The organism is Aphanothece hegewaldii CCALA 016 (assembly GCF_003007785.1).
GTDB classification, from domain to species: Bacteria; Cyanobacteriota; Cyanobacteriia; order Cyanobacteriales; family Microcystaceae; genus Chroococcus; species Chroococcus hegewaldii.
On record NZ_PXOH01000033.1, the window covers coordinates 1 to 45,842 of the forward strand.

A 45,842-nucleotide genomic window follows, 5' to 3' on the forward strand; every position below is an offset into this window, starting at 1 on the left:
ATTTTTACCTACTAGCAACAACTAGAGCCACTAAAAGCTTACCACAAATATACAATTAATTATGCATTGTTACTTATTCTCAATTAATCTGCCGTAACTCCATTGATGAATATTCATTCGGTATTGTTTGGCATATTTTTCCTGTCCTTCTATATAACCTGGAATTTTTTGCTCGGCTTTGGCTTGAATTTCAGCTTGAATAAGCTCTCGCATATCTTTAAGCTTAGGAACAACAATGCTTCCTGCTTGATAGGTTTGAGCAAGAGTAATGATGGCTTTGGCTAATAAGCGATCAATATATTGACCTAATTCTGATTCACCAAAACGATTATCAGCAGAGCTTTTTTGGGCTTTGTGCCGTTGGTGAGAACTCTGCTGTTTCTGTTTTCGTTGACGGTTTAAGAGTGGATAATCTTGACCAAGAAGTTGTTTGACACTACGATAAACGATCGCTTGTCCAGTTGTACCATTGATAACGGCAACAGTTGCAGGATGTTCTAATCCCATTGCCACACCGACGAGAATATAAGATTTCCCCTCATATAATGGTTTGTGGGGACGAGAATACGATAGATTAATTTTCTCTAATGAAGATTCAGTTCGTTTGATTGCAGTTTGAAAATCTTTTTGTGCTTTGGGTAAATTTCCTTTTTCTAGAAATGTGATAGTCCAATAAGAAATAATAATTAACCAAAGAGTAGAATATGTTCTTAGCAACTGAGAACGGAAAAAGATGTCAAAAGTAAGCTGAGGTTTCATCCTCAGTCGATTTTTAACTAACTCTGCTACCTTTTCTTGTTGAATTTGTGCTGTGCCTTCTTCTGTCCAAAATTGAGTGTCAAGGGTGCAGTGTAAAGCTAAACGATTAACATTCCAAGGTTCTCCTTTCCCTTGTCCTTCCTGCTGCCAGAGCAAACGTCCAGAACGTAAAGTAAATAAGGCACTAGAATGTTCTTTGCTGTTTCGTTTGATTTCTTGGTCTTCATAAAAGCGTTGAAACCATTTAAGTTGGCGTTGGTCACAGTAAACTTCAAAGATATGTTTGCCTAACCCATTAAATTGAACACAGAAACGACCTTTTTTATTTTTACTCCATTTAAGGTCTTCGTTTGATTCATAGGCGACTGGATAGGGAAGTGATTTTGACTGGGTTAAAAGTTGATCCTGCCACGATTTGGCTTCTGCTGCATCTTGAGGCATGGTAATAGAAGCGATCGCTAATGTTTCTAACCAGGCATTACCCGTTAAATCTCTTCCTGTAGGAATTGAACCATCCATTTGTTCAATTAAGCGTTCAATTTTAATTTCAACTTTACGGCAACGTTGATCAAATTTTTGGGGATTTTCAGGTTTTTGAGGAATTCTACAACCGTTTTTAAGAAGATAGCGGATCGCGCAATGAGTTAGATTATCAGTTGTTTCATCATACAACTTGTGGAGTTGATTAAATAATCCACTATCAGTATTTTCTGATTTCTTAGTTTTTTTATTGTTCTTATTTGATAATTGATGTTGAGTAACTGGTGTAAGACAAGATAAGATTTCAGTCGCTCTTAGCTGAATAGTTTCAAGAGATGATTGGCTTATTTGTACTAATTCCTCATCACTTTTTAGTATGGCTAACCAGCGATTTTGTTTTTCTAGTTTACGCTGTAGCCGTTTTTGCAGTTTAAGCCAAGATTTGAAGATGTAATCAACTAAGGCGATCGCAGATGTATAAAAGCGTCCAGGTTGATCTATAAAAAGGGGATCTTTTCTAAGAGGTTCACAAAGTTTGTTGATGATTCCTGCTTTTAGCTTACCTTCTCGTCGCCATGTCTCAAAATCAGGATGTCGCGCCACTTGAGTTAGCAGTTCACTGACTAAAGGCGTGTTTTTTTGTGCCATTAACTCCCATAGGGTTTTGCGGGTGCTTTCCGTAGCAACAAGAAGACATTGAATCGTGATCTGACTCATAAAAAATTGCTTGAGACATAAACCAGTAATAAATATATTAACACATTATGTGTTTAGAATATTAAATTCTGTTCTAAAAAGTCTTTTGTATAATCAAAAGTATATGGAAGATACTTTTTTTACCAGTACAGAAGCATCACAGATAACAGGATGCTCTCGTCGGCAGTTACAATACTGGCGAGAGAAAGGAGTTATTGTACCAACGGTTAATGCCAGTGGGAAGGGGCGTAATGTCTATTATTCAATGTCCAATTTGTTAGAGTTGCTAGTGATGGAGTATTTGCTATCGGTCGGGTTGAGTTTCGAGACGGCGCAGGAATCACTAGAAATGTTGAAACAGAAGCAACCTGAGTTATTTAATCCGAATGCCTCATTAGAAAATTTGAAGCGTTTAATGATTTTCCTGAGTCCAAAAAGCTTAGAATTAAAGGATTTTGACTCAAAAGAGGCTTTTAAAAGAATTAATACTGATGCTCTACCCCTAGTACCATTTTCGGGAGAGATAGTACATCAGCATTTACAGAAAAATTTGGAAAGGTTTAAGAAAAAAGAATTTTCTGGGTATTTTAGATAAGTAACAGAAGTAATTAAAATTCTAAATTTTGATTAAGATAATTTACTTATCAGTTGTCAACAAAATACTAAAAACCTAAAACCATGTCAATTCAAAATTCGGACAATCAAGAAAAAACAGTGACAATGCTATCAGTTAGAGCTACCGATATTGCTGAATATATTCGTTACCAATCATGTGATCGCCGTTTCAAGTTAAAGTATAAAGATTATGAACTTGCAAAAAAAGATATTCCATTTTCTCAGTTAATTTTTTCAACTTCCTTAGATCCAGTATTAGAAGCTGAAGGTCGAAAGAGAGAAAATGAATGGGAAGCTTCACTTCAAAAAGAAGGATTGGTAGATTTAACCCAAATTAATCAGAAGTCCGAGAAAGAGAAATCAACTGATTGCCATAATTTTCTTCACAAGCTACAAAATTTGTCAGTAGGACAAAAAGCTTATGGACGAGAAATTGGTATCAATGGGAAACTAGGAGAATTTGAGATTAGTGGGCAAATTGATTTTGTAATTGTTTTTTGGGAAAGTGGACAACCTAAACTGCGATTAGTTGAGTGTAAAGCATCTCGGAAAGATAGAACTTATCATCAAGTTCAGGTTACTTTATATCGAATGCTAGTACATAAATTAATACTAAACAACCCAATTACAATTAATGCTATAGACCTGAAACCTGAAAATATCGAATGTGTTGTAGTACGCATTGATGAAAATACTAATAAAAGTCAAGATATTATTAAATCTGAAGCCTTAAACCTAGATACGATAGAAGCTGATATTAATCGTCTAACAGCTTCTGATGGTGTACTCAAGCATATTATTGAAACTGATTTAACTAATTTAAATTATCAATTAGACCAAAAATGTAGTGACTGTACATTGAGTGTTCATTGTTTAGCTGAAAGTGCAAGGCAAAGGCGTTTAGAATTACTAGGAATAGATTCATCAATTGTTAAAGCATTAAATAAAGTAGGTATTAAAAATCTTGATGATTTAGCTGAGATTGATTTAATAGGAAATGAAGCCTGTAAACTTCAACAAGATATAAGTTTTACAGAGAATTTAGAACTGCTTCAATTAAAAGCCAAAACTCGTAGCCGTACTCTTCCTGATGGAGGTTTAGATCCAGAGACTTATGAAGTGACAGCACTTCCGAGATATTCAGGTGAGAGTCAACTTCCAGAACATACAATTAATGGAGAACGCCTTATTCGTGTCTATCTTTCTATTGAGTATGATTACGTTGAAAATAGAATTGGTGCGTTAGCTGCTCATGTGACAAAAAGTGAAGGGAAATTAGACCCTAAATTTGAGCAAAATGCAGATGGTAATTGGCAACCAGATCCTAATCTTAAAGAATATTTAGAAAAAGTTGATGAAAATGATCGGCGAATTTATCAAGAAAAAGAACTTGAAGGAGAAGATGTAATTAAGTTTAAAACATCAGCATGGACAGTAGATTATAAAGAAGACAATGGTTCCGAAAAAGAGCTAATACAAGGATTTTTATTGGAATTAGTGGATGCGATCGCCTCTGTGGCGGAAACTGAACAAGCACCCATTCATTTTTATGTTTGGTCGCGTCAAGAAATGACTCAATTAATTGAAGGTTGTTCTCGTGTTAGTTCGCAATTACTGAGTCATTTAAGAGAGTTATTAGGGTGTCGGGAAAGTCTAGAACAACTTATTTACTCTTGTATTTCTGATGAAGTAGATCGCCGCTATGCTTTAGGATGGACTGGAAGAGACTTAGCTGTTGTAACTTCTCTCAAGTGGTTTGGGAGGCGTTATCATTGGCAACGAAAAATTGGAGGAAGAGTTGTTAGTTTAGATCAAGTCTTTTCTCAAGATGTTTTCGATTTTAAAAACCATTTAGAAATAGATGAGAATAATCAATGGCGGACACCACAATCTCAAAATATCCGTAAGCATCAGTTTGAAGTTAGACTAAGATACTTTAATTCTCTAAGTGCAGCTTATTGGCGAGCTTATTGGCGACAACTTCCAGACCCTAATAATTCCAACCTTAAACCTAACATAAAAAATTATATTGAACGCTACAATCAAGCACAAAAACCAAATTATTTAAAAGAGTATTTTCGCGCTCGTACTCATGCTATTAGATGGATTGAGGAAGGAATTAGGTTTAAGAATTCAGAAATAACTAAAGAACTTTTGACCATTGAAAATTTACCAGATTTTAATTTAGGTGTAGATGATGCAGCCCAAGCAGGTATTGATTTTTTACGTTTAGAGCAGCACGTTAAGGTAACAGATTGGATTGCTAATCATTTAATACCGCCTATCTATCGTGTTTCTTTGGGGCGAACAATACCTGTGAAGAACGTGAGATCGCAGGGTAATAATAGACTAACGGCAGAGATTAATCTTGATAGATATAATATTACTCCTGAATTTTTACAATCTAACTGCACTATTAATGTAGGTTCTTTCGTTAAGCTTAGTCATAGTTCTGAAAATCCACATAATGGTCAAACAATTAATCAACTTTTTGGTAGTGGAAGTACCTGTGTTATAGATGCAATTAATTGGGATAATGGAGATATTCAACTTGCAGTTAGACAGACAAATAGTCCAGATCGCTATCAACTTCGTGGTCGTTTTTTCCAAAACGGCGCAGATGTATATGACTATGCCACTCTTGATGAAAGTCCCTCGGATTTTGTCGCTGGAAAAGTTGATCAGAGATTGCAAAACGCTCAAAATAATCACATTTGTCAATGGTTAAATCCGCAAAACCCTCAAATCCCTCTACAAGTTCCTATTTCAGATAGTGATTTAAAACAATACCGCAATCTACTCCAGACTTTACCGCTACCAAACAGTAAAACGCTAGACGATAAGCAGATTGCAGCAGTAATAGACGGACTAAAAACAAGAATTCAACTTTTACAGGGGCCACCAGGAACTGGAAAAACAGAAACAACGGCGATTGCTACTTTTATAAGAATATTAGCACGTCGTACTTCTGGGGATATTATTTTGATTACGGCTCATACTCATATGGCTGTAGATAATTTACTCCTACGTTTAGAAGGCCTTTTACCAATTTTGAAACAACAAGCTACTACTTTAAATTTAAACTTACCATCAATTCAACTTAGTCGAGTTGATTGTAGAAATAATGAAGCTTTTAGTAATACAAATATAGCCCTCTTCTCTTCTAAGTATTGTGTTACTCAAGTTAATCAAATGCGCTCAAATAGAGTTTTAGTTATCGGAGGAACTACTAATGCAATTTTAAAAATGGTTAATGAGTTGAATACAAAACAAAGATTTTTAAGCGATTATCCTCAAGGATTCCAAACAAATACTTTAATTGTTGATGAAGCAAGTATGATGGTATTTCCTCACTTTCTAGCTCTGGCTACATTAGTGGCAGATGACGGTGAGATTATGTTAGCAGGAGATCATCGCCAACTGGCTCCCATTATTACTCATGATTGGGATAACGAAGATCGTCCCCCAGTTTTGCTTTATCAACCTTATGTTAGTGCTTATCAAGCTATTCAAAATCTTAAAGAAAACACAGATATTGAAGTATCCGATCAATCAATATTACGTTCCGCTTTAAGTTTTACTTTTCGTTTACCACCCGTTATTCGTGAATTGATTGCCCGTCTTTATCGTAAAGATAACATTGAATTACAAGGTAAAGAAAGAGATGAAATTATAGAACAAGATGAAATTATAGGAACTTGGGAGAAAATTCTGCAAGGAAATGGAGGTCTTTACCTCATACTCCATTCTGAACACGAATCAAAATGTAGTAATAAACTTGAAGTAGAAATAATCAAAAAGATTCTTGATGCAGGAGGAAAACATCTTGATCGCTCTACTGCCATTCTTACACCTCATCGCGCTCAAAGATCACTACTAAAAACAGAATTAGCAGCTTATTATGGAAATGTGGTAGATGTAATTGATACAGTTGAAAAAGTACAAGGTGGAGAAAAAGATAATGTTATTGTTTCTGCAACGGCAAGTAGTCCATCAGCAATTAGTAAAAATGCGGAGTTTATTCTTAGTCTAAATCGCTCAAATGTTGCATTTTCAAGAGTTAAAAAACGTTTAATAGTGGTCTGTTCTAAAGCTTTAATAGATTTTATTCCTACAGAACTTGAAACTTATGAAGAAGCAATACTTTGGAAAGCTTTACGTTCTAATTGCACAAAGATTCTCTTTGTCGATACTTTTGGCGAACATAATGTACAGGTTTTCACACCAGATATTACATAATTTATTGGTAAATTTAATTCTTTATAATCATTGAAAAGTAAATGGAAATTGACGCTCTACTGCAACAAATTGATATTGGAGAAGATCAAGATTACGAGTTTAAATTAGCAAATGGAGGATTACCTAAAGATATTTGGGAAACCATTTCAGCCTTTGCTAATACCGATGGCGGTTACATTATTTTGGGTATCAGTGAAAAGCATGACAGATTTAGTATTTTAGGGATTCGCAAACCGCAAACATTACAAAAAGAGTTTTGGGATAATCACAACAATCCCCAAAAACTTAGTATGCCTATTTGCTCCAATTCAGATGTAGAAGTAAAAACTGTTCATCAACATCAGCTTCTCGTTATTCATGTTCCCAGATCAACACGCACTCAACGCCCTGTTTATATTAATAATAACCCCATGACTGGCACGTATAAACGGAACTATGAAGGAGATTATCGCTGTTCAAAAGATGAAGTGCAGCAAATGTTCCGCGATGCCAATGATGAGCCTCAAGACTTTCAAATATTAGATAAGTTCGACCTCAACGATCTTGATTCAGAAACTCTCAAAACTTTTCGTCAACGCTTCAGCAATCGAGAACCCGATCATCCTTGGTTAGCATTAGATGATCGAAAATTACTTTACCAGCTAGGAGGATGGCGTTGCGACCGCCATTCAGGACATGAGGGATTAACCGTTGCAGGATTGCTTATGTTTGGACGGGAACGCAGTATATTAGATGCCTTTCCTCATTACCAACTCGATTATCAAGAACGTCTGTCTAACAATCCAGAGGAACGCTGGACATATCGCGTAACTCTTGATGGTAAATGGGAAGCCAATTTATTTAACTTTTATTATAGAGTTTATGTCCGTTTGGTAAATGATCTTGATGTTCCTTTTCAATTAGATAGAGATGCAGTACGCAAAGGAGAAACCCACGTTCATGAAGCCTTAAGAGAAGCCTTGGTTAATACCTTAATTCATGCCGCTTACCAATCAACACGACCTATACAAATTGTAAAACTACTAGACGGTTATATCTTTTCTAACCCTGGCCGCCTTAGAATTCCCTTACACCGTCTTTATGAAGGGGGTTTAAGTGATGCTCGGAACCCAAACTTACAAAAAATGTTTCAAATGCTCGGACTAGGTGAGAAAGCAGGTTCTGGCTTTGGGAAAATCCTTCGTGCTTGGAAAGAGCAACAATGGCTGATTCCGCTAGTCTCAGAAAAACTCGATATAGAAGTTACCTCTGTTATTCTACCTATGACAAGCTTTATTCCTGAAGATGTTGAAGCAGAGTTAAAAGGGATCGTGGGTAATGCTTATTGTCAGTTAAGCGAACTTGACAGAATTATTTTGGTATTAGCGCATCAGTTTGAAGAAATCAGCAATCTTGATATTCAACGCTACAGGCGAGAACATCCGAGAGATATTAGCGAACGTCTCAGGAATTTAGTTAAAAATGGATGGCTAAACCAATCAGGTCGGTGTCGAGGAACACGCTACACTCTATCTAGTCATAATCATTCAGAGCAACTTTCTTTGTTACCGAACTCCGAACATTACGAACTTAGCTCCGAACATTACGAACTTAGCTCCGAACATTACGAACTTAGCTCCGAACATTACGGAAATTTACTTAAAGTTGCTGCTCCCATACGAGAAAAAGGTCGCATAAATAAAGATTTAGTCAAACAAGTAATTCTCGAACTCTGCTCCGAACATTACCTAACACTCCGAACATTAGCAGAACTGCTTGGAAGAAAATCAAACAGCATTCGCAATCACTATGTAAATCCTATGATAGATGAGGGATTACTAGAACTAAAATATCCTGAGCAAATTAACCATCCTCAGCAAGCTTATAAAGCTGTACCTAAATTAGATCAAGCTATTAACTAGATTTTTGATTATCTTTCATATCCACAAAAGATAACCGACAGCGATCGCACCGTGTGCCTTCGGCAGCGCACTCACCAAACTCCCACAAAGCAGGAATTTTAAACTTTTTTCCACACTTTGGACACTTGGACAACAATTTTAACCCATGCCTTTCACACATCCAAACCGACTTAAACTGCCATTCAATTTTATGACAGGGTAGCTCACCGTAACACGCTCCACACAAACGAATCGGGTCAAATTGCATCCCCTCCCCTTGTGGCGGTAACATCAACCGTAACTTTTCACCATCAACACCAACAACTTCCCCTAATGCCGTTAAATCCGCATCAGAAGGAAACGGAATGAGATGAAAACGTTCCCATCTTGCAATAATCGCCCCAATTCCTGCCATTTGACCTAAAGCATTAGCACTTATATGATTACGTTGCCTTACTCTTCCCAAAAAATGGCTTAAACTCTCCCCTTCCATCGGTTCAACCCTAAACAACCAAGGCTTAATGTCATTCGTCGTCGTCATGAATATTCCCTCGCCACTTCTTGTAAAACCGATTTTTCAAGGCGTTTAGACCCTGTAGATAAAGACTTAATTGCCGCTTCTCGCAAAATTTCATCTAACCGACCAATATAACCCTCAGTTGCCTTAGTTAGAATTTTAATCAGATCGGGACTGGATAAATTAGAGGCAACAGGCAACTTTAAGACTTTTTCCTCCCAAATAGCCACCGTTTTCTTAAACTCTAGTCCTGTTAACTTTCCGAAGCGACGATGAGCGCGAAAACGATTATAAACCTGTTCATCTCGCTTAATCACTGCATCCAAACGGTCAGTACCTACTAAAACTACGGAAATCTCTAACTTATCATTAATATCGCGTACATCAGGAAAAGTATCAGGCTTGAGGCGATCGGCTTCATCAATAATAATCATCTCTACCTCACACCCTTTTAAAACTTCCATTGCTCTTGAACGAAACTCTGAAACTGTCCCTTTTACAGCTTTGTATCTCAAATATTCGATAATTTCTTTAAAAAGATCTTTAGAGCCACATTTAGCAGGAGGCATAATATAAACAACTGGAACAGTAGGAGCTTGTTTTCCTTCCTGTTTTGGCTTATTTCTCAACGTATAAGCTTCACACGCCACTGTTTTCCCAGTGCGGGACTCTCCCACTACTCGACAGGATTGTCTTGCTTTCCGCTTACCGTCTAGCCAGTCATGCAAATCTCGTATGTGTTCGAGTGGTACTATATTTTTACGGTTTAAACGAGCAATTTCACCCTGTAACCACTGTTCATCAGGCTTAAAATCTCCTAATTCTTGAGCAATTATTTTTGCTTGTGTCATTTTTTACCACCCATAATCGTCACGCAATTGGTCATAATCCCAAACCTCAATATCATCAACTTCAGTTTGAGTTATAATTTCTGTTTTTAATTCAACAGATTCCATCGTTTCTACAACAGAAGTTTTTTGTTCTTGTTTATAAGCTTGTTCTGCTTTTTGCCGTTGTTTACGGCTTTTTTTCTCAACCAAAGCTTCTCGCTCAATGACCTCCTGTAAAATTGATTGATTACTGATGGTTTTTCCTGCATGGCGCAGTCTTTTCGCACTAGCTTTCGCTTCATCGATAGATAACTGCTCAGTTTCCAAATTTTGAGCATGAGCGCGAGCCAAAAAGTCCTCTTGATGCTTTTCTTGGCGATATATCCAGATTGTCGTAATATCTCTGGGGTCATATCGCACAATTACCGTATCTCCTGCATATCTTTCCAAATTCTCTCCCCGATACATCACATTCTCAAACTGTAAATATCCTCCTCGCTGCACAGTACGTCGTGCTGCCTTCATCAAGCAAATATCTAGTTCTCGCTCAGAAATAAGCTCTGGTTGCTGCCTTAACCCTGCTTCCCATCGTTGATATCGGGTTTGGTTACCCATTCTTGCATCAATACTTTGGTTGTACTGATCGACAATGAAACGCACAATAAGCTGTTCTAAATCTTTGAGGGTCAGACAAGCCTCTTTTTCTGCATCTTTAGGTCGTTCTTGAACATTTGAGCCTGTATAACCAGGAAGGCTACAAAATAAGGATTGGTTTAGAGTTTTAAAAGGACGTTCTACAATTCCACCCTCACTAGGACGATCGCGTAATTTATGTACAAATCCTAACTGTACTCCTATTTCCGCTAGATGATTAGAGCGAAAATCCTTGCCACCGTCAGTGTAAAGATACTCTGGTGTTCCATAGGTTTCCCATTCACAATTAAGCTTGTATTCCTCCCCGTAACGTTTTGGTAAAATCGCGTGACGTAAGGCTAATGCTACTACTTGCGAACTTGGCGCATCAAAACCCAGATTAATACCCATAACACAACGGGAATAGCTGTCAATAACCGTTGTTAACCAAGGACGACCGATTAATTCTCCATGCTGATCGACTAACAGAACATCAGCACGAGTATGATCGCATTGCCAAACTTGGTTACTGGAATCAATATTAAGATCATCTCCATCGCGAGTTTTAACTGATAGGGTTGAGCCTCGCCATCCTGGACTACGAATACTTTTGGCTTTCTGTTGTTTTTCCTGAATGGGTTTAAGTACCCTCAATACTGTTCGATAAGTAGGTGGTTGCTTGTCCTTAATTTCCAAGGCTTTGGAAAGCACTTTCAAGGCAACTTGTTTAGGAGTCATCCTTTTACTCCCCTGATTGCCCTGTTTATAGGTTTTAATAATAAAATCCTGCCAGAAATCACTAATTCTGTGCTTGCCTTTATCGGCTCTATCGGTTGAAACTAAGGCGGCTAAACCTTGCTCTTGATACTGTTTAAATAGCCGTTGGACTGTCCGAACGGACACACCTAGTTTAGTCGCACCTTCTCTCAAACGCTCGCCATAAGTTGCCCGATCGCAAGGTTCGATCAGAGTTTGTATCACTTCCAACTTAGCCCGCGATGCTTCTGGTATATTTAATACGATTGTATTGTTCTGTTGAATTGTATCAATTGCCTTATCATCGCTTGTCGCAGTTGATGAAGGATAATTTGATTGGACATCATGATAATTATTCATTACATAAATAAAATCTTTTTCCTAAACACATAATGTTATCTTAGCAGAATCAAAAAAAAGTGACGCAAAATTTGTCACTGCTTTTTGAGATCTTTTTTGGAAAGGCGACATTGAATTTGTCAGTATTTGTGAAAGCGTCAGTTAGCTTGTCACTCAGAGTAGAGGGTAAAAATTAGGCTTAAATGCCTATAATCTATATATGATAAGCTTTTGTCTCAATAACACTAATCTGTCATCATGTCATTTATTGTGTCACTGTACCTGTACAAAGCTAAATCTATTAAAAAGGGTTTGGCGACCAAACCCCTACAATTCTAGAAAATAGATAGATTAATTAATCGAAATGATTAATAATTGCTTGGGCAAACTCCGAACATTTTAAGGGTTTTTCGACGGGAGGTTCCATTAAACGCGCTAAATCGTATGTTACCTCACGATTGACGATCGCGGTACTAATCCCTTTTTTAATCAAATCTGCTGCTTCTTGCCATCCCATATACTCCAACATCATCACACCCGATAGGATGACGGAACCAGGATTAATTCGGTCTAAACCTGCGTGTTTCGGGGCTGTACCGTGTGTGGCTTCAAAAACCGCGCAACTATCACCAATATTAGCACCAGGCCCCATACCCAAACCACCGACAATAGCAGCAGCAGCATCCGAAAGATAATCCCCGTTGAGGTTCATCGTAGCAAGAATAGAATATTCATCGGGGCGAGTTTGAATTTGTTGGAAGATACTATCAGCAATGCGATCGTTAACCATAATCTTATCTTTCCATTGTCCGTTTCCGTGTGTTTCCCCGATCTCATCGAGAACTTTTTGCACAATTTGAGTAACTTTTTCTTTCTTTTCTGCGGTTAGCGCGTCGTATCCTGGTTCAATCATGCGGGCATTGTCTTCGATACTTAAATCTGGATTACGATCTTTATTATCCAAAATCCATGATTCTTGTTCAGTCACGCAAACATCTCTAAATTCACTCGTCGCTAACTCATAACCCCAATCACGGAAAGCACCCTCAGTATATTTCATGATGTTTCCTTTATGAACAAGAGTTACCATTTGTTTATTTTTAGGTAATTTTAAAGCTTGTTCGATCGCCCGACGGACAAGACGTTGTGATCCCGTTTTACTAATGGGTTTGATGCCTATTCCTGAATCTAGCGGAATTTGTTTATTTTTGTGTTCGGGTGTTGCGGGAATTAAATCAGTATTCAAATAATGAATTAATTTATCAACGATTTCTGTCCCTTGTTTCCATTCAATACCTAAATAAATATCCTCTGTATTTTCTCGATAAACGATGACATCTAGTTTTTCTGGGCTTTTGTGGGGTGATGGCGTTCCGGCATAATAACGACAGGGACGTACACAAGCATACAGATCAAAGATTTGTCGTAAAGCAACGTTAAGCGAACGAATACCACCACCAATGGGAGTGGTTAAGGGACCCTTAATAGCGACTCCATATTCTTTAATCGCAGTTAGAGTATCTTCGGGTAAGTATTGATAGGTTCCATAAACTTCGCAAGCTTCATCACCCGCATAAATTTTAAACCAATTGATTTTGCGCGTTCCCCCATAAGCTTTTTCTACCGCAGCATCAATGACTTTTTCAGTAGCTGGCCAAATATCGACCCCTGTTCCATCGCCCCGAATAAAGGGAATAATGGGATCATTGGGGACAATTGGTTTACCTTCAGAGAATGTTATCGTTGATCCAGTCGTCGGGGGTGTCAGTTTTTCGTACATAAGCTTAAATTAATACTCGATGTCTTAATAAATGATAGGTTTTATCTCACAGAAGAAAGCTAATTTTACTACCAAAACCACGAGTTTACAAAATATTAAGATGTTGTCGAAAAATGAGACGATCGCTCTTTGAGTTTTTTATGCTCATGGATGAATGCTCACTCCAATACGACTAATGACCTTATATCAACCTTTTCTCGATTATGCGATCGCATTGTTACAAGATCGATTAGATTTATCTCCCTATCCCATCCCTTCAGGGTTTGAATACAAAGAAAATATTACAGGAAAAGGAAAACGACAAGAAACCGTCACTACCACGAGTTATGGTTTTCAATCGCCAAAACTGCGACAAATTCGGGCGGCACACGTCCAAGGTGGAAATGCGCTACAAGTGCTGAATTTTGTCATTTTTCCTCGGTTAAATTACGATTTACCCTTTTTTGGTGGTGATTTAGTAACGCTCCCTGGAGGGCATTTAATCGCCCTAGATATGCAGCCGTTGTTCCACAATGAGGAATATCAAAAAAAATATTCTGATCCTGTCTTACCGATTTTTCAATCCTATCAAGAGGTTTTACCCTGGGGTGGTGATTTTCCGGATGAAGCTAAACAGTTCTTTTCACCAGCTTTTTTATGGACTCGTCCCCAAGAAACAGAACTCGTCGAAACAAAAGTCTTTGATGTGTTTAAAGAATATTTACAAGCTTATCTCAAGTTTGTCGAACAAGCCGAACCCGTAACCGATGAAGGGAAATTAGCTGAAATTAGAGAAGCCCATCTACGCTATATTGGATACCGCGCCGAAAAAGATCCCGCTAGAGGGATGTTTACGCGTTTGTATGGTTCGGAATGGACAGAAGAATATATTCACGGATTTTTGTTTGATTTAAAATAACCTCACCCTAACCCTCTCCTAAAAAGAGAGGGAACTATAAAAAGGCAGTTAGTGGGTTTAGGAATGAGGGTGAATTGGAAAACCCCAAGAGACTTTTTTATCCCTTGGGGTTAATCTTATCTAACTACTACAGAACAAAATCAATTAGCCAAGATTGACTTTCACGATTTTATTTTTTTCTTCTTCAGCTTTGGGTAGAGTTAAAGTCAGAATGCCATCTTTGTAGTCTGCTTTAACATCAGTGTTTTGAATTTTGGTCGCTAGAGGGATCACGCGTTGGAATTTACCGTAACGAAATTCAGTGCGTTTTACACCATTATCTTCAGTGGTGTTTTCTTGACGACGTTCTCCACTGACATAAACCGCTTCTTTGGTGACTTGGATATCTAAATCTTTTGCTTCCATGCCAGGAACTTCTAGTTTAACGTGAATTGCTTCCTCGTTTTCTGAAATTTCTACAGCAGGTGCGTGGACAAATTGTTCACCATTGAATTCAGTCGAAGGAACTAAGTCATTAAATAAACGATTCATTTGGCGTTGTAGGGTTTCCATCTCACGGAAAGGGGAGTAACGTACTAAAGCCATTTTGTTTTTCTCCAATCTTGATCTGCGTGCTGTATTTATTGCTTATTTACATAGTAATTAAAATAAAAAAGTCAAGTAATACGGTTTTAGCGAAAAAGAATGTAGAAATAACCCTATTTTCCTCTAAATTTATTTGGGTCGGAAAACCGAACTTATAATCTTAGTAACCGAACAGCCTTAAATTGTATTCAAATCAGCAAACTTTGGAGAAAAGTCATAGTATATACAGATAAGGATCTATAGTATGGAGAACTTTGCCCATGCGTCTTTTATTCTTAGCTCCCTTGCTAACTGGCTTAATTTCAGTCTATATTTCTCGTAAATCACAAGATGAATTAGCATACCTCACAGGTGCTGTAGCAGGTATTAGCTTACTCCTTAGTTTAATGATTGCTCCCTGGCAATTCCAGTTACTTCTATTGGTTCTCGTTTTTTCAACGATCGGTTATTTTTGGAAAAACAAAGAAACGGGAAATACACTAGAAGTACAACAGTTCCAAGCTACAGTACAAACAAAAGTAAACATGATGAAAGGACAAAAACCCGCAGAGGTTATCCCTTCATCTGTCGCAGTGACTCCAACAGAAATAACCGATAAACGGAAAGTTAGAAAGTATCGCGGTGTTTTGATGGATGAGACACCCTCTCAAACGGCGGATACACCTTCTAATTTAAAGTATAGAGGTGCTAATGTTAGAGATTCTAACGAGTAGTCTTACTTTTATTCAAAATCAATGTCTTCAGGAAGAATCGTTCTCATCATTTCCACACTAAGATTAGGAATTTTAACTAATCGATTTGCTTGTTGAGAAACGGTTCTTTCAAAAATATTTCTAACTAATCTTCCATTACCAAAGCTATCATCACGATTAGAGTATAATTCGGTAAATTTGTCAAGCAAAATCTTTTGAGCCGCAGATTCTAATTGAAACCCGTATTTCTGACATTGTTGCTCAAACATAGCGATTAATTCTTGTGGTTCGTAATCTTCAAAATAAAAATGACGAGAAAATCTTGACCTTAAACCAGGATTAGAATTGACAAAGCGTTCCATTTCTCCTGTATAACCTGCTACAATCACCACTAAGCGATCGCGGTAATCTTCCATACGTTTGAGTAAAGTATCAATCGCTTCTTGTCCAAAATCATTACCTGAAGCGTCTTCGGGTTCAAGGGTATATGCTTCATCAATAAATAAAACCCCATCCAAAGCAGACTTAACCAGTTCATCGACCTGTTTCGCCGTATGACCAATATAACCCGCAACCATACCAGAGCGATCGGTTTCTACAAGATGCCCTTTAGACAGAATACCAATCTGTTTATAAATTTGTCCCATTAATCTTGCAACCGTCGTTTTTCCCGTCCCAGGTGAACCACAGAACACCGAATGCAGGGTTAGAGGAATAGGGGTTAAACCTTTGTCTTGTCTAAGTTTTTGAATTTTGAGAAAATTAACTAAAGTATTAACCTCTTCTTTGATATTCTCCATTCCAATGAGGTTATTTAGCTTTTGTAGAACATCATCAAGGGTTTCAGGTTTGGTTTGTACACTTTGCGGAGGTGTTGGAGTTGTAGACGTTGTTTCTTGTTGTTTTTTCTTTTTCTCATCGAGTAACATTTTCAGTCTAAGTAGTTCAACCTCTTTATCTAGCCATTCCTTTTCGTAATCACGCATAATAATAACCGTTCTTGTTACTCTTCTAGTCTTCCAAATCGTTATTGTTAACGTTGTAACAATTGCTGTAGTCTAACATTTTCTGAGTGAAGACAATTATTTTGTTTCCCTACCAGTATAACCAGTTAATTAAATTTGTAGATAGTTTAGATAATATATTTGTACTTAAATGGATGAAAATTTTAGTCAACTTAAAATGTTGTGAGAAGACTTTCAAACTCTTCTAATGCTTGTAAACTTCCAACTTTCCAGCTTTTTTCAATGAGTTGAGGAATAATGTCTAAAAGAGGTAGATTTGGAAAAATAGAACTAATCTTAGAATTTATATAACCGTTCTCTGTTAAGACAAAAATCGTCAACTTACCACTATCATAAATCCATAATTCAGGAACTTGTATCGCTTGATAAGCATCAATTGTTTTTGAGGTAACATCAGTCTCAATAGCTAAATCTGGTGGTGGGTCATCAGGTTGTAGTCTTTTACGACCAATCATTTTTTGATAATTTTCAATATAAAAACACGCATCAGGTTCTACACCCGCTATTCCTTCTTTTTTAAAAGTTGTTGACCCAAATGGTTGATAAAGTTTTTTAATAAATTTTAGTAAAACTTTGACTATATCTGATAACAAATCTCTTGGTATTTCATGTTCTGGTAAAGGAACCATAATTTCTAAATTACGATTACTGTAAGCAATGCGTGAATTTCGCTTTTCTCCTAATTCTTCTAAGATTGATTCAAATTCTAGCCAAGTTACATCAGGAATAGTGACTAGACTACCTGGTGAAAGTTGGTCAAAATCAAGATGAAAATTAAAGGTTGCTTCTGGTGTAAAAAATTTACCTTTTTCTGCTTTAGAAAAGTCGTATTCAGGTTTCATAAGTTAGTTTCTCGATATTGTTTAACTTCCTTTGGAGTTGCTTGACGGGCTGAAATAATACGAATTTTGTAAGATTAAGTATTTATAGCCTCAAAAGTATGTATAACAACTCGTAATATTACAGTGCTATCTAACCCAATTGTCATCCATCTATCCTTATCGTCTCTATTGAGCTTCAGGAAATTAAACGGATGAAAAATAGATTATAGTTTGTAATTACATGGCAAAAAAAGCTACTTTAAATTATAATTATACTAATTCATCATTTAAGAAAAAAATGCTAACCAGTATTGAAGGGATTTACAAAAACGGTCGAATAGAATTGGTAGAACAGCCTAACAATGTACTTGAAGGTACTAAAGTTATTGTAACTTTTATTAAATCTAATGAAATTGATTTAGCCTCTCATGAAATTGACCCAGCACAAGCAGAAGCATTAAGAACTAACTTGACAACTTTTGTCGATGATTGGAATAGTGATGAAATGAGTATATATGACAACTATGACGCAGCAAAATATAGATTCTAAATAAACTTATTTTTTAGATTGATTTTACTGCTGTCAATAACTCACTAGGATCAGATAAATGTTTACCTAATCTTTGACTCATATAACCAACCTCATATTCTGGAGCAAGTTCTTGTCTTAATTGTAACCAAAGTTTAATCCCTTCTTTCTCAAATGCGTCTTCTTCTGCTTGACTATTAAATCCTGATGCAGCAGGATCATCTTCATTTAAAATATCATCATAAGTATCTGACCAAGCCATCAATTTTTGGATCGTTTCAGGTTTTAAAGGTAAGGTATTTGGATCAATATCACCTGCTTGTCCTGAACCCGCAGCCCACCAAAGAGGATAACAGTAATAATCTGGCATTAATTGAATTATTTTTTTCATAGCAAAATATTCTAACTACCTAAGAAGAAACTCTAATCAATTGTCCAACTTTTATAGATTGTAACGTTTCTTCTATTTTAGGTAATAAGGGTGATAAATCTTCAAAACGGTTACTTTTGGCTTCAAGTATAATAATGGCAATAGAGTATAAAGATAAATTTTGCTGGTAAGGAATTCCTTTATCAGTAGTAATGAATACCTCAAATTCTATCTGAGCAACACGGAGTAATTCTCCATTTTTTAAACCTTTCCAACCTCGCTCACTGACGGTAATTACTTCTACACCTTCATTAAAAAAACGTTTTAATCTTCGAGGTAAATTCTCGTCAAGCAGCACGCGCATTACTATTTTCTACCTCAGTAAGAGCTATTTCTAAAAAAGAGATCGCTTGTTCTTTAGTAACACTGGGAAAATCATCTAAAAAAGTCTCTAAAGAATCTCCTGCGGTAAGATGCTGGATTAAAATAGCCACAGGTACTCGTGTTCCTGTAAAAACTAACATACCACTCATAATTTCAGGATCAGATGAAATGATTGCCTTTTGATTAATCATGACATTTCTCTCAATTTATCTACTGATCATTATGGCACGAGCAAAAATCACTTTTTAAAACATCGGAAAACCTACCTAAGTCTTTCGGGTTATCCCTCTCATCACAAAGGATCTAACCTGATTACAATAACTATTAGAGATATTATCAAAAAAACGACTATAGAGAATGCAACCCACTAATCCACAACAGTTTACAGAAAAAGCATGGGAAGCGGTAGTCAGAACACCAGACATCGCTAAACAGAACAATCATCAACAAATTGAAAGTGAAGATTTGATGAAGTCTCTTTTAGATCAAGAGGGACTCGCAATCAGTATATTTAATAAAGCGAATATTAGTATTCAGCGTTTACGGGATAAAACTGATGATTTTATCCGTCGTCAACCAAAGGTATCTAACCCTGGTGACTCTATTTATTTAGGTCGCAGTTTAGATACATTATTAGATCGCGCTGAACAATATCGCAAAGAATTCCAAGATGACTTTATCTCTGTCGAACACCTCATCTTAGGTTATGCTAAAGACGATCGCTTCGGTAAATCGCTTTTTGCAGAATTTGGACTGACAGAAGACAAACTCAAAGATATCATTAAACAGGTAAGGGGTAATCAAAAAGTGGTAGACCAAAACCCAGAAGGAAAATACGAAGCACTAGAAAAATACGGCCGCGATCTCACCCAACTCGCAAGAGAAGGTAAACTAGATCCCGTAATTGGAAGAGATGATGAGATCCGTCGTACGATACAAATTCTCTCACGTCGCACCAAAAATAACCCAGTCCTCATCGGTGAACCTGGTGTCGGGAAAACTGCTATTGTTGAAGGACTCGCACAACGCATCATTAACCGAGATGTGCCAGAATCACTACAAGATCGCACACTCATTGCGTTAGACTTGGGTGGTTTAATTGCAGGTGCAAAATACCGGGGTGAATTTGAAGAACGTCTCAAAGCGGTCTTAAAAGAAGTAACTGACTCCCAAGGTAGTATCATCATGTTTATTGATGAAATTCATACCGTAGTAGGTGCAGGTGCGACTCAAGGTGCGATGGATGCAAGTAACCTCCTTAAACCGATGTTAGCAAGAGGTGAACTACGTTGTATCGGTGCAACAACTCTCGATGAATATCGCAAGTATATCGAAAAAGATGCAGCATTAGAGCGTCGTTTCCAAGAAGTATTTGTCGATGAACCGAATGTTGTTGATACGATCTCGATTTTACGGGGTCTCAAAGAACGCTATGAAGTGCATCACGGGGTTAAAATTGCTGATAGTGCCTTAGTTGCAGCAGCAGTGTTATCGAACCGTTATATTAGCGATCGCTTTTTACCCGATAAAGCAATTGACCTTGTAGACGAAGCTGCGGCTAAACTGAAAATGGAGATCACTTCTAAACCAGAAGAACTCGATGAAGTCGATCGCAAGATCCTACAATTAGAAATGGAACGATTATCTTTACAAAGAGAATACGATCCTGCTTCTCGTGAACGGTTAGAAAAGCTAGAAAAAGAACTCGCTGACTTTAAAGAAGAACAATCCCAGTTTAACGCTCAATGGCAATCGGAAAAAGAAGTCATTGATCAAATTCGTACCGTCAAAAAAGAGATCGATCAGGTTAACTTAGAGATTCAACAAGCCGAAAGAGACTATGATCTCAATAAGATGGCTGAATTGCGTTATGGTAAATTAACTAACCTACAGCGACAACTCAAAGACCTTGAAACCCAACTTTCTGAAAAACAAACGACAGGTAAAACCCTATTACGGGAAGAAGTTTTAGAATCAGATATTGGTGAAATCATCTCGAAATGGACGGGAATACCCATCAGTAAACTTATTGCATCCGAAAAAGAAAAACTACTGCACCTAGAAGATGAATTACATCAACGGGTGATCGGACAAGAAGAAGCTGTAACCGCAGTAGCAGAAGCGATCCAACGTTCTCGCGCTGGTTTAGCAGATCCCAAACGTCCTACCGCTAGTTTTATCTTCCTTGGGCCCACTGGTGTCGGTAAAACCGAACTTGCAAAAGCATTAGCAGAAAGCTTGTTTGATACCGAAGAAGCGATCGTACGGATCGATATGTCGGAATATATGGAAAAACACAGTGTATCACGTTTGATGGGTGCGCCTCCAGGATATGTCGGTTATGAAGAAGGGGGACAACTGACTGAAGCAATTCGACGTAGACCCTATTCTGTTATTCTGTTTGATGAGATTGAAAAAGCGCATCCTGATGTGTTTAACGTGATGCTGCAAATTCTCGATGATGGACGTTTAACTGATTCTCAAGGTCATGTTGTAGACTTCAAGAATACGATTATTATCATGACCAGTAATGTCGGATCTCAGTATATTCTCGATGTTGCGAATGATGACGAAGAAATGCGATCGCGTGTGATGGATGCAATGCGGAATAGTTTCCGTCCCGAATTCTTGAACCGTATTGATGAGATCATCATCTTCCACAGTTTACAAAAATCTCAACTTAGAGAAATTGTCAGACTACAAGTCAAACGCTTAGAAGAACGTTTAGAGGAACAAAAAATCACCCTCAAAGTCTCAGACGCGGCTCTAGATTTCTTAGTTGAAGTTGGTTACGATCCTGTATATGGTGGAAGACCGCTAAAACGTGCCGTACAACGGTATTTAGAGACAGCGATCGCTAAAATGATCCTCAAAGGAGATTTTAGACAAGGTGACACCGTTTTTGTCGATATCGAAGATGAACGCTTAACCTTTAAACGCTTATCTTCTGAAGTTGTGACAGCTTAGACTTAATATTAGGGTGTGTCCAATTATGGTAGCACACCCTTTAAAATAGGGAAGCATACTGTTTGATTTGTTAATATGGCAAAGTTACCCGATGAAGCTACTGAGCAGATATGGCATTTAAAAAAACAATTGTTAGATATTATCGATCAAGCTAAAGTGACAGAATTTGTCTTATTTGAAAGATTTGGGGAAACCGAACGAACTTTGACTTATTTGGATGATCTTCAAAATATAGCAGAACAAGCTACAGAAAGATTTTCTCAATTTTCTCGGATTCAAATTCAGATTGCTGCTGCACAACCTGATGTTTTTCCTGATATCCTAGAGCTAGTAACTCAAGCCATTAGTAATACTCAGGCTAGAATACCCGCCCTGCAACGCAGCATCCAAGAAATCAAGATAGAGTGGCAAATCCCATGAATAATAAATTTTATATTCCTGATCCTTGTGTTGATAAAAAATTATTAGCGAATTTACGTCATGCTCGTTTAGAAATGGAAGAAATCGGCTTACAATTAGAGGAAGTTATTACTAAGTTCGATGAGCAAATTCGCCAGCAAAAGTTAAAAAGAATTCAAAAATAACTTAATATCGCCTTATTTTGTACTCTTATCAATTAGACCTAAAATATAATTGTAGGGATTTGGTCTTCAAATCCAGATCGGTATAGGTTAGAAGCACCAAATCCTAGGCTTTTTTCAACAAATTTAAGATGATTTGGTCTTAAATAATGTTAAAGTCGGCGTTTGTTAGAGCTAAATTTGCACTCAAATTCGCTAACTGAGTCGCTGCGATGTTTCCTTTACCATCCACATCAAAGAATAAATCCCCAGTAACAGAATTATAAATCAAGCGATGGGCTGCTGTTGTGGCCGCAGAACCGATCGTAAATTGATTGACTGCAAGTGTAGTATTACTGACTAACCCACCGCCAAAACCTGAAGTGGATAGAACAATAGTATCATTATTGACATTAAAATCGGTAATGGTATCGATACCCTCTGATGGAGAATTATAGACAAATGTATCTTCTCCACTACCACCAGTTAGGCGATCGTTTCCTCCTGCGGCATAAATCCGATCAAACCCTGCACCACCATTAATGGTATCATTACCAGCCCCTGTAATAATATTATCATTAGCGGCTGTACCAGTTATTCTAAAGCGTTCGATGTTATAAAAGCTTACTCGGTCATAATTGTAGCTACTATTGTAATAGGCTCTATAAGACCCGTTAAAGCCCCCTGCACCATTGCTAGAAATAATCGAAGAAATGCCAGAATCAGGAGAAGTACCCGTATAGGTGTTACTCGAATAATCGATAATCAGTAAGTCGCTCCCTAATCCTCCATCGACGGTATCAATTCCTAATCCTGCATTAATGGTATCTTTCCCACTGCCTGTATTAACTGTATTATAGAGGCGTTGTGTGTAGCTAATTGTATCATTACCATTACCTGTCGTTAGGTTGGTAAAATATTCAATATTTGAAATCGTCGTTCCGTCAGCAAGAGTAATCGTTGGGATTGTTCCTGTATCAGTATAGCTTTGAGCTATATTCAGCGAGCTAAAATTGGCATTAACGAGAGTATCAATTCCACTACCCCCATTGATGATATTTATCCCTGCGCCGCCATCAATGGTATCATTCCCTAAACCACCATTAATGGTATCATTCCCATCCCCTGTAATAATATTATCATTAGCGGCTGTACCAGTTATTCTAAAGCGTTCGATGTTATAAAAGCTTACTCGGTCATAATTGTAGCTACTATTGTAATAGGCTCTATAAGACCCGTTAAAGCCCCCTGCACCATTGCTAGAAATAATCGAAGAAATGCCAGAATCAGGAGAAGTACCCGTATAGGTGTTACTCGAATAATCGATAATCAGTAAGTCGCTCCCTAATCCTCCATCGACGGTATCAATTCCTAATCCTGCATTAATGGTATCACTACCACTGCCTGTATTAACTGTATTATAGAGGCGTTGTGTGTAGCTAATTGTATCATTACCATTACCTGTCGTTAGGTTGGTAAAATATTCAATATTTGAAATCGTCGTTCCGTCAGCAAGAGTAATCGTTGGGATTGTTCCTGTATCAGTATAGCTTTGAGCTATATTCAGCGAGCTAAGATTGGCATTAACAAGAATATCAATTCCATTACCCCCATTGATGATATTTATCCCTGCGCCGCCATCAATGGTATCATTCCCTGCACCACCATTAATGGTATCATCACCACTTCCTGTAATAATATTATCATTGCCTATTGTGCCTGTAATTCTAAAGCGCTCGATGTTAGAAAAGCTTACTCGGTCATAATTGTAGCTACTATTGTAATAGGCTCTATAAGACCCGTTAAAGCCCCCTGCACCATTGCTGCTAATTGTAGTAGAAATGCCAGAATCAGGAGAAGTACCCGTATAGGTGTTACTCGAATAATCGATGATGAGTAAGTCGCTCCCTAATCCTCCATCGACGGTATCAATTCCTAATTTTGAATCAAAGGTATCGTTTCCATTTGTTCCAGTCAATAAATTATTAGAATTATCTCCCGTAAAAGTCGGCATTTTTTTACTCCTTTTTTAAGTTAACTTTAATGTTAGGCTCTATACAAACTGCCTAAAGTTTTGAGATATTTTGCGAGTTGCTCGTCACGTTCCGTAATGCTACGAAACCGTTGTGTAATTAATATATTATTTTACTGTATGGCTTTTCCTCAAGAAAATTTCACAAAAAGTACCGATTTTAGAATAAAGCTTACTCTGACTGCATCTTTGAGGAATTTTTACAATGTAGAGATTCTCTGACACGATTGGCTTTTTTAAGCACCAAATTGTGTTGATACTAACCTGAGCTTAAATTGATTGATTTGACGATTGTAAATAATTCAAGAAATTAGTAAATATTAATGCTTTAATCTACTAATTAGAATATGTTTATCAAAAATTAGTATTGATCCATAAATATTTTATTAACGCAATTTTTGTACCAGAATTAATATTTTAAAATTACAAACTCGACAAAATCCTTATCTAAATCCTTTTCCCTTAACCATTTTTGTAACATTTCTCAAGCTGATCTTGCTGTTGAGACTAAACAGAATATAATAGTAATATATTAGGGAAAATCTTAAAAAAGTGTGAAAATTTTGCTGCTTGAACAAGATCAATACTTTGCGACACAGGTACAAAATGACCTGCTCAGTCAAGGATGTATTATTGATATTGCGATCGATTGGGAGATTTGCTGGCAGTTAGCCGAGTTATTTGATTACGACTTGATCCTCATAGATTTAGTTAGACTAGATCCCAATGGAATCAAGTTTTGTCAACAAAGACGACTAACAGGTGACACAACCCCTATTATCATCATTGGGATACAGGATAGTAGCACTTACCAAAATTCAGCCTTACAAGTCGGTGCGACAGATTATTTAACGAAACCTGTAGCTATTGACGTGTTACTGGCAAGAATTCAAGCATTAACCAGCGATAACCTCTATAATCATCCTTCAGTAATCGAATGGCAAGGAATTAGATTAAATTTTCTCGATTGTCAGGCAACATATAACAATCATCCCCTGTATTTAAACCAGACGGAATTAACATTACTCGCTTTATTTGTCAAAAATTACGAAATTAACAGCAATCCACGCATTTTTACCCTAAGAAGTATTTTAGACAATCTTTGGGGCTTTGAGAACAAGGTAACCGAGAAGGATCTGGAAAAACACATCCAACAACTTCAGCAAAAATTACAACAAGCGGGTGCATCAGTTGGAATCATTGAAAATATATACGGTTTAGGTTATCGTCTCAAAATCACCGAAATCACGACAGAAGCGAGAGATAACGTCACTACATCTTCTCAACCCCTAGCCAAAAGAGAAATATCTGTATCAGAAAAAGTCAGCCCTGTAGTTTCAGTTCGTAGTCTTTCTCCACACTCTGGCATTAAATCACCACGTTTACTCATTATCGATCACGATCGTCAAAACACAAAATTATTAACCCTTGAAGCCAAATCATGGGGAATAGAAGCACAAGCGGTGCAAAATGTCACAGAAGCAAGAATAGCGATCGCGTTACATTGTCCTGATATCGTATTATTAGATCTGCCCATTGCCGACACCTCAGAAAACGAACTTCATTTATTATCCGAACTTAGTCAAGCTAATCCACCAATTCCCGTACTTGTATCAACCGCTACAGAAAGTTTTACCGAACGTCTCAAAGTTGCCAAAATGGGAGGACAAGGATTTTTACATAAGCCTATCTCTCCAGATTTAGTGATGGAATCTGTCACCCATCTACTACAGCATAAAGCGCCACCTGTTGGTACATTAATGATCGTTGGTGCCGACTCAGCGATGTTGGACTTATTTAGTAATTTACTCTCTCCTTGGGGCTTTCAACTGATATTCTTAAGAAACCCTCAACAGTTTTGGGATACCCTAGAACAATCTAACCCTGACTTACTAATTTTAGATTTTGAGCTACCTAATATTAGTGGAATTGAACTGTGCCAAATTGTTCGTCAAGATCCCCAATGGAATGATTTACCCATTTTGATGTTATCAGCCGAGCGAGAAGCTAACACCGTACAAAAAGTCTTTGAAGCTGGTGCCGATGATTTTATTCATAAACCCATTGTCGGGCCGGAACTTATTGCCCGCATTCTCAATCGTTTAGAACGCATTAATAAACAGCGTAGACTCTCGAATACAGATGGTTTAACGAGAATCGCCAACCGACGCAAAGCAGTACAAGAAATAGAACGTTTAATACGCATCGCCAACAGACAGCAGAAATCATTGTGTTTTGCTCTGCTAGACTTAGATCATTTTAAAGATATTAACGATCGTCATGGTCATGAAATCGGTGATCAAGTCTTAAAAAAACTCGGCGAACTTCTTAAACAACACTTTAGAGAGGAAGATGTTGTCTGTCGTTGGGGAGGTGAAGAATTTGCCCTTTGTCTGTTTGGGATGGAAAAAAAACAGGCCATTGATAGACTCAACGCATTTTTAGCCATCTGGAGACAACAAATCTTTATCGGAAAAAATCAAGAATCTTTTAGGATCACTTTTAGCGCAGGAATCGCCCAATATCCGACGGATGGACAAGATTTACAAAGCTTATACCAAGCTGCCGACACTTTATTGTATTTGGCGAAAGAAAAAGGACGCGATCGGGTTTTGAGTCAGAATATTAGTTAATCCCTCTAATTGTAGAGACGCGATATATCGCCTCTGTACGATTCAAAGGTTGTGCTTTGATATTGCTTTTGCTAGTTGAATATGTAAATGATGACTGGCTTTGTAGGCGATAAAATGAGCTTGCGGAAGATCTCCTAATAAACTAAGATCCCCAATCAAATCGAGTAACTTGTGTCTTGCGGGTTCATTTTCAAATCTTAGGGGAGGGTTTAACCATCCATGACGATCGCAAACCAAAGCATTATCTAAACTGCCCCCTTTAATCAAACCAGCTTTTTGTAGATGTTCGATCTGATCAGCAAAACCGAAAGTTCTCGCCGGTGCGATCGCTTCGCCAAAACTTTCGAGACTCGGACTCCAACTATACCATTGTTGACCAATTGCCGAATAAGAAAAATCAATCCCATAAGTAAAACGCAGTTGAGGAGAAGGAATAGCCGCCACAAAAAGATCTTGCTCATAGATCCAAATGGGAGAAGCGATCGCCGAATTAGTTCGTATTTCTCCAACCATTCCCGCTTGTTGTAAAGCATCCACCCAAAGTTTAGCACTGCCATCGAGAAGAGGAACTTCACCCCCATTAATTTCAATTCGAGCATCGGTTATCCCGCATCCCGCTAAAGCAGCTAAAAGATGTTCAACCGTTCTAACTTTTGCTTCCCCAAAAACAAGTTCAGTTGAAAGAGTCGTTTGACAAACCGATGATACCTGTGCTTTGATGAGGGGTTGATCGGGTAAATCGACTCGGACAAAATAGCGACCTTCACCTGCTTTTGCTGGATGAATAGATACTTGAGTTATTTCTCCTGAGTGTAGTCCAACACCTGAAAGAGTTACCGATTGAGTTAAAGTATTGTTGCTCATTTTCTAATCATTTTTTGCTGTTAAAAACGTTCTCCGATCGCAAAATGGACGCGAGAATCACCTTCATTATTAAAACCATAATCTACCCGAATCGAACCGACGGGAGATTGAACCCGTATTCCTGCGCCATATCCGAAACCGCTACCAGGTAGATCGCGGATACCAGAGGGATTACCACGAACACTGTTACCAGTTCCTAAATTTGTCGCCGCATCAAAAAATAACGCCCCGCCAACAATTGAAATAATCGGAAAGCGATACTCTGCGGTAAATTGCGCGTAACTGCTGCCGCTTCCGACTTCCCCTTCAGCGTAGCCTCTAACCGAGTTGCTGCCACCGAGAACAAAAGCTTCATAAGGAGGAAACCCACCGATCACCGTTCCTGCCTGTACATTAAAAGCGAGTGTTTGGGGACCTTTCATAAAATCAAAAGTGAGAAGTCTGACGGGAAGATAGTAACTGTAACTGCCGCGAATCCGATTGTAGAAAATCGAACTAATCCCTAGACTTTGTTCTGCACCAACACGTAGTAATGAACCGCTAGTGGGCTGACTAGGATTATCGCGGAAATCACGAGTGGCACCAAAAGTCAATAAAACGATGTCATCTATCCCACTGTCATTGTAAGCCAGCCTAATGCTGTTATCTTCAGGACGAGCGCGGGGGGCAATATCTCCATCAGCGTTTCTGACTTCAACGTGCTGATACAATAAGCCCGCAGAAAGAGTCCAATCTGGCTTTGTAAAAACGTTTTTAGCCAAGGGACGGACAAAAGTAATCCCCCCCCCTGTCCGAACAATTCTGGGGCTATCATTGCCATTGTCAGTACGAATCGAGCTATCATCGCCATCATATACCAATGAAATCGAACGGCGACGGAAGGCGTTAACGGTATAAGAAGTTCGATAAGGATCGGTAGCAATCCAAGGATCTGTAAAACTAACATCAAATAATAATTCTCGTTGACCGATTTGTAATTCCGTTCCGAGGGTTTGGTTATTGCCGCCGAGGTTTTGCTGCTGATAACTTAAGCTTCCAAATAAACCACTATTAGAACTATATCCTGCCCCTGCTGCGATCGATCCGGTACGGCCTTCTACGGTATCTACATTTACTATAACCTGACCAGGCTCACTTCCTTGATCAAAGGATAAGCGGACATCTTCAAAAATACCGAGTCCGAACACCCGTTGTAAATCTCTTTGAGCGGTATTACGATTAAATACGTCTCCTGGTTTTAACTCCATTTCGCGGGTAATAATAAAATCTCTTGTACGTCCGTCAACGGGTTCTTCTTCTTTGGTAAAAAATCTAACTTGAATATTTTCGATGTATCCTTCAGCAATAACGAGTGTTAGGGTGCCATCTTCAGCTATTTGGGGCGCACCGACGACTTGAGCGAGATCATAACCATTTTTGCTGTACCATTGGTTAATCTGTCTGACCCCTTCTTGGACATCTTTGAGATTTAGGATTTTACCATACTGATCCTGAAAAATCTCCCTGACGACGGTATCGGGTAAAACTTGTTTCCCTTGAAGATCGGGTACGGTATCAATAGTAACTTCATTTAAGACGGGATTGGCTTGAACAAGAAAGGTGACGCGTACCCCTAGTGGAGTATCTTCTGGTGCGACATCAACTTTAGCAAAAAATCCTGTTGCATAAATGACATTAACATCTTCTTGAAGTTGCGATCGTGTTGCACTTCGTCCAGGTCTTGTCCGAATTGTATTGTAGATCAGATCTTCTAATTCAGGATTTGCCCCACTTACGACGACTTCTGAGATTAAAACCCTAGGTTCTTCTTCGTCGGTGGGGGTTTCTGTTGTTGCGGGGGTTTGAGGGTTGGTTAATGATGGTGTTCCCGTTGCTGGCGGTGTCTCTGGCGGTGTTTCAGGGGCTGTAGGGGCTTGTTCGGTTGGAGTGACTTGCGGGGGTGTTGGCTGTTGGTTTGGTGGGGTTTCTGGCGATTCTATTGGGGTTTGGGGGGTTGTTTCGAGGGGAGGTAGTTGTAAGGTGGGATCAGATGGCAACTCAACGGGGGTTGATTCGTTGGGGGTGGGTGAGGTTTGTGCTAAATAAGGTTCAAGTTTAATTTCTTGGACTAAAGGTAAAAATTCGTTTTCTTTTGTTTCTAATTCTGGCGTTTCCTCAACATCAAGGGTAGAGATGGGGGTTATTTCTGGGTTCGTGGTTTCTGCTTTGACGGTTGCTGCAATATTCCACGTTGCTAGAGTAAATAGCGTACAAACTAATAAGGAAAACGGTTGATTTTTTTTTAGCACTTCCACACACCCAAAATTGATCACTGAATGACATTCGGTCAACAGGCTGTCAAATCAATACTTAGTGACTTGAACCCCTGTCGATTGTTCCATTTCTTTTTAGAGTACGGTTATGACTGCAATTTGGCAATCTGCGTTAAGACGCGCTGTTGTACATCTTGATAAGCGTCTTCAATTTTTCCTAGATCTCGTCTAAATCGGTCTTTGTCGAGAATTCTGGCTTGTGGATCGATTTCTTTATTATCCCAAAGACGACAGGTATCGGGACTAATTTCATCCGCTAGACGGATCTTATTCTCTTTATCTAGACCGAATTCTAATTTAAAGTCTACTAGAGTAATATCACACATTTTAAAAAAATCAATGAGATGCTGATTTATTGTAAGTGCAAGTTGTTGTAGTTGTTCTAGTTGTGCTGGTGTAGCAACTTCTAAAATCATTATGCGATCGCGGGTGAGGAGTGGATCGCCTAATGCGTCATCTTTCAGGTAAAATTCAACTAAGGGAAAAGGTAAGATGGTTCCTTCAGTAAGTCCAGTTTGTTTACACAGACTTCCGGCGGCAATATTGCGGACTACTACCTCTAAGGGTATGATTTGAACGGCACAGACAAGCATCTGATGGGCTGATGGCTGATCAATATAGTGGGTAGGAATACCCAATGATTCTAGCCATTGAAAAAGGGCTGAGGCGATCGTACAGTTAATTTCCCCTTTTCCTTGAATTTGTCCTCTTTTTTGAGCATTAAATGCAGTAGCATCATCTTTGTAATGCGCTAAATAAATCTCAGGATCATCCGTAGGATAGAGAATTTTCGCTTTCCCTTCATAAAGTTTTTCCTTTATCATAATGGCTGTAGTCTCATTAATAATTCTGAATTATCTTGATAATTTCAGCTTATCGTAAATTGGAAACGTTAGCCTACGGGGTAGAAAGTCTGGTTATTTTAGAGAATTCATTCAATAATTTTGTTTTTTAATCTAATCTTAACCCCAAAATGCTAGGCGTTTGTAGGAAAATAAAGCTTGATGAGCATTGACTAGGGCGGGGAAAGATTAAACCTAAATTTTGGTCTAAAGGAGTTTTTTTATGTCCATTAATCCCGATAAAGATAAATTTATATATCCTCGCAGTCCTTATCATGGTGAATTTAAGCCAGAAAATTTGGTTTTTAATGCCAATTTACAAGAATTTGCTCAAAAAGTGAGTTTTCTTTGCAATTTAGAAACGGCTGGTAAAATTAAGCCAGGAGAAGCTTATCGACAAATTAAAGACTTGTGGAAACAGCTTAAAAATAGTAAAAAAGCGTTATTGATTGATGATGATCCAATTGATGAAAATCCAGATGAAACAGGTGATCCTCAATAAAAAAAGCTTTTTTTAATAGTATTTTATTGAATTGAAAGAGTTTGGTACAGTGATCAGTATGAAAGTTTCTTTGACTGTTTACTGATTACTGTTGACTGTTGACTGTAAAATTGGGTTTGGTGTTCAAACCGCTATATTTATGTCTCGTTTTAAAGCGCTACAATCCTATATTCTGGTACGTTTGTTATTAGCACCTCTAATGCTGTGGACAATTGTTACTATTGTTTTTTTACTCCTGAGAGCGACTCCTGGGGATGCAAGCGACGCAATTTTAGGCAACCGTGCGCCCGAAAGTGCAAAAAGAGCTTTAAGAGAACAATTAGGACTAAATCAACCACTTTGGTTACAATATGTCACATATTTAGGACAATTACTACGTTTCGATTTGGGTGCATCAATTACTCGTAAAGGGGTGACGGTTTGGCAAATTATTCAACAGCATTTTCCTGCAACCGTTGAGTTAACTTTTTATGGAATGCTCATCGCTGTAATTGTTGGAGTCGGTTTAGGGGTATATTCTGCGTCTCGTCCTGGAACTGCGATCGATGTTGGGGGTCGTTTATTTGGTCTAATTACTTATTCTTTGCCCATTTTTTGGGTGGGAATGGTTTTACAGTTGATTTTTTCGGTACAGCTTCGATGGTTTCCCCTTGGAACACGTTTTCCTCTTAGTGAAACTCCACCGCGTTTTTTAACGGGTTTATATACAATTGATAGTCTTTTAACGGGACAATTAGGACAATTTTTGACAACTTTATATTATTTAGCTTTACCTAGTTTTACTTTAGGAATTCTCTTGAGTGGAATTTTTGAGCGAATGGTACGGGTTAATCTTAAACAAACGTTGAAAGCGGATTATGTAGAAGCAGCACGCGCTAGAGGAATTCCTGAAAAACGAATTTTAGTAGCTCATGCGCTGAAAAATGCGCTGATACCCGTGATTACCGTCTTGGGTTTGACTTTTGCTTCCTTGTTAGGAGGTGCAGTTCTTACAGAAGTGACTTTCTCTTGGCCAGGTTTAGGAAATCGTCTTTATGAGGCTATTTCTCAACGAGATTATCCGACTGTACAAGGTTTAATGGCTTTTTTTGCGATGATTGTGGTTTTGATGAGTTTGTTGATCGATATTATTAATGCTTATATCGATCCAAGAATTCGTTATTAGCGGTTCATCGACTGGGCGGGTATTTTGCTAGTCTGATGACCATTATTGGCGATCGTATTGAGGGATGATGGTGCAACAGTGGGTGTAGAAAGATCTTGTAAGACTTCGAGATTAAACCGATAGCCAACATTTCGCACGGTTTGAATTAGACTAGGTTGTCTTGGATCTGTTTCGATTTTTTTGCGTAGGGAAAGAACGTGTGTATCAATGGTGCGAGGATTATCTATAGCATCGGGCCAAGCGCGACGTAATAATTCAGAGCGAGTTAGGGGATTTCCTTCGGCTTGTGCTAAAACATAAAGAAGGCTAAATTCTTGGGGTGTGAGTTCGATGTATTCTCCCCTAAATTGTACTCGTCGTTGGGCTAAATCGATTTTAAGCGCTCCATAGTCGAGATAAAGTGGGACTGAGGACATTCTGAGTCGTCTAATTAATGCTTCGACTCTGGCCATAAATTCTTGCATTCCAAAGGGTTTTTTTAGGTAATCATCGGCACCCGCTTTTAATGCGTCTACAACGTCTTTTTCGCCGTTACGGGCTGATAGAATTAAAATTAAGGATTGTCTTTGTTCTGATAGGGTGCGACAGAGTTCTATTCCATCACCATCGGGTAAATCTGAATCGATAATTACTAGGGTGGGTTGACGATTGGATAAAGCGTGTCTTGCTTGTTGTAAGTTAGCACATTGCTGCACGATATAGCCCGCTTGCTGTAGATGCCATGCGAGTAGCGATCGCAAGTGAGGATTCCCTTCAATTATCGAAATATGTACTAATCCCACCTTTGTTGTCCTCTTCGATACACATTGTCAGGCTATCAAAGGCATTGTCAAGGTGTTGTAACATTCGCTACGGAGATTTGAAGTCATCTCTAGAAAAAAGTGCCGATATTATGCTGTTTTTTCATGAATTATTGCAAGTCCCCTTTTTGCCTTCAAGAGATGGGTAAAATAGAAGGTAAGACCTCTGAGTCTAATTACGCTTTGCTTGTTTCTATCCACCTGCTTACTCATTCATCTGACAACTCGTCTTTACTGTCCATGCTTCAAGATACTCTAACTATCCGTCACTACCAAAGACTCACCGATGATATGGTGGATCTGTGGGAACGTGGTTATCGTTTCGATTTTATTCGGCTCTATGTCGATGGTTATTTATCTTGTATGCGGGATAATAACCTAATAGAAGCCTATCTAATTCACCGTTTAGAAGAAGAAGTTTTTCGTTTCTTGCGAGATCCTTCTAATTTTGAATTGGCTATCCCGCAAACTCAAGTCGAACGCGATTACTACTAGCTTTTTGATTTTATCTTGTAATGAGGGTAGGATAAGATCGCCTACCCTTCAATTATGATTAAGATTTATGACGCTAGGGCTACTTCTACCATTTGTTGTAATTCGCCATTTTGATAAAGTTCAATTAAAATATCTGAACCTCCGACAAATTCGCCATTAATATAGACTTGAGGAATGGTTGGCCAGTTAGAATATTCTTTAATTCCTTGACGAATTTCGTAGTCTTGTAATATATCTACTGTTTCGTAGGGAATACCTAATGTATTCAAAATTTGCACGACATTATTAGAAAAACCACATTGAGGCATTAATTTTGAGCCTTTCATGAAAACCAAAACTTTATTATCGGCTACTAATTGATCGATTTTTTCTTTAACTTCGGGGTTCATAAACTGTCCTACACAAATAACTGCTTTTTCGGCGATGACGCGTAGTTATAGTACTTACATTCTGATTATACCACAATTTGTGTCTTTAATTTTATAAATTAATTTCAGTTCATTAGGCTAAACTCATTTTGTAAACAATAATTGACTAAATTTTCAAGATATTAATTTAAGTAAGAAGAAATTTACTTTAACCGGTGAGCAACAGTATCGTAAGAAACAGAAATAAAACAATGATAAAATTTCTCGATGATTTCTCATAAAGTTTGTACCATAGATAGGAGGTAATCAACTGTAGGATGACCAGTATTTCCAGAATTGCTTATGAGTCAGCTTTATCCCTCTTCCAAGGATTTTACAAGCGAAAACTTGGAAAAAGAGATTATTACTCGGTTTCGTTCGTTAGTTAAATTTCTTCCCCCTAAATGTCGAATTTTTCGGGAAACGTGGGATACTTCGACGGTACTTTGTCTAGATTTCGATGATTGTCCGAGCTATTTACCAATTTCTAAGGTAAAATCGCCTTTATTGTCAGAAATTGCCCAAAAATTAGGAATTAGTCAATCAATTAGTTTTAAAATGGGTAATCGTTCAATGGGATGGGTAACTCTCCCAGTTAAAGAAAGTCAATAAGTATTTATATTGATGAAATTTGACAAGGACGAAAGGAAAGACGATGCTGAGAAGTCACACCATTTTTTGCTAGTGCTTGTAGATGTTTTTGTGTTCCGTAACCCTTATTCGCTGCTAAGTCGTATTCTTCTTGGTATTTTTTAGACCATCGTAGAATTAGATCATCTCGCCACACTTTCGCTACAATACTCGCAGCAGCAATAACAGGCGATCTTTGATCTCCTTTGATGATATTATATTGAGGCATCGATAAATCAGGAATTTTCTGTCTACCATCGACTAAACAAATCGTCGGTTGCTGTTTAAGTTTTGTAATTGAACGCTGCATGGCTAATAAAGATGCTTGTAAGATATTAATCTGATCAATTTCTTGAACTTTAGCGTAACCAATTCGAGTTTCTAAGACTGTTTGTTTAATAATTTTATTTAATTCGGTTCTTCTTTTGAGCGTAAGTAATTTACTATCTTTTACCCCTATTTCGATGAGTTTCGGAATATCACAAACGGGTAAAACTACCGCAGCAGCAACCACAGGACCAAATAAACATCCTCTACCCACCTCATCTACTCCCGCAATTAATGTATTTTGATCTGTAATTTCTGGCAATAAAATAGAAAAATCGATGAAGTCAAGTTTAGTTAGAGTTTTCATGTTTTTTTATGAGATTAGTTGACTTAATTTTTGTGGTCTTTTACTAGAATTAGATGAGATAAATTTTAAAATAATACCCAATTTTCTAAAAGTTTTTTTTGCATTTTCAATTTCTGGCTGATTAGAAGGACATTTTGTATAAATAATACAACAAAAAGTTTTACTAGGTTTATTATTTTTATATTTTTGCTCTAGGATTTGTTTTAAACTTGTATTGTTCAAAGTTATTTCTAATTGTTCTAAAGCATCTTTAATTCTACAGCCTTTTAATTCTATATAAATTTCTATGTTTCTTTGCTCAATAATTAATAACCAATCACAACGTTTACCATTTTTTATTAAGCAATTATCAATTTTTGCTTTAACAATAGATAGCTGCATATCATTATCTATATAAAACTGTGTTTTCATTTCTTTTAAACACAATTTTTTTTGATTGATTGTTTCAAAACATTCTTGATTATTAGTCATTATTAAATTCTAGATTTAACAATTTATCAAACTGCTCTCCTGTACAGTTAGATATTTCATCAATTACATTAGCATCAATTAATTTATTTTCATCATTAATAATACTTTCAATTTTACCATTTTCCAAACTATAAATTTTTATATCATTGATGTCTAACATTTGATTTTCTGGAACGATTTTAAATAACTCTAGTAACTGATGTTCTCGTTTTTCTACAATAATTTTATTGTATGTATTTCCAGCTTGAATCAGTATATTAAAAGCCGTTAAAATATAAGGGCTATGAGTGGTAATAAAAAAACTATGTCTTTTATCAGTAATATTAAAAATCAAACTCATCAAGTTTACTATGTCATTTTGTGCTGACGGAAATAGATGTGCTTCTGGTTCTTCAATAATAAATAGAGCATTGGATATAGTAAAAGGAATAATTGATAGCATAATAGTCATAGGAACAGATTCTTGTTGCCCTGAAGAAGCGTTAAACAATTTGATTTTTCTATAATCTTTACTAATAATCCAATCATCTTCATCTTCATATAAATAATTTCCTACTAATATCTTTTCTACAATTTCATCAATTACTTTATTATATTCTTTAATTAAACGATTGCGATTTTTATAAAGTTCTTTTATTTTTTGATATGTAGAGCCAAATTGATTAATGAAATAATCAATAGATACATTTTCTGAAAGAAGAGAAAAAATATTTTTCTGAATATTCGCAAAAAATGCTCTACCAGTTGGAATAAAAATAGGTTGATGTCGTGTAATTTTGAGTTCTATAGTTAGCATATTTTCTAGTAACTTCAAGCGATTAATATGTGACTTAAGATAGTCTTCAATAGATTGAAGTTCAACATTATCTAAAAAACTTGCTTCAGTGATTTCAAAAGAAATATTTGAAATCATTTTTTTTCTTATTTTATCTAATTTTTGAGAATAATTTATATGAAAATATAAATTTTTATTATTATTTTTTTTTAAATTTTCTAAAATAATTTCATACCCATCAAAATCATAAATAATTTTGAAATAATTTCGATTCCAAGAATATTGAGGAAATATTTTTTTAAAATCATCAATTATCGATTTATCAAAATCTCTTTTATTTAACTTTTTTAAAATTGATTGTCTATAATTTTCCCAAAAATCTTGAAAAAAAAATACTAATTTAGCCACAACGCTTTTACCTTGTGCTTGTGGACCGATAAGGATATTAATTTTTCCTATATCCAATTCTATGTGTTTAATATTCAAGAAATTAGTGACGATTAGCTTTTCCATAAATCCCCTATCTTTTCAGTTCTTCTACGACATTAAAAATTAACTCAGACGGAACCTCATCAGTAATAATAACTTGACCAATTTGAGTCGGTAAAATAAAACGAACTTTACCTGATTTTACTTTTTTATCAATCTTGAGAGCGTCGACAATTTCCGATGAATTGATACTAGATGGAATAGTCGTCGGTAAACCTGTTTTTTGAATAAGATTATTTTGTCTAATTTCTGCTTCAGATGGCCAAAGATTAAGTTTTGTAGCTATTTTTCCAGCGGCAACCATTCCTATAGCCACTGCTTCACCGTGATTAATTAAACTATAACCCGTTAAACTTTCGATCGCATGACCGATCGTATGTCCATAGTTTAAGATCGCTCTTAAATTCGATTCTTTTTCATCTTTACTCACTACATCGGCTTTTGCTTGACAAGAACGAGTAATAATAATTTGTAATAATGTTTCGCTGATATCGGAAAAATCGGCTAATTTTTCTGCTGCTTCTAACTGAGTAAATAGATCCCCATCCCAAATAATGCCATATTTAATGACTTCTGCCATTCCTGCACGAAATTCTCTGACTGGAAGGGTTTTTAATACTGATGGATCTATTAATACTAAACGGGGTTGATAAAATGCACCAATAAGGTTTTTCCCTTGAGGATGGTTAACCCCTGTTTTTCCTCCAATAGACGCATCTACCATCGCTAATAATGTGGTAGGAACTTGGATAAAGTTTACCCCTCTTAACCATGTTGCTGCGGCAAAACCTGTCATATCCCCAATAACTCCTCCACCTAACGCAATAAATGTGGACGAGCGCTCTAAGCGTTGAGCAACGGCTGTATCATAGATTTGGGCAATAGAATCAAGGTTTTTGTAGGTTTCACCTGCGGGTATAAAATGATTTATTACCTCAAATCCGGCTTGCTTTAAGGAATTTATCGCCATTTCTCCATAAATATCGAATATTTCGGGACTAGAGACGAGAAGAACTTTTTTTCCTAAGTTGAGTGGGCTAATGTGTGCGCCGAGTTGGGCTAAACTATTGGATGCGATCGCAATATTATAGGGATTTTGGGGTAGCTTGACGGGAATGATAGAAGACATAGCCTAATTGATGAAGAGGTGTTCTCTAACAGTACAATAACAAAGAGCCGATTATATTATTTCAGGAGTCGTTGTCAAAAAAATGTCTACCTTTGCTATTTTTTCGTATATTGCCTACATTGCCGTATTTACTGGAGTTGCTTTAGGACTCTATCTGGGTTTACGTGCGGCTAAAATTATCTAGTCAATGATTTAATTATAATTCTCGTTAAAATTCAGATATTTTCTTCTAGGGTTTGCCTGTCAAACCCTTAATTTTAAACTCATCATTTCAAGTTTTATTGATGAAAGCTACAACAGTTGATGTGTCTACTGGATTTCATGCCCTCTCTGATCCGCTTCGTTTACGGGTATTGGATTTATTGCGATCGCAAGAATTATGTGTTTGTGAACTGTGCGAAAAACTAGAAATTAATCAATCTAAGCTATCTTTCCACCTAAAAACCCTAAAAGAAGCAAATTTAGTTCGTACTCGTCAAGAAGGACGCTGGATCTACTACAGTCTTAATTTATCTGAATTTCTAGCTCTAGAAGAATACCTATCTGAGTATCGTAGACTGAGTATGCTGATTTCGGCGCGTCAATGCAAATAGCGGCTTCTTGAGAAATCAATTTTTTTTGAAATGATAATAAAGGGTTTATTAATAGATTTGAGATTAATTTTTAATTCCGACAAATCTATTAATTTCTTTATCGTTTAACAAAATTATAAATCAAGAACAACAGAGTTTGGCGACCAATACCCTACCATAATCTGAATAATCTTCAATGAATCTTAATAAAATGAAATAAACCGATAAAAATAGGGTTTGGCAACCAAACTGCACCGCGATTCGGATTTTAAATTCCGCGAAACGGCGTGCAGTGCATTCCGCACCCCTACCATAATCCAATTATTTGAATATTGACAAAAATAAAAAAATATGCTATAGCAATAGTGACCTAATCTGTTCAAGGCGTTGACGATTTACGCCTAAGTCGGATTCGCCAAGACGAGAAGCCGATCGAACATCAATCACTTTTTCAGTGGGATGGACTAAAAATTCGACATCATCAACATAGCCCATCCAACGACTGGCAAACTCTGCATAAAGATAGTTACTTTCTTCGGCAATAATTTTAGTGCGTTCTTGAGAGTTGATCAGACTGGTTAAAGCGGCGATCGCTGTTTTGGGTTCACCTTGATAGGCGATCGGTTTTATATAATGTTCTTTGTCCAGACTCTGACTACTAACACAATTTGGACTCATTGGGCAAGGCGCGAGTTTACCCGCAACCACACCTAAATTATCGGGGCGCATTCCCGAAAAAGGAGTCGGTAGAGTCGGAAAAGCAACGCGGATACCCATCGTAATTAAAAGAATTAAAACTGGGGCAATCAAAAAGAATACGCCACGATTTTTGGAGTTGAATGATGACGGTTTAGCTTGAGACATAAATTAATAATAGTAAGTAACAGCTAATCTTTAAATTACCGCACTTGGGAGAATCAACATAGCATCCCCAAAAGAATAAAACCGATATTTTTCTTTGATGGCTTCTGCGTACAATGCTAATAAACGTTCTCGTCCGATTAAAGCACTGACGAGCATCAATAAACTAGATTTAGGTAGATGAAAGTTTGTAATTAACCCATCAATTACCTGCCACTGATAACCTGGGTAAATAAATAAATCAGTCTTCCCGCGAAAAGCAGCTAAGTGATCTCCTCCTGCTGCTTTAATCTCTTTCATTGCGCCTTCTAAGGTTCTTGTCGCCGTTGTGCCGACTGCGATCACTCTAGATCCTTTCGCTTTGGTTTCCTGTATTAAATCAACCGTTTTTTGAGGCAATTCGATCCATTCTTGGTGCATGATATGTTGAGTAATGTCCTCCACTTCGACGGGGCGAAATGTTCCGACACCAACATGAAGCGTCACATAAGCCAAATTAACACCCATTTCTTGAAGCTTTTGTAATAATTCTTCAGTAAAATGTAGTCCCGCAGTGGGGGCGGCAACTGATCCTAATTCTTGGGCGTAAACCGTTTGATATTGGGATGGATCGGCTTCAGAGGCGGTGACATAGGGAGGAAAGGGAATTTGACCAAATTGCTCTAAAAGTGTTAAGAAAGATTGATGAGGGGGGATTTGAAATTGTAATAGTCTTCCTCCTGTCGCCAAATCTCGATCAATCACTTTGGCTTTAAGAATATTACTTTCTGATTGTTCAGGATGATTAAAGGGATAAAACCAAACTTCTGAGCCGATTTTAAATCGTTTGCCTGGTTTAACTAAGGCTAACCAACAATTATTTATTCTTTCTTCTAAAAGTAAAATTTCAACAGGTGCGCCCGTTGCTTTTCGCCCATAAAGACGAGCAGGAATTACTTGAGTATTATTCAGAACGAGTAGATCGCCAGGTAATAACCAGTTAGTTAAATCCTGAAAAATACCATGCTTATGAGTATTTAAAGAGTCAATAATCAAAAGTCGAGAATGATCTCGTGGGTTAACTGGATTTTGAGCGATTAACTCGGACGGAAGGGTATAATCATAGCCCGACAATAACTGATCTGAAGTCATGTGTCACATCATATCAACAAAAGAACAAGAATTTTTGGGTGATCTTACCCAAAAGAATTTAACTAAATCGCGGGTTTTTCCCCTAGAAATGACAAGATAAGTTTTGCCAAAATAATGTTATAGCAATTCTTGGGATCATTCGCGCTATTTGTCACTATGGATTATTTATATTTTTTAGCTACTGCAAGTCTAACGCTACGAGTTACCCAGTATCTTCATAGCATGACTCATTTACCGCCTGCTTGCATGACTGTGATTCATCAGATTAATGGTTGGATCGTTAAAGTAAAATTTAGTCAATCTCTTACGCCCGAACAACATGGAGACTTTCAGGCGTTTATGTTAGAGTTAGGCATTCCCTATATGCCCGAAATGCGTCTACAGATGGTTTTTTGGAGTTTGGAAACGGGACAGTCTACTATTGACGTAATGCGTCGTTATCAAGTGGCGATCGTTTCTCATGGGATGCCGGATGCTAATGATATTGAGGCATTTCGTCAACAGTTTACTCGCGGATTGGGTTATTGTCCAGAAACCCTAGCTTAAACACTGGGAACAAGCATCATCGCTAGTGTGACGAGTCCTGCTATTAACATCAAACCAGATGGCATAAATTTACGTGTTTTTACCAGTCGTAAGCTAAAAACGACAAGCAGAGCAATAGTTACAATTAAAGATAAATAAAAACCCCAAGCTACACCTTGAAATTGTAAAAAAGCTCCAAGTAATAGAATTATTCCGCTAATCGCGCCAGAAATTAAAGAGGCTTTACTTTTAACTTTGCTGTAGGCGGCAATTCCACCAACTAAAGCGAGTAAACCATAGAGAAGGGCGGCTAAGATTTTTATATCCATTTTTTGAGCACCACATTGTTATACTTTTGTCTATTGTTCCATCAATAACAAACGGCCAATAAATAAAATCAATTGCCTGCAATAATCTGTAACACCCGTGTCGAGTCGCTCAGTTCTCCAACAATTCGCTTTACAGGTTTTGGCCAAACTCTTACTAATGTCGGAATTGCCGTAACATGATTGATTTCTGCTTCCTCTGGATGTTGCGAAATATCAATGACTTTGAGTGTGTATGGATGGCGTAAACCTTGTTCTAAGAGTTGATGAATCATTTCTAAGGTTTGTTTAGTCGCTGTATGATGACCGGAGACAAATAAGCGTAAAACGTAGCCTACTGAGCGATCTGAGCCTAAATGCTGTGTTTTTTGCTCGTCTTCTGCTCTTTGGGCTAAACTAGACCCGATACGATCTTTACCACCAACTTGTACAATCAAATCATGTGATTCCCACAGTTGGGGAAACGAAGCGTGATAGGTTTCTAATAAAATCGGATTACAAGATTCTTCTTGCCAAGGGGCGGTTTCCCAGATCAGATGTTCGGTCGCAAAAATAGCATTGAGTAACGCTTGGTAACGTTGTACGGCGGGATAAACTTGAGCGCTCGTCTGAATTTGTTGTGTGCGGGGATCTCGCCAATGATCGAGGGTTGCTGTATAACCGGGGATCAAAAAGTGAGGCGGTTCGGGCAAACCTAATAAGTCTTGTAAGGCGACACAAAGATTAAGATGCCATTGATCTTGTTTACTTGGATCAATGCAGTAAATTAGATCTCCCCCAGGTGTAAATAAGGCGATTCCTTTAAATAGTTCAGGTATACTATGAGAATTCAAGGCGATGGAACTTTTTTAAGACAGAATATGGCGGGGTCGTCGAACACCCTACAACTATTTTAGATATTTTAGAAATATCTAAATCTTGTATTTCACCTCAACTGTCCTAAATTTTGACCTATTGATTTTAGATTTTGCCCCGTAGCATCATCGCTAGTTCGTTGGGAATGGGTGACATTTCCATCGCTGTTTCTTCGGTAATTCGCCCTTCTTGATAAAGGTTAAACAGAGATTGGTTAGTGGTAATCATGCCATCATATTCACCATCCCGCATCAGTTCGAGGATTTCGTCATTTTTTCCTTGGCGAATATAATCTTTTACGGTTTCCGTATTGACCATGATGTCATGATAAGCCGCCCGTTTGCCGTCTGTGGTACGACAAAGCCCTTGGGCAATGATCGCCACTAAAGATTCTGCGATCGCTACCCGCATCGCCTCGCGTTCATCGGCGGTGTATAGGGTTAAAATCCGTTCTAAGGTTTTAACTGCACTATTGGTGTGTAACGTACCAAACACTAAGTGACCCGTTTGAGCCGCTTTTAGTGCTGTATTCATGGTTTCTTTGTCCCGCATTTCCCCAACGAGTATGATATCTGGATCTTCACGCAAAGCAGCTTTGAGGGCGTTATCAAACTTATGGGTGTGCATTCCTACTTCTCGTTGTTTAATCAGCGATCGTCGGCTTTGATGGACAAATTCCACAGGATCTTCAATTGTAATAATATGTTTGGGATGTTCTTTATTAATGTAGTCAATCATAGCCGCGAGGGTGGTTGATTTTCCTGAACCCGTTGGCCCTGTAATTAGAATCAATCCTTTATGAACATCGGAAACATCTTGAAAGACCATCGGTAAGCGGAGTTGTTCCATTGTCAGGATTTTGAGAGGAATCAGACGTAAAACCATTGCTGGCCCTGTGAGACTATCAAAGATGTTGATCCTCACCCTGGCGAATTCGTATTGAGTTGCCCCGTCGAATTCTAATTCTTTTTTAAAGCGGAGAATTTCCTCTTCACTCAATATTTCTCTAACCCAACTGAAAAAGGTATCTGTGTCGATTACTGGATAGTCTAGCGTGATAATTTCGCCGCGATCGCGCATTCGGGCTTTTTCTCCTACCCCCAAGTGAAGATCCGAATAACCCTCATCAAAGGCAATTCGGATTAACTGTTCTAAGGATGGATGGCCTGGGGCGCGTCCCCCACGTCTGGGCTGTTGTTGGATGATGGGGGTTGGTGGTGGCGGTAGTGGTGGTGGTGCGGGTGGTGCGGGTGGTCGAAAAACTGTTCCTGATGCTGTGGGGCGTGGCGGTATTTGTCCCTTATTAGATAGGCTCATCGGAATGTTAGCAATTTGGGTTAGTTCCGATGTCTCACTGGTTTGAATATTGGTTACGGTTGGCCCAGAATTGCCGGTCGTAGGCGGTGGCACAGGAGGACGCGAAGAGGATTGAGTCATAAAAAATTAAATGATTAAATGATGATTTTTGGAGATTAGTTTAGATGAACTATAAAGCCTAAAAGGACAAACTATGATTGAGCAAACGCTTAATTCATTGTGTCAAATGAAGCCATCATCTTTACTAAATAGTTTTCCCAAAATCGAACCATTATTGATCACTAATACGCTCTCATAAGTATTTATACTTTTTTGGTTCCTGAGAAACAATTTTTGTACCTATTAATTTTTGTAAAGCTCGTTAAAATTCTGGTTTTTTGATAGTGCGAAAAGATATTGAGTATTTAGACTTATTACTTGGGATCAATGAATAACGAACTCTTTTTCCCTCTAAAGATAGAGAAAATGATTTTACTAAATAAGTACAAGTGAGGAATAAATGTAACGAAGTGATAAGCTTACCATAGTTTTTTTCCCTTTAGTGTAAAGTAATCTTACAAACTGCTCATCTCTCTCAGGATTTTTTCTATACTGGTTTACACGAATTCTTAAATATAAGAACGAAAATCCGTACTTTCAACCATACTTGAAACAGAGGGATAGAGCTATGCAGTTAACCGATAAAAATAATTGGCATCAAGTAGATACCCTAGCCATTTTAAAAAGTTTTTTGATTTGGTCTTTTACATTAACAGTTTGTTTGCTCGTTGTGGGATTTCCCCTAATTGTCTTAATGATGACGATAGGAGCATTATTAGCAGTCGTATTACATTCAGTTTTACCAGTGAGTTCAGTATTATTAGTGGCAGGTAGTATTATTGGTTTAAATTTATTTGCTGTATTAATCAGTTCAGGTTTGTTAACTGCAAAAGGCATTCATCCTCAAGAAGTCAGTTGGCTGAGATGGCTGCATGGTGAAGATAAGCCCGCTCACACCTCCGTATACGCGGCTTGTCCTCTAACTTGTGAGTTATTCCGTTCTTGATGTAAACAACTGAACCAAATTTTTCTCCAAGCTAGTGCAGCCCGGTCCAAAGCCGGGTTTTTTCATCGAAAATTTTGGTTAGAAACCCCGTCCTTAAGGACGGCTTTACTCTTTAATTGTACTATCTTCACAAAACATATGTTAAAATGTAAGACATGGAAAAAGCTTTTAGTTACCGATTTTACCCAACGCCCGAACAAGAGTCGCTTCTGCGGCGCACGTTAGGTTGCGTAAGATATGTGTACAACAAAGCTCTCCATGAAAGAACTCAGTCTTGGTACGAAAAAAAAGAAAGAGTCGGATACAATCAAACTTCTTCAATGTTAACCAAATGGAAAAAACAAGAAGAATTAAGTTTTTTAAATGAAGTTAGCTGTGTCCCTTTGCAACAGGGGTTGAGGCATTTACAAAGTGCTTTTACTAATTTCTTTGCTGGCCATGCCAAGTACCCCAATTTCAAGAAAAAACATCAGGGAGGTAGTGCAGAATTTACTAAGTCAGCCTTTAAATGGAAAGACAGACAAATCTATCTAGCAAAATGTACAGAACCATTGCCGATTAGATGGTCTAGACAAATTCCTATGGGGTGTGAACCGAATACTGTTAGTGTTAGGCTACATCCAGAAGGACGTTGGCATATCTCAATAAGATTTGATGACCCAACGGTTAAACCCC

45 protein-coding genes are annotated in these 45,842 nt (G+C 37.7%); 19 read left to right on the forward strand and 26 right to left on the reverse strand.

Annotated elements, in window-relative coordinates; all coding sequences use genetic code 11:
• Positions 1 to 69: 69 nt before the first annotated feature.
• On the reverse strand, positions 70 to 1,956 hold the full coding sequence (gene cas12k / locus C7H19_RS20490; protein ID WP_219907701.1) for a type V CRISPR-associated protein Cas12k: 1,887 nt from the start codon (positions 1,954 to 1,956) through the stop codon (positions 70 to 72).
• A gap of 103 nt (positions 1,957 to 2,059) precedes the next feature.
• Between cas12k and C7H19_RS20495 the strand changes: the two genes are divergently transcribed.
• The 3 genes from C7H19_RS20495 to C7H19_RS20505 all read left to right on the forward strand — a co-directional run bounded on the left by C7H19_RS20495 (position 2,060) and on the right by C7H19_RS20505 (position 8,690).
• Entirely contained in the window at positions 2,060 to 2,530 is a 471-nt protein-coding gene (locus tag C7H19_RS20495; RefSeq protein WP_106458780.1) for a MerR family transcriptional regulator, read from the forward strand.
• 83 nt (positions 2,531 to 2,613) lie between these two features.
• Complete coding sequence (locus C7H19_RS20500) at positions 2,614 to 6,789, forward strand: AAA domain-containing protein (protein ID WP_181280693.1); 4,176 nt, start codon at positions 2,614 to 2,616, stop codon at positions 6,787 to 6,789.
• Positions 6,790 to 6,830: 41 nt separating this feature from the next.
• Positions 6,831 to 8,690 carry an RNA-binding domain-containing protein gene (locus C7H19_RS20505; RefSeq protein ID WP_106458781.1) on the forward strand — a complete coding sequence of 620 codons (1,860 nt, stop codon included), beginning with the start codon at positions 6,831 to 6,833 and terminating at the stop codon, positions 8,688 to 8,690.
• Here C7H19_RS20505 and C7H19_RS20510 read toward each other — a convergent pair.
• The 4 genes from C7H19_RS20510 to C7H19_RS20525 all read right to left on the reverse strand — a co-directional run bounded on the left by C7H19_RS20510 (position 8,683) and on the right by C7H19_RS20525 (position 13,524).
• A complete protein-coding gene (locus C7H19_RS20510) occupies positions 8,683 to 9,210 on the reverse strand; it encodes a TniQ family protein (RefSeq protein ID WP_106458782.1) in 528 nt (175 codons plus the stop codon). The genes C7H19_RS20505 and C7H19_RS20510 overlap by 8 nt on opposite strands.
• Positions 9,207 to 10,037, reverse strand: coding sequence for a TniB family NTP-binding protein (locus C7H19_RS20515; protein WP_106458783.1), 831 nt, complete (start codon positions 10,035 to 10,037; stop codon positions 9,207 to 9,209). The genes C7H19_RS20510 and C7H19_RS20515 overlap by 4 nt, the downstream gene beginning before the upstream one ends.
• Positions 10,038 to 10,040: 3 nt before the next feature.
• The gene (locus tag C7H19_RS20520; protein ID WP_245927677.1) at positions 10,041 to 11,765 is read right to left on the reverse strand and encodes a Mu transposase C-terminal domain-containing protein; all 1,725 of its coding nucleotides are present in this window, start codon (positions 11,763 to 11,765) and stop codon (positions 10,041 to 10,043) included.
• A 334-nt stretch (positions 11,766 to 12,099) separates the two neighbouring features.
• On the reverse strand, positions 12,100 to 13,524 hold the full coding sequence (locus tag C7H19_RS20525; RefSeq protein WP_106458784.1) for an NADP-dependent isocitrate dehydrogenase: 1,425 nt from the start codon (positions 13,522 to 13,524) through the stop codon (positions 12,100 to 12,102).
• 175 nt (positions 13,525 to 13,699) lie between these two features.
• Here C7H19_RS20525 and C7H19_RS20530 point away from each other — a divergent pair, with 175 nt between their 5' ends.
• Positions 13,700 to 14,422, forward strand: a complete 723-nt coding sequence (locus tag C7H19_RS20530) for a phycoerythrobilin:ferredoxin oxidoreductase (RefSeq protein ID WP_106458818.1) — start codon at positions 13,700 to 13,702, stop codon at positions 14,420 to 14,422.
• 144 nt (positions 14,423 to 14,566) lie between these two features.
• On the opposite strand, the gene C7H19_RS20535 is transcribed toward C7H19_RS20530, so the two are convergent.
• Positions 14,567 to 15,007, reverse strand: a complete 441-nt coding sequence (locus C7H19_RS20535; RefSeq protein ID WP_106458785.1) for an Hsp20/alpha crystallin family protein — start codon at positions 15,005 to 15,007, stop codon at positions 14,567 to 14,569.
• Positions 15,008 to 15,267: 260 nt separating this feature from the next.
• Between C7H19_RS20535 and C7H19_RS20540 the strand changes: the two genes are divergently transcribed.
• Complete coding sequence (locus C7H19_RS20540) at positions 15,268 to 15,720, forward strand: hypothetical protein (protein ID WP_106458786.1); 453 nt, start codon at positions 15,268 to 15,270, stop codon at positions 15,718 to 15,720.
• A gap of 8 nt (positions 15,721 to 15,728) precedes the next feature.
• Here the strand turns inward: C7H19_RS20540 and C7H19_RS20545 are convergent, their stop codons facing one another.
• Together C7H19_RS20545 and C7H19_RS20550 are read right to left on the reverse strand one after the other, a co-directional pair.
• Complete coding sequence (locus C7H19_RS20545) at positions 15,729 to 16,685, reverse strand: AAA family ATPase (protein WP_245927679.1); 957 nt, start codon at positions 16,683 to 16,685, stop codon at positions 15,729 to 15,731.
• Between the two features lie 191 nt (positions 16,686 to 16,876).
• Positions 16,877 to 17,566 (reverse strand): Uma2 family endonuclease, encoded by a 690-nt coding sequence (locus C7H19_RS20550; RefSeq protein ID WP_106458787.1) that lies wholly within the window; start codon positions 17,564 to 17,566, stop codon positions 16,877 to 16,879.
• 220 nt (positions 17,567 to 17,786) lie between these two features.
• On the opposite strand from C7H19_RS20550, the gene C7H19_RS20555 reads away from it, so the two are divergent.
• A complete protein-coding gene (locus C7H19_RS20555; RefSeq protein ID WP_245927681.1) occupies positions 17,787 to 18,095 on the forward strand; it encodes a hypothetical protein in 309 nt (102 codons plus the stop codon).
• 13 nt (positions 18,096 to 18,108) lie between these two features.
• On the opposite strand, the gene C7H19_RS20560 is transcribed toward C7H19_RS20555, so the two are convergent.
• Genes C7H19_RS20560 through C7H19_RS20570 form a run of 3 tightly spaced genes read right to left on the reverse strand, consistent with a single transcriptional unit; the run spans position 18,109 to position 19,019 of the window.
• A complete protein-coding gene (locus C7H19_RS20560) occupies positions 18,109 to 18,465 on the reverse strand; it encodes a hypothetical protein (RefSeq protein ID WP_106458788.1) in 357 nt (118 codons plus the stop codon).
• A 19-nt stretch (positions 18,466 to 18,484) separates the two neighbouring features.
• A complete protein-coding gene (locus C7H19_RS20565; protein WP_106458789.1) occupies positions 18,485 to 18,808 on the reverse strand; it encodes a DUF5615 family PIN-like protein in 324 nt (107 codons plus the stop codon).
• A complete protein-coding gene (locus tag C7H19_RS20570; RefSeq protein ID WP_106458790.1) occupies positions 18,792 to 19,019 on the reverse strand; it encodes a DUF433 domain-containing protein in 228 nt (75 codons plus the stop codon). Before C7H19_RS20570 ends, C7H19_RS20565 begins: the two co-directional genes overlap by 17 nt.
• 166 nt (positions 19,020 to 19,185) lie before the next feature.
• On the opposite strand from C7H19_RS20570, the gene clpB reads away from it, so the two are divergent.
• The 3 genes from clpB (at position 19,186) to C7H19_RS25925 (ending at position 22,379) form a co-directional block, all read left to right on the forward strand.
• The gene (gene clpB, locus C7H19_RS20575; protein WP_106458791.1) at positions 19,186 to 21,795 is read left to right on the forward strand and encodes an ATP-dependent chaperone ClpB; all 2,610 of its coding nucleotides are present in this window, start codon (positions 19,186 to 19,188) and stop codon (positions 21,793 to 21,795) included.
• Between the two features lie 75 nt (positions 21,796 to 21,870).
• Positions 21,871 to 22,215, forward strand: a complete 345-nt coding sequence (locus C7H19_RS20580) for a hypothetical protein (protein ID WP_106458792.1) — start codon at positions 21,871 to 21,873, stop codon at positions 22,213 to 22,215.
• Complete coding sequence (locus tag C7H19_RS25925; protein ID WP_181280694.1) at positions 22,212 to 22,379, forward strand: hypothetical protein; 168 nt, start codon at positions 22,212 to 22,214, stop codon at positions 22,377 to 22,379. Before C7H19_RS20580 ends, C7H19_RS25925 begins: the two co-directional genes overlap by 4 nt.
• Positions 22,380 to 22,518: 139 nt before the next feature.
• On the opposite strand, the gene C7H19_RS20585 is transcribed toward C7H19_RS25925, so the two are convergent.
• Complete coding sequence (locus C7H19_RS20585; RefSeq protein WP_106458793.1) at positions 22,519 to 24,369, reverse strand: calcium-binding protein; 1,851 nt, start codon at positions 24,367 to 24,369, stop codon at positions 22,519 to 22,521.
• Between the two features lie 572 nt (positions 24,370 to 24,941).
• Here C7H19_RS20585 and C7H19_RS20590 point away from each other — a divergent pair.
• The gene (locus C7H19_RS20590) at positions 24,942 to 27,020 is read left to right on the forward strand and encodes a response regulator (RefSeq protein WP_106458794.1); all 2,079 of its coding nucleotides are present in this window, start codon (positions 24,942 to 24,944) and stop codon (positions 27,018 to 27,020) included.
• A gap of 42 nt (positions 27,021 to 27,062) precedes the next feature.
• On the opposite strand, the gene lpxC is transcribed toward C7H19_RS20590, so the two are convergent.
• From lpxC to purC, 3 genes are all read right to left on the reverse strand, one after another.
• Positions 27,063 to 27,884 (reverse strand): UDP-3-O-acyl-N-acetylglucosamine deacetylase, encoded by an 822-nt coding sequence (lpxC, locus tag C7H19_RS20595; protein ID WP_106458795.1) that lies wholly within the window; start codon positions 27,882 to 27,884, stop codon positions 27,063 to 27,065.
• A 20-nt stretch (positions 27,885 to 27,904) separates the two neighbouring features.
• Positions 27,905 to 29,920, reverse strand: a complete 2,016-nt coding sequence (locus tag C7H19_RS20600) for a BamA/TamA family outer membrane protein (protein WP_219907703.1) — start codon at positions 29,918 to 29,920, stop codon at positions 27,905 to 27,907.
• Positions 29,921 to 30,282: 362 nt separating this feature from the next.
• Positions 30,283 to 31,020 (reverse strand): phosphoribosylaminoimidazolesuccinocarboxamide synthase, encoded by a 738-nt coding sequence (gene purC / locus C7H19_RS20605; protein ID WP_106458796.1) that lies wholly within the window; start codon positions 31,018 to 31,020, stop codon positions 30,283 to 30,285.
• 241 nt (positions 31,021 to 31,261) lie between these two features.
• Between purC and C7H19_RS20610 the strand changes: the two genes are divergently transcribed.
• Entirely contained in the window at positions 31,262 to 31,540 is a 279-nt protein-coding gene (locus C7H19_RS20610; protein ID WP_106458797.1) for a DUF7219 family protein, read from the forward strand.
• Positions 31,541 to 31,679: 139 nt separating this feature from the next.
• Positions 31,680 to 32,705, forward strand: coding sequence for an ABC transporter permease (locus C7H19_RS20615; protein WP_106458798.1), 1,026 nt, complete (start codon positions 31,680 to 31,682; stop codon positions 32,703 to 32,705).
• Here C7H19_RS20615 and C7H19_RS20620 read toward each other — a convergent pair.
• Complete coding sequence (locus C7H19_RS20620) at positions 32,702 to 33,487, reverse strand: response regulator transcription factor (RefSeq protein ID WP_106458799.1); 786 nt, start codon at positions 33,485 to 33,487, stop codon at positions 32,702 to 32,704. The two genes, C7H19_RS20615 and C7H19_RS20620, sit on opposite strands and share 4 nt — an antisense overlap.
• 258 nt (positions 33,488 to 33,745) lie before the next feature.
• Between C7H19_RS20620 and C7H19_RS20625 the strand changes: the two genes are divergently transcribed.
• On the forward strand, positions 33,746 to 34,000 hold the full coding sequence (locus C7H19_RS20625; protein WP_106458800.1) for a DUF6761 family protein: 255 nt from the start codon (positions 33,746 to 33,748) through the stop codon (positions 33,998 to 34,000).
• Between the two features lie 65 nt (positions 34,001 to 34,065).
• On the opposite strand, the gene grxD is transcribed toward C7H19_RS20625, so the two are convergent.
• Complete coding sequence (gene grxD, locus C7H19_RS20630) at positions 34,066 to 34,389, reverse strand: Grx4 family monothiol glutaredoxin (protein ID WP_106458801.1); 324 nt, start codon at positions 34,387 to 34,389, stop codon at positions 34,066 to 34,068.
• A gap of 321 nt (positions 34,390 to 34,710) precedes the next feature.
• Here grxD and C7H19_RS20635 point away from each other — a divergent pair, with 321 nt between their 5' ends.
• Positions 34,711 to 35,019, forward strand: coding sequence for a hypothetical protein (locus tag C7H19_RS20635; RefSeq protein ID WP_106458802.1), 309 nt, complete (start codon positions 34,711 to 34,713; stop codon positions 35,017 to 35,019).
• A 4-nt stretch (positions 35,020 to 35,023) separates the two neighbouring features.
• On the opposite strand, the gene C7H19_RS20640 is transcribed toward C7H19_RS20635, so the two are convergent.
• Genes C7H19_RS20640 through aroB form a run of 4 tightly spaced genes read right to left on the reverse strand, consistent with a single transcriptional unit; the run spans position 35,024 to position 38,535 of the window.
• Complete coding sequence (locus tag C7H19_RS20640) at positions 35,024 to 35,671, reverse strand: ribonuclease HII (protein WP_106458803.1); 648 nt, start codon at positions 35,669 to 35,671, stop codon at positions 35,024 to 35,026.
• Positions 35,672 to 35,677: 6 nt separating this feature from the next.
• Complete coding sequence (locus C7H19_RS20645; protein ID WP_106458804.1) at positions 35,678 to 36,142, reverse strand: hypothetical protein; 465 nt, start codon at positions 36,140 to 36,142, stop codon at positions 35,678 to 35,680.
• Positions 36,135 to 37,430, reverse strand: coding sequence for an AAA family ATPase (locus tag C7H19_RS20650; RefSeq protein ID WP_106458805.1), 1,296 nt, complete (start codon positions 37,428 to 37,430; stop codon positions 36,135 to 36,137). The genes C7H19_RS20645 and C7H19_RS20650 overlap by 8 nt, the downstream gene beginning before the upstream one ends.
• A 7-nt stretch (positions 37,431 to 37,437) precedes the next feature.
• The gene (aroB, locus tag C7H19_RS20655) at positions 37,438 to 38,535 is read right to left on the reverse strand and encodes a 3-dehydroquinate synthase (protein WP_106458806.1); all 1,098 of its coding nucleotides are present in this window, start codon (positions 38,533 to 38,535) and stop codon (positions 37,438 to 37,440) included.
• An 82-nt stretch (positions 38,536 to 38,617) separates the two neighbouring features.
• On the opposite strand from aroB, the gene petL reads away from it, so the two are divergent.
• On the forward strand, positions 38,618 to 38,719 hold the full coding sequence (gene petL / locus C7H19_RS20660) for a cytochrome b6-f complex subunit PetL (RefSeq protein ID WP_106458807.1): 102 nt from the start codon (positions 38,618 to 38,620) through the stop codon (positions 38,717 to 38,719).
• 100 nt (positions 38,720 to 38,819) lie between these two features.
• Positions 38,820 to 39,128 carry an ArsR/SmtB family transcription factor gene (locus C7H19_RS20665; RefSeq protein ID WP_106458808.1) on the forward strand — a complete coding sequence of 103 codons (309 nt, stop codon included), beginning with the start codon at positions 38,820 to 38,822 and terminating at the stop codon, positions 39,126 to 39,128.
• A 333-nt stretch (positions 39,129 to 39,461) separates the two neighbouring features.
• On the opposite strand, the gene C7H19_RS20670 is transcribed toward C7H19_RS20665, so the two are convergent.
• Positions 39,462 to 39,971 carry a DUF1499 domain-containing protein gene (locus C7H19_RS20670; protein WP_106458809.1) on the reverse strand — a complete coding sequence of 170 codons (510 nt, stop codon included), beginning with the start codon at positions 39,969 to 39,971 and terminating at the stop codon, positions 39,462 to 39,464.
• 30 nt (positions 39,972 to 40,001) lie between these two features.
• Positions 40,002 to 41,099 (reverse strand): tRNA preQ1(34) S-adenosylmethionine ribosyltransferase-isomerase QueA, encoded by a 1,098-nt coding sequence (queA, locus tag C7H19_RS20675; RefSeq protein WP_106458810.1) that lies wholly within the window; start codon positions 41,097 to 41,099, stop codon positions 40,002 to 40,004.
• A gap of 156 nt (positions 41,100 to 41,255) precedes the next feature.
• On the opposite strand from queA, the gene C7H19_RS20680 reads away from it, so the two are divergent.
• Complete coding sequence (locus tag C7H19_RS20680) at positions 41,256 to 41,645, forward strand: hypothetical protein (protein ID WP_106458811.1); 390 nt, start codon at positions 41,256 to 41,258, stop codon at positions 41,643 to 41,645.
• On the opposite strand, the gene C7H19_RS20685 is transcribed toward C7H19_RS20680, so the two are convergent.
• The 3 genes from C7H19_RS20685 to C7H19_RS20695 all read right to left on the reverse strand — a co-directional run bounded on the left by C7H19_RS20685 (position 41,642) and on the right by C7H19_RS20695 (position 44,242).
• Positions 41,642 to 41,953 (reverse strand): TMEM14 family protein, encoded by a 312-nt coding sequence (locus C7H19_RS20685; protein WP_106458812.1) that lies wholly within the window; start codon positions 41,951 to 41,953, stop codon positions 41,642 to 41,644. The genes C7H19_RS20680 and C7H19_RS20685 overlap by 4 nt on opposite strands.
• Before the next feature lie 68 nt (positions 41,954 to 42,021).
• Positions 42,022 to 42,789 (reverse strand): circadian clock KaiB family protein, encoded by a 768-nt coding sequence (locus C7H19_RS20690; RefSeq protein WP_106458813.1) that lies wholly within the window; start codon positions 42,787 to 42,789, stop codon positions 42,022 to 42,024.
• A 121-nt stretch (positions 42,790 to 42,910) separates the two neighbouring features.
• The gene (locus C7H19_RS20695; protein WP_106458814.1) at positions 42,911 to 44,242 is read right to left on the reverse strand and encodes a type IV pilus twitching motility protein PilT; all 1,332 of its coding nucleotides are present in this window, start codon (positions 44,240 to 44,242) and stop codon (positions 42,911 to 42,913) included.
• Positions 44,243 to 44,789: 547 nt separating this feature from the next.
• Here C7H19_RS20695 and C7H19_RS20700 point away from each other — a divergent pair.
• Entirely contained in the window at positions 44,790 to 45,167 is a 378-nt protein-coding gene (locus C7H19_RS20700) for a hypothetical protein (protein ID WP_106458815.1), read from the forward strand.
• Positions 45,168 to 45,322: 155 nt separating this feature from the next.
• Positions 45,323 to 45,842: RNA-guided endonuclease InsQ/TnpB family protein (locus C7H19_RS20705; RefSeq protein WP_146136565.1), on the forward strand; the 520-nt coding region annotated here is incomplete at its 3' end.

Coding starts and splice junctions, on each gene's coding strand:
- C7H19_RS20610 (WP_106458797.1), top strand. CDS start 31,262: ATGTCCATTAATCCCGATAAAGATAAATTTATATATCCTCGCAGTCCT.
- queA (WP_106458810.1), bottom strand. CDS start 41,099: ATGACTTCAGATCAGTTATTGTCGGGCTATGATTATACCCTTCCGTCC.
- C7H19_RS20670 (WP_106458809.1), bottom strand. CDS start 39,971: ATGTCTCAAGCTAAACCGTCATCATTCAACTCCAAAAATCGTGGCGTA.
- C7H19_RS20550 (WP_106458787.1), bottom strand. CDS start 17,566: ATGAAACCTGAATACGACTTTTCTAAAGCAGAAAAAGGTAAATTTTTT.
- C7H19_RS20555 (WP_245927681.1), top strand. CDS start 17,787: ATGGCAAAAAAAGCTACTTTAAATTATAATTATACTAATTCATCATTT.
- C7H19_RS20665 (WP_106458808.1), top strand. CDS start 38,820: ATGAAAGCTACAACAGTTGATGTGTCTACTGGATTTCATGCCCTCTCT.
- C7H19_RS20695 (WP_106458814.1), bottom strand. CDS start 44,242: ATGACTCAATCCTCTTCGCGTCCTCCTGTGCCACCGCCTACGACCGGC.
- lpxC (WP_106458795.1), bottom strand. CDS start 27,884: ATGAGCAACAATACTTTAACTCAATCGGTAACTCTTTCAGGTGTTGGA.
- C7H19_RS20510 (WP_106458782.1), bottom strand. CDS start 9,210: ATGACGACGACGAATGACATTAAGCCTTGGTTGTTTAGGGTTGAACCG.
- C7H19_RS20685 (WP_106458812.1), bottom strand. CDS start 41,953: ATGGATATAAAAATCTTAGCCGCCCTTCTCTATGGTTTACTCGCTTTA.
- C7H19_RS20640 (WP_106458803.1), bottom strand. CDS start 35,671: ATGAAAACTCTAACTAAACTTGACTTCATCGATTTTTCTATTTTATTG.
- aroB (WP_106458806.1), bottom strand. CDS start 38,535: ATGTCTTCTATCATTCCCGTCAAGCTACCCCAAAATCCCTATAATATT.
- C7H19_RS20565 (WP_106458789.1), bottom strand. CDS start 18,808: ATGCGCGTGCTGCTTGACGAGAATTTACCTCGAAGATTAAAACGTTTT.
- C7H19_RS20625 (WP_106458800.1), top strand. CDS start 33,746: ATGCTTCAAGATACTCTAACTATCCGTCACTACCAAAGACTCACCGAT.
- C7H19_RS20585 (WP_106458793.1), bottom strand. CDS start 24,369: ATGCCGACTTTTACGGGAGATAATTCTAATAATTTATTGACTGGAACA.
- clpB (WP_106458791.1), top strand. CDS start 19,186: ATGCAACCCACTAATCCACAACAGTTTACAGAAAAAGCATGGGAAGCG.
- C7H19_RS20500 (WP_181280693.1), top strand. CDS start 2,614: ATGTCAATTCAAAATTCGGACAATCAAGAAAAAACAGTGACAATGCTA.
- C7H19_RS20635 (WP_106458802.1), top strand. CDS start 34,711: ATGAGTCAGCTTTATCCCTCTTCCAAGGATTTTACAAGCGAAAACTTG.
- C7H19_RS20560 (WP_106458788.1), bottom strand. CDS start 18,465: ATGAAAAAAATAATTCAATTAATGCCAGATTATTACTGTTATCCTCTT.
- C7H19_RS25925 (WP_181280694.1), top strand. CDS start 22,212: ATGAATAATAAATTTTATATTCCTGATCCTTGTGTTGATAAAAAATTA.
- C7H19_RS20680 (WP_106458811.1), top strand. CDS start 41,256: ATGGATTATTTATATTTTTTAGCTACTGCAAGTCTAACGCTACGAGTT.
- C7H19_RS20545 (WP_245927679.1), bottom strand. CDS start 16,685: ATGCGTGATTACGAAAAGGAATGGCTAGATAAAGAGGTTGAACTACTT.
- C7H19_RS20615 (WP_106458798.1), top strand. CDS start 31,680: ATGTCTCGTTTTAAAGCGCTACAATCCTATATTCTGGTACGTTTGTTA.
- C7H19_RS20650 (WP_106458805.1), bottom strand. CDS start 37,430: ATGGAAAAGCTAATCGTCACTAATTTCTTGAATATTAAACACATAGAA.
- C7H19_RS20515 (WP_106458783.1), bottom strand. CDS start 10,037: ATGACACAAGCAAAAATAATTGCTCAAGAATTAGGAGATTTTAAGCCT.
- C7H19_RS20520 (WP_245927677.1), bottom strand. CDS start 11,765: ATGAATAATTATCATGATGTCCAATCAAATTATCCTTCATCAACTGCG.
- C7H19_RS20645 (WP_106458804.1), bottom strand. CDS start 36,142: ATGACTAATAATCAAGAATGTTTTGAAACAATCAATCAAAAAAAATTG.
- C7H19_RS20700 (WP_106458815.1), top strand. CDS start 44,790: ATGCAGTTAACCGATAAAAATAATTGGCATCAAGTAGATACCCTAGCC.
- grxD (WP_106458801.1), bottom strand. CDS start 34,389: ATGAACCCCGAAGTTAAAGAAAAAATCGATCAATTAGTAGCCGATAAT.
- cas12k (WP_219907701.1), bottom strand. CDS start 1,956: ATGAGTCAGATCACGATTCAATGTCTTCTTGTTGCTACGGAAAGCACC.
- C7H19_RS20530 (WP_106458818.1), top strand. CDS start 13,700: ATGACCTTATATCAACCTTTTCTCGATTATGCGATCGCATTGTTACAA.
- C7H19_RS20540 (WP_106458786.1), top strand. CDS start 15,268: ATGCGTCTTTTATTCTTAGCTCCCTTGCTAACTGGCTTAATTTCAGTC.
- petL (WP_106458807.1), top strand. CDS start 38,618: ATGTCTACCTTTGCTATTTTTTCGTATATTGCCTACATTGCCGTATTT.
- purC (WP_106458796.1), bottom strand. CDS start 31,020: ATGATAAAGGAAAAACTTTATGAAGGGAAAGCGAAAATTCTCTATCCT.
- C7H19_RS20505 (WP_106458781.1), top strand. CDS start 6,831: ATGGAAATTGACGCTCTACTGCAACAAATTGATATTGGAGAAGATCAA.
- C7H19_RS20570 (WP_106458790.1), bottom strand. CDS start 19,019: ATGATTAATCAAAAGGCAATCATTTCATCTGATCCTGAAATTATGAGT.
- C7H19_RS20535 (WP_106458785.1), bottom strand. CDS start 15,007: ATGGCTTTAGTACGTTACTCCCCTTTCCGTGAGATGGAAACCCTACAA.
- C7H19_RS20495 (WP_106458780.1), top strand. CDS start 2,060: ATGGAAGATACTTTTTTTACCAGTACAGAAGCATCACAGATAACAGGA.
- C7H19_RS20525 (WP_106458784.1), bottom strand. CDS start 13,524: ATGTACGAAAAACTGACACCCCCGACGACTGGATCAACGATAACATTC.
- C7H19_RS20580 (WP_106458792.1), top strand. CDS start 21,871: ATGGCAAAGTTACCCGATGAAGCTACTGAGCAGATATGGCATTTAAAA.